We start from the raw sequence: 56,443 nt of genomic DNA on the forward strand, positions 1-56,443 counted from the left end.
TCAGACAGTATCTGGAACAGGAGTAATGACGATGCGATGGCGGCAATGAAAAACACTGAACTGGAGCTTGAGCAAATTCAACAGGATCCTCAGCAATAGATCGTTGCCGCAGCTGCGTCGCATGCAATGAAAGAATAACAATAGGAATGGAGTTGATAGCTCCGGCAATCACTAAAAATTGCATTGCCGGAGCAAACAGGAAAAACAATGTGTACATTTTTGTGTATTAAAATCAGTGAATTCACGAAATGAAATTTTCTAATCTACTGATTTTTATGATTTTATTTGTATTGTTTATAAGTGCTATCGTAGGGCATACCATTCCTTATGTTTCAGAGGGTTAGCCATAGCACCCAAAATATCAGAGATGACGTTAACGATAATAACCAGCGAGCCAATCACCATCACCCCCGCTGAAATCGCGGCGTAGTCTTGCTGGCGAATAGCGTTAATCAACCAACGCCCCAGTCCAGGCCAGCTAAAGACCATCTCGGTGATCATCGCCAGCGTCAGCATGGTGGAAAACTGTAATCCCAGACGAGGAATGACCGGCGGAAGGGCGTTGTGCAATACGTGGCGACGCAGAATGGTGAAGCGTGACAAACCGCGCGTGGCTGCCGCTTTGACATAGTTCTGATCGAAAACCTCAATGGTACTGATCCTCATCAGGCGAATGACCTCCGTCGTGGGCGCGACGGAAAGCGTCAATACCGGAAGCACCATATGACGGATTGCGCTGACCACCATTTCGTCGCGCCAGGGGGAGTCAGAGATCCACGCATCAATAATGGCGAAACCGGTCACCGGTTTTACTTCGTAAAGCAAATCGAAACGTCCCGAAACGGGTAACCAGCCGAGAGTCAGTGAGAAGAGGAGTGTCAGCAGCAGCGCCAGCCAAAAAACAGGAATGGAAAACCCCATCAGCGCCAATGCGCTGATGCAGCGATCCTGCCATTTATTGCGCGTGATGCCGGCCAGCATGCCGATGGGGATCCCGACCATCAGCGCAAACCCAAAGGCAAGAATACACAGCTCCATCGTGGCGGGGAAAACCTCTTTCAGCTGTTCTGAGATTAACTGACCGTTAATACTGGAAACGCCAAAATCCCAGTGAATCAGACCGTTGAACCAGAATATCCAGGCGTTCCACAGCGATGCGCCTTGTAATGGCGCATGGGGGGTGAAGTAGCTCAGGCTGAATCCAATGAATGTCAGGAAGAACAGGGTGACCAGCAGTAATAAGAAGCGACGCAGGGTGAAGATAATCATGGTTTTTTCACCTCATCAGTCTTTTCCCTGGAAACTCCGGCAAAGGAGGCATTCCCGAACGGACTTAGCACCAGACCTTTGATGTCATAGCGGTAAGCCTGTAGACGCAATGATGAGGCCAACGGCAGGATCGGCAACTCTTGCGCCAGGATATTTTGTGCTTCGTCATAGGCGTCAATACGTGAGGAGAGCTGCTGCGAGGACAATGCTTTGCGCAGTATGTTGTCGAACTGCGGATTACACCAGTGCGCGAAGTTGGTCTGTGAGTTGATGGCGGCACAACTGAGCAGCGGTCGGAAAAAGCTGTCAGGATCGTTACTGTCCGTCGCCCAACCGGACAACGTCAGATCATGGTTCATATCCATTAATCGCGCCTCCTGAAAACGACCTTCAACCGGGATGATCTTCACTTTCACACCCACCTGCGCCATATCTGCCTGGATCAGTTCCGCTGTTTTCAGCGGACTCGGGTTCCAGGCCTGAGAGCTGGTCGGGACCCACAATTGCAACGTCAGGTTCTCCAGTCCCAGTGCTTTTAACTGTTCACGGGATTTAGCTGGGTTGTATTCAGTAATCTTAGCTTCGTTGTCATAAGCCCACGAGGCGCGGGGTAAAATAGATGCTGCAGTTTCTGCCGTACCGTAGTAGATAGACTGCATCAGACGCTGGTTGTTAATGGCCAGTGCCAGCGCATGCCGCACTGCGGGGTTATCCAGCGGCGGTTTATTGGTGTTGAATGCCAGATAGGCAATGTTCATTCCAGGACGCAGTGTCAGGCGCAGACGTGGGTCATCACGTAATATGGTGAGCTGACTGGCCGCAGGCCAGGCCAGAACGTCGCACTCCCCGGTCAGGAGCTTTGATAACCGTCCGGTTCCGCCTGAACCGAGATCCACAACGACCTGTGGCATCAGGGGCGTGCCGCGCCAGAATTTTTCGTGACGTTGTAGACGAATATATTGTCCCGCGCGGTTTTCTGAAAGCAGGAACGGTCCTGTGCCGACGGGCTGTCTGTCGAGTAATTCCTGGCGATCTTGTTTGGCCAGTTGTGTGGCATATTCAGCTGACATTACAGAGGCATAATGTGTCGCCAGGTGCCACAGGAAGGAGGCATCTGGCTGAGTCAGACGAAATTCGACCGTGTTGTTATCCAGCTTGCGCACGCTTTGCACGTTGTCAGCGAATTGCAGACTATCGAAGTAGGGAAAATTGCTGCCATTGACGTTGTGCCACGGATGGTGGCGGTCAAATATGCGCTCGAAGGTAAACACCACATCATCTGCATTTAGCTTACGGGTAGGCGTAAACCAGGCTGTCTTTTGAAACGAGACGTCGCGGCGCAAGTGGAAACGGTAGGTTGCACCGTTGTCCAGCACTTCCCAGCTCTCAGCCAGTTCTGGCACCAGTCGATAGGTGTACGGGTCCACATCAAGCAGCCGGTCATAGAGTTGGGCAGCCAGGGTGTCGACAATCAGGCCGCTGCTCGCTTTCTGTGGGTTGAATGTATTGACTTGCCCGCTGACGCAATAGACAAAGCCGCTGTCACGAATATCAGCGTGCGTGGTCTGCTCAGGCGTGGCAACAGCCTGACCACTCAGAAGTCCAGCCATCACGATCAGAGTTGATAAAACCAGGCGCATAATTTTAAGGGGCTATGAATAAAGAAGCTATCTTACTAATATTTAATGACATTCGCCATTACCGTTTGAGTTTGGGCGCAACCATACAGTTCGTTGCAAATTCAACGTTGCGGCCTGGTCAATATTCATACCAGCGATCCACTTTGAATATAACTCATAAACTATCTTAGCATTTTCATGCCCCATCTGACCCGTAATAAACGAAGCGCGAGCCTCGTGAGGGTATAGCTAAGCCAAATTTATGCGCTGTAGTGCCGCAAGTGCCGAAACTTAAGGAAGAGATAGCGTTAAAGGGAATCTGGAAGAGGTACAGAAATCATATGAATGCTGAACTATAATCATTCAGGTAGTGGTTGATGTTAAATACAGAGCAAGAAAGAAAAAATATCTAATTATTTCATCGTATTACTAACCCACCTTTTTTCTGGCGTCTTTATTTTCTACACCCGGCGTAGGTTAATGGTTTCTATTGGTCATTACAGGTGAGTTGACTATCCGGTTATCAATGACCTTCTCGCGGCCATCTAACCATTAATGGAATGATTACTATGAAGAAATTATTTGGTTTTGCTGTTTCACTGATCCTTTTATCGGGTCCCGTTTTTGCGACTCCGGCGCCAGAATGTGTGAAGGTGAACAATGCGCAAATCGAAGCGCTATTCGACAAGTGGAATGAATCACTGAAAACGGGTAATGCGAAGACGGTATCCGAAAATTATCTTAGTGATGCAGTATTACTACCCACAGTATCGAATAAAGCCCGTTTAACAGATGCTGAACGTGAGGATTATTTTGAGCATTTCCTGGCGAAAAAACCTACCGGGAAAATTGACAGTCGAACCATTCGCCTTGGCTGTAATAAGGCGATTGATGCTGGTACTTATACCTTCACCTTCGCAGATAAATCGACTGTCTCGGCCCGTTATACGTTTACTTACGCATGGGATGGGAAGGCGTGGAAAATTTCCACCCACCACTCTTCAGCAATGCCTGAGGGGTAACAGAACAGATACGCAGGGGCGGGGATCCTCCGCCTCTTGCGTACTTATTGTACGCTCGATTGGCCAGGGCTAACCGATAATGGCAATCCCAAGCCGTTCCAGGATCAAAGAGGCCTGGTAGCTGTCCAGCTTAACGCCTTGTAAATCGACACCCCGAACATCTAAATCACCCAGTTCAGAATTGGTCAGATCGCAATGCGTGAAGTTCGCGGCTCGCCAGTCGAACGATGTAAACTCACCACCAGAGAGATCGGAGCCGCTAAATGTTGCACCGAGGATCTGCGTGCCAATCCAGCGGTTTTCCCACAGCTCACACTTTTCTAACACGACTTTTGAAAAATTGGCGTAGCTCAGGTTGGTGTTGGTGATATATGCGCTGCAGAACCAGGTACGTGTGGTTATCATATTCATAAAACTTGCGCCGCGAAAATCCGCACCCTGAGCGCGGCATCCGCGGATTTCAACACCCAGTGCGCTGATATTTCTGAAGTCTGCCATTGATAAATCACAGTTTTTAAAGATGGCATCCTTCAGGATAGCCCGGCTGAAATGACACCCTTTTTGGCCCTCACGGTCGTAAAACTGACAACCGACAAATTCAGTGCCACTAAGATCGGTGCCAGAAAAGTCGCAGTTAAAAAACGTGCTGTTTTCAATTTTCGCCCCGGTAAAGCGGTTCCTGTCGATTTTTTCACCCACTAACGCTAGAGTCATAATGCTAATCCTGTTTTTTTATACAGTATTCGCAGCATGGTAAACTGATTCCAGCCCTCGCGTCAAACGACCAACTTATTCGCCGATAGCGTTAGCCTGACGGGCGTACAGGTAGGCGGTTGCTCTGGACACCCCCAGATGCTGCGCCACCGTATCCATGGATTTTCGTACGTTCAGTAAACCTTCCTTACGCAATTGTTGAATCAGTACCTTTCTGTCTTCTGTTTTCAGCGCCCGCGCCGTTGTTGCGCGTTTAGCCGCAAAGTCATCAATACGCTGGCGAATCACTTCATTACTGCCAGGATCGAGGTGCTCGCTGACCGGTGAGCACTCGGTTTCAGTAAACCGTGCAAGCGCACTCTGCATCCCGCGAAATAGCGTCATATCAACATTCAGGCAGAGCGCCGCGACGTATATGCCTTGCTCGTCCTTGATGCCAATAGAGGTACTTTTTACCGGACGACCATCAGCAAACTGATTGCTGTAGTTGGCAACGATGTTGGGAAAATCAGGTGATGCGATCCGCGCCAGTCCAAGCTCCGTTGCGGGCTGACCAGCTTTGCGACCGGACAGATTATTGTGTATGGATAAGATCGCATGCTCAGGGTTCTTGAGGTCATGAACCACAACCTCGCAAAACGGAGAGAATGTGTCGCTCAGTCCTTTGGCGATGGTATCGATTTGATTGAGTAGCGAGTTATCGTTGGTTTTTGGCATGCCAGTCTCCTGCAGTGATGCCTGTTGCCATTTTGGCGGCCAGTTTACAGCGTCCCGGGACCTCTTTTCCAGACTGGAACAGGCGCATAGGGATAAGGCATCCGCACCGCAGATACCTTAATGAGATTACCCGGCAAGGAATTCACTGTAGCGGCTGATATCAACATTACCACCACTGATGATAATGCCAACTTTCTTTCCTCGAAGGTCCGCTTTTCGCGCTCTTGCGGCGGCAAAACCAAGACAGCCCGTCGGCTCCACGACCATTTTCATTCGTTCCGCGATAAATTTCATCGCGGCAATTAATTCATCATCTGAAACCGTCAGAATAGCGTTAACATGTTTCTGGATCAGTGGAAAGGTATGCTGTCCAAGATGTTGGGTCTGCGCGCCATCTGCAATGGTTTTCGGCGTATCGATGTGCACAATTTTGCCACTGCGAAACGACTGTTGACCGTCGTTGCCTGCCTCAGGCTCTACACCATAGATAAGACAATCAGGGGACAAGTGTCGCGCGGCCAGTGCGGAACCAGACAGAAGACCGCCACCACCCAGACAAACAAAAAGGGCATCCAGAGCACCAACTTCTTCAATCAGTTCTTTCGTGGCGGTACCCTGGCCTGCAATAACGTGAGGGTGATCGTAAGGCGGGATCAGCGTCAGTCCCTGTTTTTCTGCCAGATCCCGGCCAATTTTTTCACGATCTTCAGTGTAACGGTCGTACATCACAACATGTCCGCCATACCCTTTTGTGGCCGCAACTTTAGCGGCTGGCGCGTCGTGAGGCATGATAATCGTCGCTGGAATGCCCAGCAATTTTGCGGACAGAGCGATTGCCTGAGCATGATTTCCGGATGAAAATGCCACGACGCCGGCCGCGCTCTGTTCTGGCGTAAACTGACGCAGGGCATTCATCGCGCCACGGAACTTAAATGCCCCCATCCGCTGGAAGTTTTCGCATTTAAAGAAAACCTCAGCGCCAAACTCCTCATTCACCGTTCGTGATGTCATAACCGGTGTCTTGTTCGCATAACCTGCGATGCGCTCAGCGGCTGCGGCAACATCGTGGTAATCAGGTAGTGTCATTTCAGTCATTGTTGTTCACCTGTAGCAGTTAAAAGTCACACTTGTTGTGCTAACGCAATGGCTTCGATTTCTACAGCAAAGCCGTAATGAAGCTCGGAAACACCAGCAACAGCACGGGCTGGACGGGAATCACCGATCCATTCGCCGTAGAGCCGGTTAAATGTCGGCCACTGGTTAATGTCCGTGACATAAACGCGTACCGATACCAGTTGCTGGCGAGAAACGCCGGCCCCCGCCAGACAAGCATCAACATTCTGTAGAGCCAGTCTGGTCTGTTCTTCAAAAGAAGCATCCGCTTTTCTTTCACCATTAGTCGTGACAGGTAACTGTCCGGAAATGAAAACGAATCCTCCGGCAGTCACACTGTGTGAGTAATGGCCCGCTGGTGGGAAGCTATCCGTCGTTGTGTTCAGGGTAATATTTGTGGGCATGGTTCAATCTCCAGCTTAAATAATGATGATTCATTTGGTATAAAATAATACTATTTGTATTATCTTATACACCTTCGTCATCCATGCATCCAGTCTCTTTTTGCAGCGACTGCTGCCCCTGTGAGCGGCGTAAAGCGCTCGGCATATCAGCTGAGATATTTGTATAACATCAGGGTGTATGGCTGTAAGGCCGGATAGAAATGATGAGATCGCAGAAATGATTTTTTGTTTTTTCTCGTGGTTGGGATCTCAGGTGCAATCCACCATTAATTGTACAAATTGATACGTTGTGTATTGATCGTGTTGATGTCCGCAATACCCACTTCTGGCGCGAAGTGGGTAGGGGACAGATCAGAAAACAGGCGAGAAACGAATTTTATTTGAGCAGTTTTGACATTAAATCAGGGAACACAGGCACATCTGTGGCTAATGAGAACGCAGGGTTAATAGCCTTACGGGCAATCAGTCCGTCAATAAATGCAAACAGAATGATGGTTATCGCTTCCGGGTTAATATCCCGACGAAACTCTCCTGCGGCGATACCTTGCGCAATTATTCCCGCAATGCTTTGTCGCATTATGTTATCGCTGGCGATAAACGCTTCCCTGAGCGCCGGGTTGCGTGCCGATTCGGCCATGATTTCTATCCAAAGGTGGTGCGTGACAGGGTAACCGACATCGCTTATACAAGAAACGACCTGCCTGCAAAGACGATCAAAAAACGATCCGCTACAGGGCTCATTATGGGCAGCCAGGGCAGTGTTTTGCTCTTCCAGAACGATTGCCCGTATAAGCTCATCCTTACTTTTGAAGTAAGTGTACATAGCTCCCTGGCTGATACCTGCACGCGTGGAAATTTCGCGCACGCTGGTAGCATTGAATCCTTTCTCAGCAAAACAGGCTGCAGCCGCGGTAATAAGCTTATGGTAGGTTTCAGTATTCTTTAGCATATCGACCTTTATCTTTGAATCTATGGCGAAACTTTACCGCGCTTTAAGGCCTGGAACCAGCGATGAGATGGATAGATATCTTGCGTTACTTCATGAGAGGTAATGCACTGAGCATATTCTTGAGATTTACCATATCCCATGGCAGATGTTCAGCAATGGTCAGCCCGACGGCCTCTGCGTTTGCGGTGGCAAGATTAACCAGCTTAAGCACCTCTTCAATAGTCAGTTTACCCTCAGCCACATCGCCAAAATCATGTTCCCCTCTGCCTGGTTGGGCGAACAAAACAGAACGGAAAAGTGACGGGTCCAGAACATCCAGATCAATATGAATCGCCAGATATTCAATGTGCTCACGGACAATCCACGCCATAACCTCGTTTGCACCGTTTTTAACATCATCAGGGCCAGTCGTCGCAATACTGTGATGGGTCAGATAGTCGCTTTCGTATATCAATGGATTGTGAATGCCGGCAATCATAATTTTTGACGGAGAAATCTTGTGTGTGACGTGGGCTACTAAATCTTTATCGCCCGTGCCGATCAGCGCGCCAAGTACATGGGCATGCGCATTTGGATACTGTTCAGCCGTCTGCACGTCGGGGTGAGAGTCGATCCAAAGCACCCCCAGCGTATCACCGTACTTATGCAGCAGATGCGCGAAGGGCACCAAAGAAACCAGGCAGTCACCACCTAATACGACAATTGCGTCGGGATCGTGTTTTTCAATAAGCGTCGCTGCATCGTTTAACTGTTTAAGAATCTGTGGTTTACCAGTAATGCCATCGATTACAGCCAGCGGCTCACTTTCTGGCAAAGCAACGGGAACATCCTCGACGGGGCCATTCGCTTCAGGCGAGAGAAAAGACAACAGAAGTGATCCGAGATGATAGGGGGGATTGTTGCCTCCCTGCCATTGGGGGAAGGAAAGTCGAAGCGTTTTTTTGGCCATAATTTACCTGCTGTCAGTTTCTAAGGAGGATCGTCAAGGTGTATCCGTTTTGGTCGCCTTGTGATGACCAAATGAATGAACATTCATTCATTATGGGGTCGATACGAAACTTATGCAAGAATGCGGCGCAATATTCTCTATCCCTGCCTGATTTTGACGTCTGTCAAATTTACCACCAGACATTTGTTACCGTAGAATAGGATTTTGTATAACCATGAATCGCTAAATCTGGTGTTTTTTAAGCAACGCGCGGAGCTGATGGTACGTCAGCCCAAGCAGTTCGGCGGCCTTTTTCTGGTTGAATTTTGCCTGCTGTAAGCTGGTTTGCAGAAACGTCTTTTCTTGCTGTTGCTGGAATGCGCGGAGATCCAGCGGTAATGTTGCCATTGTAGAGTGGGTTTCCTGCTGCTGAACGTCTGTGGTGTGGCGCTTAAACGGATCTATCACTACCTCGTCCAGTGGATATTCGCTGGTACCATGTCGGTATACCGAGCGTTCAACAACGTTTTTCAATTCACGGATATTGCCCGGCCAACGATAGTGGAGAAGTGTTTCTCTGGCTTGTGCGCTAAAACCGGGAAACAGCGGCAATCCAATCTCGCGGCACATTTGAATCGCAAAATGTTCGGCCATCAACATGATGTCGCTTTTACGTTCCCGTAAAGGTGGAAGTTGCACGACATCAAAGGCCAGTCTATCCAACAGGTCCGCGCGGAAAGTACCTTCACTGACCATTCCCGGTAAGTCGGCATTGGTGGCACAGACCAGTCGCACGTTAACCTGCAGCGGCTGGCTACCGCCTACGCGCTCGAGTTCTCCATACTCAATAACGCGCAGTAATTTCTCTTGTACCAGCATCGGTGCGGTTGCCAGTTCATCAAGAAAAAGCGTCCCGCCGTCGGCGCGTTCGAAGCGACCAGGATGGCGTTTTTGCGCCCCGGTAAAAGCGCCAGCTTCGTGGCCGAAGAGTTCGGAATCGAGTAAATTTTCGTTGAGCGCCGCACAATTAAGAGAAATAAACGGTCCTTGCCAACGTGTGGAAAGGTAGTGCAGACGGTTGGCGATTAACTCTTTTCCTGTGCCACGCTCACCGATAACCAGCACAGGTTTTTCCAGGGGGGCCAGATGGGAGACTTGTTCCAGCACTTCAATGAAGCTGTTTGCTTCGCCCAGAAGATTATCTTTGTATCCTGCCATGATGAAATTCACCATTTGTTAGTGTTATTCACCAATCTACCCTAATTATCTCGTCAGGTAAAATTAGATATTATCATTAAAATCAATAAGATAAAAAATTGGCACGACAAGTGCATTATGGAAGCAGCAGGGCATTGCCCGATATCAGAACAGTAAGTGAGGATTACATTATGGGTATTTTTTCTCGTTTTGCCGACATCGTGAACGCCAATATTAATGCGTTGCTGGAAAAGGCCGAAGATCCGCAGAAACTGGTGCGGTTGATGATTCAGGAAATGGAAGACACGCTGGTTGAGGTTCGATCTAACTCAGCGCGTGCACTGGCAGAAAAGAAACAGCTGTCCCGCCGGATTGAACAGGCCAGTGCGCAGCAGGCTGAGTGGCAGGAAAAAGCGGAGCTGGCGCTGCGTAAAGAGAAAGAAGATCTGGCGCGTTCTGCATTAATTGAAAAGCAGAAACTGACAGATTTAATTGTTTCTCTGGAGCATGAAGTGACGCTGGTTGACGATACGCTGGCGCGTATGAAAAAAGAGATTGGTGAGCTGGAAAACAAACTCAGCGAAACCCGAGCTCGTCAGCAGGCATTGATGTTGCGTCATCAGGCGGCGAGTTCTTCCCGCGATGTCCGTCGTCAGTTGGATAGCGGCAAACTGGATGAAGCAATGGCCCGCTTTGAATCTTTTGAGCGCCGTATTGATCAGATGGAAGCGGAAGCCGAAAGCCATAACTTTGGTAAGCAAAAATCTCTGGATCAGCAATTTGCTGACCTGAAAGCAGATGATGAAATCAGCGAGCAGCTGGCGCAGCTTAAAGCCAAAATGCAGCAAGACAAGCAATAATAACAACTGGCGGCGCCCGAACGCGCCGCCGCTCATCACCTGTAAGGAGTACTCATGAGCGCGTTATTTCTGGCCATTCCGTTAACTATCTTTGTGCTGTTTGTTTTGCCGATCTGGCTGTGGCTGCATTACAGCAACCGTTCCAGCCGGGGTGAGCTGTCGCAAAGCGATCAGCAACGTCTGGTGGAACTCAACAATGATGCACAGCGCATGCGTGAACGTATTCAGGCGCTGGAAGATATCCTTGATGCCGAACATCCAAACTGGAGGGACCGCTAATGGGGGGCGTTAACCTGAACAAAAAACTGTGGCGTATCCCACAGCAGGGCATGGTAAAAGGGGTCTGTGCCGGTATTGCGCACTATCTCGATGTCCCCGTGAAGCTGGTAAGGATCCTGGTGGTACTGTCAGTCTTTTTTGGTCTGGCCTTTTTCACTGTAGTTGCCTACATCGTGTTGACGTTTGTGCTGGATCCAATGCCGGACAACGTCGCATCCGGCGAGCAACAGCCATCGAGCGGAGAACTGTTAGATTCCGTCGATCGTGAACTGGCTGCGAGCGAAAAGCGTTTGCGTGAAATGGAACGTTATGTGACATCGGATACCTTCACATTACGCAGTCGTTTCCGTCAATTGTGAGGATTGAAATGAATAATCGCTGGCAACGTGCCGGGCAAAGGGTTAAGCCGGGCTTTAAAATAGCAGGCAAGCTGGTGCTTCTGACTGCGCTTCGCTACGGCCCCGCGGGCGTTGCGGGGTGGGCGGTGAAATCCGTAGCTCGCCGTCCGTTAAAAATGTTGCTGGTGTTGGTACTGGAGCCATTATTAAACAAAGTAGCCAGGAAAATTTCCCAACGCTATGGCCAGTGATAGCATGCTCGCAATATTTCCTTAAGATCAAGTATATAGTGTTAGGTGACTTTCCATCATTTAACGGAACGAAAATATGTTGAAAAAAGGAGTATTAGCGCTGGCGCTGGTCATCGGCATGCCGGTATTTGCGGCCGAGCACTGGATTGATGTTCGTGTTCCTGAGCAATATCAGCAGGAACATGTTCAGGGGGCTATCAACATCCCTTTAAAGGATTTGCAGGCACGAATAGCAGCAGAAGTCCCTGATAAGACCGACACTGTGAAGTTGTATTGCAACTCAGGTCGTCAATCCGGGATGGCAAAAGATATGCTGAGCAGGATGGGCTATACACAGGTAACCAACGAAGGCGGTATCAGCGGGATTAATCTTCCTAAAGTAGAGAATAAATAATCTGCATGCTTTCTTTTGGCTAAAGGCGACATGAACGATGTCGCCTGATTTCTTTCAGGGAGTTGATAACCCAGTATTAAACCTTATCTTTACTTCCTGTTTGTTATAATTTCTTCGGTTCCTTCAGCATAACGGGATGGCGATGAAGCGACTTAAAAATGAACTCAATTCGCTGGTTAATCGCGGCGTAGATCGGCATCTGCGCCTGGCTGTCACCGGACTTAGCCGCAGCGGTAAAACAGCGTTTATTACCGCAATGGTAAACCAGTTACTCAATATTCATGCCGGTGCTCGTCTGCCGTTGCTCAGTTGTGTGCGTGAAGAGCGCCTGCTTGGCGTAAAGCGGGTTCCTCAGCGCGATTTTGGTATTCCGCGCTTTACCTATGACGAGGGGCTGGCCCAGCTTTATGGCTCTCCACCAACCTGGCCGACGCCGACGCGCGGCGTCAGTGAAATTCGCCTGGCGTTGCGCTACAAATCCAACGATTCTTTGCTGCGTCATTTTAAAGATACGTCCACGTTGTACCTGGAAATCGTCGATTATCCGGGGGAATGGCTGCTTGATTTACCGATGCTGGCCCAGGATTACCTTGGCTGGTCACGGCAAATGACCGGGTTATTGCAGGGGCAGCGGGCAGAATGGTCGGCAACATGGCGGCAGTTAAGTCAGGGATTAGATCCGTTAGCGCCTGCCGATGAGAATCGTCTGGCGGAGATTGCTGCTGCGTGGACGGACTATCTGCATCAGTGCAAACAACAGGGATTGCATTTTATTCAGCCCGGGCGCTTTGTGCTGCCGGGGGACATGGCTGGCGCACCTGCGCTGCAGTTTTTCCCGTGGCCGGATGTTGATGCTTTTGGTGAGTCAAAACTGGCACAGGCGGATAAACACACCAACGCAGGTATGTTGCGCGACAGGTTTAATTACTACTGCGAAAAGGTCGTGAAAGGGTTCTACAAGAATCACTTTCTGCGCTTTGATCGCCAAATTGTGTTGGTTGATTGCCTGCAACCGCTTAACAGCGGACCACAGGCGTTTAACGATATGCGTCTGGCACTGACACAACTGATGCAAAGCTTTCATTATGGTCAGCGCACGTTGTTCCGGCGGTTGTTCTCGCCGGTAATCGATAAGTTGCTGTTCGCTGCCACTAAGGCCGACCACGTCACGGTCGATCAGCATGCCAATATGGTGTCGTTGTTGCAGCAATTGATTCAGGACGCCTGGCAAAATGCCGCGTTTGAAGGCATCAGTATGGACTGTCTGGGACTGGCATCGGTGCAGGCAACCACCAGCGGGCTGATTGATGTGAAGGGCGAGAAGATCCCCGCGCTGCGCGGCAATCGTCTGAGCGACGGCGAGCCGTTGACCGTCTATCCGGGAGAAGTCCCTGCGCGTTTACCGGGCCAGGCTTTTTGGGATCGCCAGGGTTTTCAGTTTGAAGCCTTTCGCCCGCAGGTCATGGATGTGGATAAACCCTTACCGCATATTCGCCTGGATGCCGCGTTGGAGTTTTTAATAGGAGATAAATTGCGATGAGCGAGCCGTTAAAACCGCGTATCGATTTCTCAGGTCCTCTGGAAGTGGAACAAAACACGGCATTTAAAGCACAGCAAACGTTCAACGATACGGAAGCGCAGACTTTCTCTCCGGCGACAGTGGATGAACAGCTGGAAGACGAAGGTCAGGCTGAAGCCGTGATTGATGCCGCATTACGTCCTAAGCGCAGCCTGTGGCGCAAAATGGTGATGGGTGGGCTGGCACTGTTTGGCATCAGTGTGGTTGCTCAGGGCGTGCAGTGGACGATGAACGCCTGGCAGACTCAGGACTGGGTTGCGCTGGGGGGCTGTGCTGCGGGCGCGCTGATTATTGGCGCAGGCGTGGGGTCGGTGGCAACCGAGTGGCGTCGGCTGTGGCGTTTACGTCAACGCGCCCACGAACGTGATGAAGCGCGTGAACTGTTGCACAGTCACGGAACCGGAAAAGGTCGCGCATTTTGTGAAAAGTTGGCGCAACAGGCGGGTATCGATCAGTCTCATCCTGCGCTACAGCGCTGGTATGCCTCTATCCATGAAACGCAAAATGATCGGGAAGTTCTGAGCCTGTATGCCCATCTGGTGCAGCCGGTGCTGGATGCGCAAGCACGACGTGAGATCAGTCGTTCTGCGGCGGAATCCACGCTGATGATTGCCGTCAGCCCGTTAGCGTTGGTGGATATGGCGTTTATTGCCTGGCGAAATCTGCGTTTGATTAACCGCATTGCAACGCTGTATGGCATCGAACTCGGCTATTACAGCCGTTTGCGTCTGTTCCGTCTGGTGCTGTTGAATATCGCCTTTGCCGGGGCCAGCGAGCTGGTGCGGGAAGTAGGTATGGACTGGATGTCGCAGGATTTAGCGGCCCGGTTATCCACGCGTGCCGCGCAGGGTATTGGCGCGGGCTTGTTAACAGCGCGTCTGGGGATTAAAGCGATGGAGCTGTGCCGTCCATTACCGTGGATTGATGATGATAAACCGCGACTGGGTGATTTCCGCCGTCAGTTGATTGGTCAGGTGAAAGAGACCTTACAAAAGAACAAATCCCCGCGTGAAAGTTGAGTAAAAACGGGCGCCGATCGTATAACTTTACGCCCCGGCGTCCAATTTTCCAGCGTGCTGTCAATATTTGTTGACAGAGTCCTTCCTGCTAACCCAATACTGGCTTATCATCTAACACATAATCCCTTGTTCAGGTGAAGGTTCCTATGCGTTTGGAAGTCTTTTGTGAAGACCGTCTTGGTCTGACCCGCGAATTGCTCGATTTACTGGTGCTGAGAAGCATTGATTTACGCGGTATCGAGATTGACCCCATCGGGCGAATTTACCTTAATTTTGCGGAACTGGAGTTCACTAACTTTAGCAGCCTGATGGCTGAAATCCGCCGTATCGCAGGGGTAACGGACGTCCGTACCGTGCCCTGGATGCCTTCCGAACGCGAACATCTGGCGCTTAGCGCATTGCTTGAAGCATTGCCTGAACCCGTTCTTTCTCTGGATATGAAAAGCAAAGTGGAGATGGCAAACCCGGCAAGTTGCCAGCTTTTTGCCCACCCCCAGGAGCGGATGCGCAACCACACGGCTGCACAGCTCATCAATGGGTTTAACTTCCAACGCTGGCTGGAAAGTAATCCGCAGGATTCCCATAGTGAACATGTTGTGATTAACGGGCAAAACTTCCTGATGGAGATTACGCCAGTCCATTTGCAGGGTGAAAACCAGGAGCAGATGCTAACCGGTGCCGTGGTGATGTTACGTTCTACCCTCCGCATGGGCCGTCAATTGCAAAACATGACCACCCAGGATCTGAGCGCATTCAGCCAGATTATTGCCGTCAGCGCCAAAATGAAACACGTTGTTGAACAGGCGCGCAAGCTGGCGACGCTGAGTGCGCCGCTGCTGATCACCGGGAATACCGGTACGGGCAAAGATCTCTTTGCGCATGCCTGCCATCTGGCGAGCCCACGTGCGTCAAAACCCTATCTGGCGCTGAACTGCGCGTCTATTCCTGAAGATGCGGTAGAAAGCGAACTGTTTGGTCACGCACCGGAAGGTAAAAAAGGGTTTTTTGAGCAGGCGAATGGCGGTTCCGTGCTGTTGGATGAGATTGGCGAAATGTCGCCGCGCATGCAGACGAAATTGCTGCGCTTCCTCAATGACGGGACGTTCCGTCGTGTGGGGGAAGATCATGAAGTTCATGTTGATGTTCGCGTAATCTGCGCGACGCAAAAGAACCTGGTGGAACTGGTGCAGAAAGGTCTTTTCCGCGAGGACCTCTATTATCGTCTGAATGTCCTGACGCTTAATCTGCCGCCGCTACGCGATTGCCCACAAGATATTATGCCGCTCACCGAGTTGTTTGTGGCGCGTTTTGCCGACGAGCAGGGTGTACCTCGTCCGAAATTGTCTGCCGATCTCAGCACGGTGCTAACCCGCTACGGCTGGCCGGGTAATGTGCGTCAGCTTAAAAATGCTATCTATCGGGCGTTAACTCAGCTTGAAGGCTATGAACTGCGTCCGCAGGATATTTTATTGCCGGATTATGATGCAGCGACGGTTGCCGTCGGAGAAGAGGTGATGGAAGGGTCACTGGATGAAATTACCAGCCGCTTTGAACGTTCCGTGTTGACGCAGCTTTATATGAATTATCCCAGCACGCGTAAATTGGCCAAACGCCTGGGGGTTTCACATACCGCGATTGCCAATAAGTTACGCGAGTATGGTCTGAGTCAGCAGAAAAAAAGCGAAGAGTAATGATGCAAATAAAAATGCCTCCAACTGGCTGGAGGCATTTTTGTATTCAGGGCAACTTAGGCTTTCAGCACGGCCAACGCTGCATCATAGTCAGGCTCGTTGGTAATCTCATTTACCAGTTGGCTGAACACGATGTTGTCATTTTCGTCGATAACGACAACGGCACGAGCAGCCAGACCTTTCAGCGGACCTTCGGCAATTTCAACGCCGTAGTTTTTCAGGAATTCTGCGTTACGCAGGGTGGACAGCGTGATAACGTTGCTCAGACCTTCCGCGCCGCAAAAACGAGAGTGGGCGAATGGCAGGTCGGCTGAAATGCACAGTACAACGGTGTTGTCGATTTCTGTCGCCAGTTGGTTAAACTTACGTACCGATGCCGCGCACACGCCGGTATCAATGCTTGGGAAAATATTCAGCACTTTGCGCTTGCCTGCGAACTGGCCCAGCGTAACGTCAGACAGGTCTTTAGCCACAAGGGTAAAAGCCTGAGCTTTGCTTCCCGCCTGAGGAATGGAGCCGGCGACTGCGACCGGGTTGCCCTGGAAATGAACGGTTTGTGACATGGTTATCTTCCTGTTTACATATAGTTAACGTCAAGGCTAGTTTATGCCATCAGCAGTTAACACGGCAAACGCTATTTGCGGATATCCGCTTCAGGGACTGCATTAAGGAAAACAAATGAGATCAGTTAAGGTGTATGAGGAAGCCTGGCCGCTACACACTCCCTTTGTGATTGCCCGTGGGAGCCGGACCGAAGCGCATGTGGTGGTGGTTGAACTGGAAGAGAATGGTGTAAAAGGTACTGGAGAATGTACGCCTTATCCTCGCTATGGCGAAAGCGATGCGTCGGTACTGGCTCAAATTATGAGTGTTGTGCCACAACTGGAACACGGTTTGACGCGTGAAGCGCTGCAGGCATTGCTGCCCGCGGGGGCGGCGCGTAATGCCGTTGACTGTGCGCTTTGGGATCTCAATGCACGTCAGCAACAACAGTCTCTGGCCGACTACGTTGGTACTGAACTGGATGCAACAGTAACGACCGCGCAAACCGTCGTGATAGGCACGCCGGAGCAGATGGCAGCGAGTGCGACTGCGCTCTGGGATAACGGTGCCCGATTGCTGAAAGTCAAACTGGATGCACACTTAATCAGTGAAAGGATGGTTGCGATCCGGGAGGCTGTGCCTGAGGCGACAATTATTGTCGATGCTAATGAGTCCTGGCGTGCTGAAGGGCTGGCCGCACGCTGTCAGTTAATGGCGGATTTAGGCGTTGCGATGCTGGAGCAGCCTCTGCCGGCTCATGATGATGCCGCGCTGGAGAATTTCGTGCATCCGCTGCCTATCTGTGCAGATGAAAGCTGCCATACCCGAAGTAGTCTGAAAGCGCTGCATGGCCGCTATGAAATGGTGAATATTAAACTTGATAAGACAGGCGGACTGACGGAGGCGCTGGCGCTGGCGGCCGAAGCCCGCGAGCAGGGATTTGCGTTGATGCTCGGATGTATGTTGTGTACATCCAGGGCGATCGGCGCTGCATTGCCGCTTACGCCACAGGTCAGCTTTGCCGATCTGGATGGCCCAACCTGGCTGGCCCGAGATGCAGAACCTGCGTTGCATTTTACAACCGGGCAGCTTCATCTCAAGGATGCCAGCGCAAAAGGTTAGACATTGCCAGCAGATATTTTTCGCTCGCTTCATCCGATGAAATGGGCGGAAATTCTGCCGTAATGCAATGCAGATTTAGATCGGCGCACCAGCTACCAAAAGAACCTGGCGTTTCATAACCGACGCTGGTTACCAGCGGCAATTCGAACGACTGCGCCAGCCACGCGCCTAATTCGCTGTGTCTGGGATCTTCAATACAGGCCAGCGGATCGTGAAAAGAAACTACCCATGCAGGGTGAATGTGGTGAATAAGTTGGCATAGTGCCTGGGTCTCGGGCTCTGATCCCGGATGATCGCCGGTCAATAACACCACATCACGCTCTTCTGCGCTGCTGTTCCAACGATATACCGTTTCACCGGATTTCCAGTTTGCAGCCGGAAAGTTACGGTTAAGATCAACGCCGTTTGCATTTGCACGCAGACCCAACTGGCAACCGTCAGGGTTAACGGCCAGCACTACATGATGCCGACGCAGGGAAGGGTTCAGCGTACGTAAGGCACAGGACAGGGTGACGACTGATGAGTTTTCATCACCGTGAGTACCCGCCAGTATCAAACCGCTTTCACGATCGGCTGCCAGCGCCGGGAACCAGATTAGCGGGGCGCCCAATAGTGAACGTCCGTAATGTTCAGTTCCTGGCGGAAATGCGCCACGCTCGGCACGGGGACGGGTAACGGTCATAATCATCTCTGAATGCATGAATTGTTACTCGCAGTGTTGTGCAAAATGTATGGATAATCAAATCGTTTTCACACACTTATCTTTTCAGGTGTAATATCACTTTCCTGTTGGAAGTTAATTGCATTTCCTGCTGACGATACAAATAATGACTCATTCACTTAGTGGCCAGAATTGAGGGTATTTTATGAGGCATTCTGTTTCAGTAACCTGTTGTGCGCTGTTGGTTAGCAGCATTTCTTTATCTTATGCTGCGGATGTTCCCAGCGGGACGGTACTGGCAGAAAAGCAAGAACTGGTGCGTCATATAAAAGATGAGCCAGCGTCACTCGATCCGGCAAAAGCCGTGGGGCTTCCAGAAATTCAGGTTATTCGCGATTTATTCGAAGGGCTGGTCAATCAGAATGACAAGGGTGAGATTATTCCCGGTGTTGCCACACAGTGGAAGAGTAATGATAACCGCATCTGGACGTTTACGCTGCGCGATAATGCTCAATGGGCCGATGGTACGCCGGTAACAGCACAGGATTTTGTCTACAGTTGGCAGCGTCTGGTGGACCCGAAAACACTATCGCCTTTTGCCTGGTTTGCCGCGCTTGCGGGGATCAACAATGCCCAGGCGATCATCGATGGCAAAGCCGCGCCCGATAAGTTGGGTGTCAGCGCGGTGGATGCGCATACCTTCAAAGTACAGTTGGACAAACCGCTACCCTGGTTTGCCAACCTGACAGCGAGCTTTGCGTTTTATCCCGTTCAAAAAGCCAATGTCGAAAGCGGTAAAGAGTGGACGAAGCCAGGCAACCTTATCGGTAACGGTGCCTATGTGCTGAAAGACCGTGTGGTTAATGAGAAACTGGAAGTTGTGCCGAACACACATTATTGGGACAACGGCAAAACAGTGCTGCAAAAAGTGACTTTCCTGCCGATTAACCAGGAATCTGCCGCGACCAAACGCTATCTTGCTGGCGATATTGATATTACTGAGTCCTTCCCGAAAAATATGTATCAGAAGCTATTGAAGGATATTCCTGGCCAGGTTTATACGCCGCCGCAGCTTGGTACCTATTACTATGCGTTTAACACGCAAAAAGGGCCGACTGCCGATTCACGCGTGCGTCTGGCGCTCAGTATGACTATCGATCGCCGTCTGATGGCGGAGAAAGTATTGGGGACTGGAGAAAAACCCGCATGGCATTTTACGCCTGATGTGACGGCTGGATTTATCCCGGAACCTTCTCCGTTTGAACAAATGAGTCAGGAAGAGCTTAACGCTCAGGCGAAAACGCTGCTGCGTGCGGCCGGTTATGGTCCTCAGAAACCACTGAAATTGACGTTGTTGTATAACACGTCTGAAAATCATCAGAAGATTGCTATTGCTGTGGCTTCCATGTGGAAGAAAAATCTTGGTGTGGATGTGAAATTACAGAACCAGGAATGGAAAACGTACATTGATAGCCGTAATACCGGTAATTTTGATGTGATCCGCGCATCCTGGGTAGGAGATTACAACGAGCCATCCACATTCCTGTCGTTATTAACTTCGACCCATACGGGAAATATTTCCCGCTTTAACAATCCGGCATACGATAAAGTGTTGACTCAGGCGACGCTGGAAAATACAGAGAAAGCACGGAACGCTGATTATAACGCAGCAGAAAAGATCCTGATGGAACAGGCGCCTATTGCGCCGATTTATCAGTACACCAACGGGCGTTTAATTAAACCGTGGCTGAAGGGGTATCCGATTACCAATCCGGAAGATGTGGCATACAGTCGCACTATGTATATTGTGAAACACTAGTTGCGTACCTTCTCCTGTTAACCTTCGTTAACCACTTCAAAAACCAGGACTGGCGCTGACTTCAGCGCCAGCATCTCCGGATATCCAGTATTAACCTCATTAGCAGCAACATGTCATATTTGAAGGGAAAAGAGATCGTGCCGCCCAGTCCATAGCATTTAAGATACGTCAACTGATGAACAAAGTACTCGAAAATGTCATGGTTCGTAGTCCTGAAATTAATGATGATTGTCATCATTGCAATAAATCAACGCTTGTTAATATTATGTCATGTGTTTATGTCTGTGGTTAGACTTCAGTCTAATTAAGTCACTATTGGTATCTGGTCGGGTTATCAGATTGTGATTGCGGTTATTTGCAGGTGTGAAAAATAATATGGATTGCATGTGGGTTAGAATTAATTTTGTTGGCACTTTGCAAGAGATTTCTACTATCTACAGTGGTGCCATTGTCTGTTGAATAAACGGGTTTCTCTCCGGGGAAACCTTATGTAATCGGCATTGTAGCTTAACCGGACCCCAGCTATCGTAACGTTAGTATCTGTGCCAGACATATACTTTAACCTGTCTCTTCTCTGGGGGGAGGGTATTTCCTGGTGTTTCAGGGGCCTGCATTATATTGCTAAACAGCAGGGAAAAGCTGTATATTTCGCATGGTTGACATGCTCTGACTTGTAAGTGCAGTTACTCGCTTATAAACAAAGGATTATGGATGTTTTTGATTACTATCTGTTACGCGCTTTTCGTTTTGTGTCTTTTTGCAACATTGTATGTCCTGATGACATATGAACAACCGGGAAAATTGCATAACTGGGAAATTATAGTATTAATATTTATTTCTACATTCTGGCTTCCTGAACTGATTATTCTGGTTGTCTCTTTTGCGCTTCTGGGACCAATGCTTTTGGGGATCAGGCATCTGCGCCGGCAGAGTGTTTCCGCCTGAATCATAGGTACCTTAACCTTACCTTGTACAAACGATGCCCGGCATCTAAACGATAAATTAGGGTCGTGCAGGAGATCCATTTTAATTGTCCGGGTGTCGTTTCCTGGCGCACGACGGAGAGAATGCAGGTAACGATTATAGTCGTGAATTAGTATGAAATATATCCATAGAGACTTTTCCTTGCCGTGTTTCATCTGGTTATCTGACGCAATTTAGTTTGGTTCTCTGATTTTTATATTCTTGCCTGTATGTGTTACGACCTGTCATATCAATTTTGCTGCTGGCACGAAACCATCGTCTGCAATCTCCTCGGCTTCTTTCCCTCCAACATCCAGCTTCATCCATTCGCGCGCGGCCTCTGGCGGCAGCCCCATAGGTCACGGTAAATGACGCTCAGTTGAATACCTTCCTCTGTTTACCTTCGTTAACAACATCAAAAAATAAAGCTCCTCCAACAGTATCTCCAGACGTTCAATCTGCTGCTCATCCCACTGTTACTTTGCTTCAGTGCGTCACAACAAACGTTGTTTATTGGGTGAATTTGCAATCTGTTTAACAACTATTGAAATAGATAGATACACAATATTTTTTGGCTGAGGCAACTCTTCGTTGAGGCAACTCCATTTCACGTAGGGTAAAAATAAAAAAACATTATGAAGCAAGTACTTATATTGAAAGATGAAGACTTACTGGCACGAGGTAACGATCGCTACGTCTTCCAGCATCCACAGGATTGTAAACTGCTGGTTAAAATCGTGATTCCAGGCATCGCGAAGTATAAAAGCAAGCTACGTGAGGTCTACCGGGACATCAAAGAATGTAAGTTGAGTCACCAAACCGACGCATTTTATATGCAAAAAATTGAAGGACTGGTTGAAACAAATAAGGGCATAGGACAACTCACTGTGAAGGAGTGTGATGAGCATGGCCACATTGCTCAAACTCTTTATCAACTTGCTCTGAACAAAGAACTTGATGCCAGCAAATTGCAGAAGTTGAATGTTTTTTTAGCGTGGTTTGTCAGTACCGGTGTCATTATTAACTCCCTACATTGTAAAAACATCGTCTACGCCTGGGATGCCGCGCGCCAGGAATATTGCTTTAAAGTCATTGATGGTTTTGGTGACAAAACATTTTTTCAGCTCAGTAAGTTTTCAGCGGCAATACGCGATAAGAATAAAATCAAATGCCTCAAGCGGATGCTAAGGGATCTGAACCACCTGCAACATACGTAATCCGCAGAAATGTTGACGATATGGCGTAGGAACTCGGTTACCATGATGTCGACGCGTCAAATGCCTGGCGCGAGTGGTTATCCTGGAAAGCGGCAACCCGACCACATTGAAGACACTCATCAGAGAAGATTATACGTCCGGGGGCTGATGCTCCCGACAAATTAACGTCGAGTCATCCTCGCTCAGCGGTTCTTTCGTTAAATCACAAAAACCTCGACCATTTACTTTTTGGTGGAACCGGCAGCTCTGGCAAAGACCAAATCCCGGCACATTACTGGTGCGCTGAATGTCTCGCAGCAGTTCGAAAAGTAGCTCCTTGAGTAAACCCGCGCGTTCACCCATCGCAGATTCTCCCGCCACCAAAAATGAGGGGGGAAGTAGGGCATCCAGCAGATTTTTGGCCGACTCGGTGAGCTGCAGATGAACGCTACGCTTATCCCTGTCATCCTGCGTTCGTACCACCAGTCCTTTTGATTCCAACAACTTTAGCGATTGTGACACCGTTCCTTTGGTGAGGCCGAGGTAGTCCGTCACGGCGAGAGGCGTATTGGAGTAGCGATTACAGCGTGCGAGATACATCAACGCACTGAGCTGTACTGGCTGAAGATCCGCCAGTAAAGGATGCTGGCGAAACCACATCCGCGTCAGACCAGACAGCCGGTCCAGTACGTCAAAAAGTGACATGTCATGCATAACAAAATCCTCCTCGACATATAGTATCGACTAAAAACTATATTGACAAAGCATAAAACTGGCGTAGCATAAATTATAGTATCGAATCGATACTATAATTTAAAGGAGATATATCATGACCAAAGCCCGTTTTTATCATGCTGGTTGCCCGGTTTGCGTTTCCGCAGAAGAAACACTGCTGCAGTATCTGTCCCGCGATGTGGAAATCGACGTTATTCATTTGGGAGAACAACCTGATCGTGTTGCAGAGGCGGAGCGAATCGGAGTGAAGTCTGTTCCTGCACTGGTGATCGACGGCAATGTGTTGCATATCAACTTTGGCGCACCTATTGAAGCGCTGAAATAGCGGCGCATGTTCGGGAAGTCGCGTGAGCTATTTCCCGAACCGGCGTGGACATTGGAAAGGGGGCATTTATGTGTGCTGCAGAAAAGTACCATCCCGTAGATTGCGATCTGCATGACTATCTGGAGATTGCCTGTCTTTATCACTATTTGCTGCGCATTGAACTGACCACCGGGGAACACTTTGATGCCAGGGCTGTGACGACATGTACCACAGCAGACAAAGAGGAATTCTTGCTTGTGGAGTGCCATGAACACCATCACAGAATTCGCCTGGACTATCTGTCAGCCATTACCCCATTGACGGCTGGTGCCACTTTTAGCACCGTGATATTCCGTTGAATCTGTACGTAAAAGGACTGCGCCACCGTTATACGGTGTAAATGCGGATGTCATGCGCCTGAAAAGCGGTGCCATACTGTTTGCTGATGTTTTCCTCCACGACAATGACATCAATATTACTGCTGGCGGTGACAACATAACGTGCGACGGCAGGGATCTTATCCGCAGTCAGTGCGACGATAGTTTCGTTACACTGCTTAATTACTGCTTTTTTAAACTCACAATCGGCGTAATCAAACCCGGTTAGTCCGGACTCCGGTGCCATTGCACAACCACCAATAAAACCTTGATCAAATAAAATATCCTGTACCTGGGCAATGGCAGTCGGACCTACGCACCCACCGGACGATCGCTGCACTGGCCCACCTAACATGATGACCTCGAATAGCGGTTTTTTCAGCAGTACGGCGGCAATATCAGGTGAATTTGTCACGGCGGTTAATGCCAGCTCAGCGGGAAGGGCTTCAGCCATTGCCAGGTTGGTTGTTCCTGTGTCGATAAAAATACAGCTACCGGATTTCACTAGCCGGGCGCATCTTTGCGCGATGCTGCTCTTTTTCGCTGTATTAATATTCTTGCGTACTGCGATGTCAGCTGACTCTGGTAGTGAAATTACAGCTCCGCCATAGACTTTCTTGCATACACCTTCTTTACACAACTCATGTAAATCACGGCGGATTGTATGTTCTGACACCCCCAAACGGGCGGCCAGTTCAGTACAGATCACTCTGCCGTTTTCCTGCAGGATCTGATAGATAAGCGCCTGGCGTTGATCCGGGAATGCAGCGTAATCGAGCATGATAACTCCATAAAAATAAACATCGAGCAATAACGTGCATAATCGTGCATTATAATGCAGGATGTCAATATCCCTTAGCGGGGGCGTACTGTTCAGAATAAAACGATTAGAGGATTGCGATGAAAATTGCACACATGGCGTTATGGACCCGGGATCTTGAGCGACAAGCCCGGTTCTGGGTGTCGTTTTTTGATGGTGTGATAAACGAAAAATACTGCAGCAAAACCAATCCCGGGTTTGAATCTTATTTCGTCAACATTGGTGAGGACATTGCGATTGAGTTAATGACCAAACCGGGGCTGACCCACCCTGTACCTGACAATAACACTTCAGGGTGGGTGCATCTTGCTATCTCTGTCGGTGGTACGGGGCATGTTGATGCTCTGGCGATACGCGCAAAAGAGCAGGGCATTCTGGTCTCCGGACCACGAACCACCGGTGACGGGTATTACGAGGCCGTAATTCAGGACCCCGACGGTAATTTAATCGAGATTGTAGCGTAATACGTAGATTAGGCCGGATGACAAAACTGCCCGCGCAGGATCTGTGTTAGAAGTTCAAATACCAGCCTTACTCTGGCCGGTAGCAGCGGGAGATGTGGCCGAAAAATATAGAGTTGCCAGGGCTGATAGTTAAGTTCTGGCAGCAGGTTAACCAGTTCACCATTTTGCAAATAAGGCCGGGCAGAGATATCTGCCAACTGCCCAACCGTTCTTCCCGCCAGGGTGGCGGCCAGTTCGCTCTCAATATCGGAAGCGATAAACACCGGGTTTGCCGGAAAGAAACTGTTGCCATCGGCAAACTGCCATGGCCAGACGCGCCCTGAATTACTGTTGGTCAGGGCACTGAGCGGGTAGTTATGTTGCAAATCCTGGCGGTTCTTTGGCTTGCCCATTTTTTCAACTAAGTGGGGCGATGCAACGATATTGACACCTACCGGGCAGATTGTTTTAACGATATAACGGTTATCCGGGACGGTGCCAATACGAATACCCATGTCGATCTGCTCGTCAATAATATTCAGATGTCTGCCGGTATTGTGCCACTCGATGCTGATTTCCGGATAACCGGCGAGGCCGTGCAGCAACTGGCGAATAATCTCACCGTTTTCGAATAGCGGGGGGAGGGTAATACGTACTTTGCCCGCTATCTCCTGCGGGTTGTGACGTTTACCTTCTGAGAATAGCGCTTCGCTTTCTGCCAGCAGACGCTCTGCTTTTGGCCAGAACTGCTGACCAAAAGGCGTCAACTTCATCTGCCGTGTATTGCGCAGAAACAACATTTCTCCAAGACTTTGTTCCAGCTCAGCAATACCTCGAGTGATTTGTTGGGGGGCCAGGCCGAGAGTTGCGGCAGCCTCTCTGAACTTCAGCGTTTCGGCTGCCGTACAAAATATCTTTAATGTGTCGAGTTTATCCAGCATACCGGGGGCACTTTTACGGGAAGATTATTTCGTCATTATATCAATATCTGGAATTCTGAAAGCATAAATGGTTCATATACGAGTGATAATTATGGCGTAATAATTATCTTCATTGAGATTCAGGGGGGCGTAATACCCCGGATGCATAACACTAAACACAATGAACAGGAGAGGATATGGTGCAACGTACATGGCTAATCACCGGCGTCAGCAGTGGGTTTGGTCGCGAGATGGCGCAGCAACTTCTTGAACGTGGTGAACGCGTGGTGGGAACCGTACGCGATCGCGCTAAAGTTAGCGATCTCCTGAGTCGCTGGCCCGTGACATTTGATGCACCGCAAGTGGATGTGACGGATAGTACTGCACTGCGCCACACAGTGGATAGTGCCTGGCAGCGCTATGGACGAGTTGATGCGGTCATCAGTAATGCGGGATACGGCTTGTTTGGTGCTGCGGAGGAATTGAGTGACGATCAGGTCCGCCAGATGCTTGAGACAAATCTGTTGGGATCAATTCAGTTAATCCGCTGTGCGTTGCCACATATGCGAAAACAAGGCGGTGGACGTATCATCCAGATCTCCTCTTATGGCGGACAGGTCGCATTTGCCGGAAACTCCCTGTATCACGCGACTAAATGGGGTATTGAAGGATTTGTCGAGTCGGTTGCCCAGGAAGTTGCTGCGTTTGATATCGGAATGACGATTGTTGAACCCGGCGGCGCACGGACTGAATTCCGTTATGGTAGTGCCCAGATTGCCACACTGATGCCGGAATATGACGCGACACCTGCGCACAGTTTTCTGAAAATGCTTGATCCTGTGAATGGGCTTGCGCCTGGCGATCCGGCGCGTATGGCAGCGCAAATCATTGCCAGCGCCGACCTTATTCCTGCGCCATTGCGTATGGTTCTGGGTTCGCAGGCGCTGCTAAGTACGCTCTCGGTGCTGCGTCAACGCGTCGCTGACTTTGAGACCCAGCATGCGCTTGCGGCATCAACGGATTTCCCCGTTGGTGAGTAGCACTTGCCGCAGCGCTATTCATGACTTGTCCTCATAAGTTTGTCCTTATTTAACCCTCTAATCGTCGATACGCTGAGCCTCTATAATTTTGTCGTTTTCAGCATCTGGCGGCAGAGACAGTCGCCTGTCCGGAGAATCGAACATGTCAAATCATTTGAATGCCAGACAGCTGGCAGTCGTCCCCATTGCAGCTTTCACCGCCACAGGACAGATAGATAAGCTGGAGGCCGCGCTTAATGCAAGGTTAGATGCAGGGCTAACCCTGAATGAAGTGAAAGAGATTTTACAGCAGCTTTACGCTTACTGTGGTTTTCCCCGTAGTCTGAATGGCCTGTCGTGCTTGATGTCGGTAGTGAATGGCCGTAAACAAAAAGGGATTGTGGATCCAGAAGGGGACTCCGCTACGCCGCAACCCGCTGACTGGAACAGCCTGCTGGCGGGAAGCCAAACGCAAACCCAACTGGTTGGACAGCCGGTTAGCGGACCGTTATTTGATTTTGCCCCTGCCATTGATACCTGGCTTAAAGCGCATCTGTTTGGCGATATTTTTCAGCGTGATGTGCTGGACTGGCCGACCCGTGAACTGGCAACCGTCTCTGCGTTAGCCGTACTGAGCGGCGTGAACAGCCAACTGAAAAGTCACTTTGCGATCAGCCTGAATGTTGGGTTCCGCCCTGAGCAACTTGTCGAGTTTATTACGCTACTTGAGCAGCACTGTGGTGCTGAGATTGCGGAAAATGCCCGTACAGTTCTTGATGAATGTGTTTCAGGAATACAGTCAGTTAATACCCCTGCAGGCGTCACGATGAACAAACAATTTGATGGCAACAGCGTCTTTCCCCGGGGAGAGAAAAATGAAGCCTACGCAAAGTATTTCACCGGGACCAGTTATCTGACCATGCTTTCAATGGAAGGCGTGGTGATTGGTAACGTGGCATTTGAACCTGGCTGCCGTAATTTTTGGCATATTCATCATCAGGGCGGTCAAATCCTGCTGGTGACTGGCGGCAGAGGCTGGTATCAGGCGTGGAATCAACCCGCGCGAGAACTGAAAACGGGGGATGTGGTTCATATTCCGGCGGGAGTGAAACACTGGCACGGTGCTGCTCGTGATAGTTGGTTTGCCCATATTGCGGTAGAAATCCCGGCAGCAGGCGCATCGAATGAATGGCTGGAGCCGGTCGCTGACGCCGAGTACAACCTGTTGCCCTGAGCTATGCTGGTTGAGGTGCACTTTATCCCTGAGGAGATCTGAATGGTCATGAATGTGAAGGGTTATGCCGCGCTGGCGGTGAAAGAAGATCTGGTCCCGCACAATTTTGTTCGCCGGGATCCGCGTGAAGATGATGTCGTCATTGATATTTTATTCAGTGGGGTGTGTCACTCCGACATCCACAGTGCCTACAATGACTGGGGTGGCGCTACATATCCGATGGTCCCCGGCCACGAAATAATTGGCCGTGTAGTGCATGTTGGGAAATTGGTAACAAAATTCGCGGTCGGCGATCTTGCCGGCGTGGGGTGTATGGTTGATTCATGTCAGCACTGTAGCGCCTGCGAGCAGGGTCTAGAGCAATATTGCGAAGAGGGGAACACCCTTACGTATAACGATACGGACCGTCATGACGGCCTGCCAACTTTCGGTGGCTATTCTGACAAGATTGTCGTGACCGAGAAATTCGTTGTGAGGGTGCCGGAAGGCATCGACTTACGTGGTGCGGCCCCGTTGTTGTGCGCCGGTATCACCACATGGTCGCCGTTACGTCACTGGCAGGTTGGGCCGGGGAGTAAAGTCGCTGTTGTTGGATTGGGTGGGCTGGGACACATGGCGATCAAGCTTGCTAAAGCATTGGGGGCTGAAGTTACGTTGTTCACGCGGTCGCCAGGCAAAGAAGCTGATGCCAGACGCCTGGGAGCCACTCATGTTGTGCTTTCAACAGACAGCGAGCAGATGAAAACTGCAGCGAATCAGTTTGACCTGATTATTGATACTGTTCCATACGTACATGATCTGAACCCGTATATTCCAACGCTGGCGCTTAGCGGAACGTTGGTGCTGGTTGGGTATCTGGGGCCGTTGGATCCGTTCCTGAATACGGTTCCGTTGATCCTCGGTAGAAGATCCGTTGCGGGTTCGGTCATTGGGGGGATTGCGGAAACTCAGGAGATGATGGATTTCTGCGGTCAGCATGGCATTACTGCCGATGTTGAGGTTATCAATATTCAGGATATTAATACCGCGTGGCAACGGATGTTGAAAAGCGATGTGAAATACCGCTTTGTCATTGATATCGCGTCACTCAAATAAATGCAAAAAGACGCGGATATCCGCGTCTTGGTTTTGGTTAGTGGGCAGAAGGTTGTGCCTCGGCGTTATCCATATACAACGTCTGACTGGGGAACGCAAAGTCAGCACCGTTTTCCTGAACTATTGTAATAATTTTCAGGTACACATCTTGTTGTACAGCAAGCCACTCCTGCCATACGGTGGTTTTCGTGAAGCAATACACCATGATATTCAGCGATGAATCGGCAAACTCATTAAAATAGACCAGCAGGGTTTGCTTTTGATCTATTCCGGGATGATTTTGCAGCATTTTTCTGACCGACTCGACAACTGCGCCAATTTTATCAGCATCTTCATAACGTAACCCGATCACCGTTTTTATTCGTCGATTACTCATCCGCCCCGGGTTTTCTACACTTATGGAAGAGAAAATTGAGTTCGGCACATATAACGGACGGTGGTCGAAGGTATTTATTTTGGTCATTCTCCAGCCAATTTCAGTCACCGTACCTTCGATATTTCGGTCCGGAGAGCGGATCCAGTCACCGATGCTAAACGGTCTGTCGAAGTAGAGCATAATGCCAGAGAAAAAATTGCTCAGGATATCTTTACCTGCCATACCGACAGCGATACCGCCGATGCCGCCGAACGTTAACAGCCCTGACAAGCTCATGCCGAAATGCTCGCCGTACAGCAAGATGATGGCGACGACGATCGTAATCTTAATGATGCGCGACATGATCCTCGCACTGGTGATATCTCTGCCCTTGTTAATCTGCGTTTTTTCAAACTGGTTGATGACCAGAAAGAGTTTTATCGTCAGGATCAACGCAATCAGCGAGGTACAGATAAAGTCGACCACGCTTGGGGAGATAAATTTCAGCTTATAACTATCGATGACGTTATTCGCAATAGTGCCAAACGTACCAATGATAATGGCATAAACAAAAAACTGTGCTGCATGGAATATGAATCCTTTGCAGTGTTTTTCACTACGATGAAACCAGACGCTCATCAGGACTAACGCTGCGCAGCTGCTGAGAATTACCGTTAAATTAAACGCATTATTTATAAAAAGTTCAGCGATCATGATTCTCCCTGGTAACTCCGTGTTAGCTAAATATCATCTGACATCCTTCATTAGCGGATATTTTACCCAGTTCAGGCTGTCAGATCATTAATCAAAAGGAGAGAGAAATAATACAATCAGCGTTATTTTCAGGCGAAGAGTGCGCATGTCAAGTCTGAACGTGGTGTATGTAGCAGACAGTGAGTTGATGTCATGGTATTGTTACTGCAAAGTAACACGGTTTTCATCTGCAAAAGGACGGTACTATGATCATGGCTAAGCTGAAGACAGCGAAGGGACGGAAGTTTCTGTTATGTCTGCTTGGGGTATTTATCATTGCGGCATCGGTTGTGACGCGCGCGACGATTGGTGGTGTCATTGAACAATATGACATTCCGCTTTCCGACTGGACAGCCTCGATGTATGCCATTCAATCCGCAATGATTTGCGTTTACAGTATGGTTTTTACTATTTTGCTGGCTATTCCGCTCGGTATCTATTTCCTCGGAGGCGAGGAGAAGCACTAAGTACATGTCATGCCGGATGACATCGCCATCCGGCATTTTGCTACAGGATTAATCGTCTTCTTCGTCGTCCAGCTCAATCGGGGTCTGGTACTGATCCGGTTTGATAACCAGCAGGTCGCAACGCAGATGGTCGATAACCTGTTCTGCGGTATTCCCCAGAAACGCAGCTGATATACCGGTGCGCCCAACGGTGCCGAGTACCACGATACCCGCCTGTAAATGCTCAGCTAAATCCGGGATGACCTCTTCAGGCAATCCTTTTTCAACGTGTGTAACTTTTTCATCAATACTGAATTTTTGGCGTAATGCCTTCATGGCCAGCAGATGTTGTCCACGGATGGCGTCGTTGTACACGCTGGGATCAAATTCAGGTAGCTCAATCGCAATGTTGATAGGCGTTACAGGATAGGCACCCACCAGGTGTACTTCGGTATGGTTAACCTGTTCTGCGAGCTGCAACGTTTCCTTGACCAGTTTTTCGTTGAGTGCATTGTGATATGCCTCTTCACTGGCGAGGTTTACCGCCACCAGTGCTTTACCACCTTCCGGCCACGGCTGATCTTTGACCATCCACACCGGGCTTGGACATTTACGCAATAAATGCCAGTCGGTTGGTGTGAAAATCACGGCTTCAAGGCGGTCGTGTTGGTGTGCCATTTTGAGCACCAGGTCATGCTTAGCACTGATAACTTCCTGGATGATGGCTTCGAAGGGACGGTTGTGCCAGACCACTTTAATATCAAGCGGGATCCCTGCTTCGATATAGTATTTCGCTTGTTCACGTATCCATGCCGTTCGCTGGCTGATGACCCCCTGACGCATTGCCGTACGCTCGTCCGGCGACAGCAGGGTGGTCATCTCGTAGGAAAAGTCATAGATCGGCAAAAAGGCTTTAATTTTGCCACCAATCCGTTGATGCAAATAAACAGCTCGCCGTAATGCTGGTTGATCGTCCTGGTTTGGATCGATGACTACCAGCATGTTTTGATACATAGCCATACAGGGTCTCCTTACAACTGTCACCGCAGTTTGTATTTAAAAGAGTAACCCAATAATGTCGATTGAAACAGGGGAGAACCTCTTGCCAGATCAATAAACTGGGGAAATCTCCAGCTTTTCCCCACATCCCGCTCAATTTAAACCATTTTCCGTTGTTTCTATTGTGCTTGCGCGCTGCACGGAAAAAGGTTGGGTGTGTGGACGTTTCAACTGCCCGGATAACGGGTTGACCTCTGTTGATGCGGGTGAGGAAGCCTGGGATACCCGGCGCGATAAAGATGCTCACCCAAATACGTTTTCCTGTGCCTGTCACCGTTGCTATTGATGTGCTGACTTCTGCTATCCTGCGCCATTATCCCGGCGGACAATATTGGATAATTTATAGAAGTAAACGCCTGACCATGGAATTGTCTGGTTATTTAATTGAATCACCTCAGAGGTTTTTTATGCTACCAGGCCGGAAAGCGTGTTTAACCGTAGTTATTGTGACAGCATTAATGATGGGGTATTTATATTGAGTACACTTAGAATATTTTATCTTTTAATTATGATCAGAGCAGAAGTGCCTTCTGCCAAACCATTAAATTGGGGTAATTTAGCAATTTGACAGAAGGTTAACTGAGAAGGTTACGCAACGTTACGCGTGTGTCCAGCAAGGACGGCCAGCGCGTCGCTATTCTCAATAGTGATATATTTACCTTTCACCGCCAGCATACCGCTTTTCTGGAAGCGACCGAGCAGGCGGCTGATGGTTTCAACCGTCAGACCGAGGTAATTACCGATATCACCACGGGTCATTGTCAGACGGAATTCGCGCGGAGAGAAGCCTCGCTGAGCAAAACGGCGGGACAGATTGTAGATAAAGGCCGCCAGGCGCTCTTCAGCATTTTTCTTCGACAACAGCAGGATCATGTCCTGGTCGCCTTTGATTTCGCCACTCATCAGGCGCATCATCTGTTGACGCAGGTTCGGCATTTTACCGGACAGGTCATCCAGGGTTTCGAAAGGAATTTCGCATACCATTGATGTTTCCAGCGCCTGGGCAAAGCTTGGGTGATGACCGCTGCCAATCGCGTCAAAACCAACCAGGTCGCCCGCCAAGTGGAAACCGGTGATTTGCTCATCGCCTTGTTCGGTAATGGTATAGCTTTTAATCGTTCCGGAACGGATAGCATAGAGTGACTTAAGTTCGTCACCTGCTTTAAAGAGCGTCTGCCCCTTTTGGATAGGCTTTTTGCGCTCGATGATGTTATCGAGCTGGTCAAGCTCATGCTCGTTAAGTGTGAACGGGATGCAAAGCTGGCTGATGCTGCAATCCTGGCAATGGATAGCACAACCGCCAGACTGAATGCGCCGTATAATTCGCTTTTCCGGGATCATAGGTCTGCTCAAGCCGTAATTGATATTTGTCAATTTTAACATCTTTTTGGGGAGCACGTAAGCCTGAGCTACTCCCAATAGAGAATAATTCAGGCATAAGCGAGTTGAATGTTTGTATCTATATGATTAACCGCACTTTATTTGTGGGCGTATTGTGTAGAAGTGTGATGAATAAGGCATTAATTGCCTGGATTCTAGAGTAGCAGATAGCCTTCATGGCGCAATAACCACTCTTTTCGCTGCACGCCACCCGCATATCCCGTCATTGTGCCATTCCGTCCAATCACGCGGTGGCACGGGACGACGATGCTGACAGGATTGGAACCATTAGCCGCGCCAACGGCTCTGGCGGCACCGGGGCGCCCCAGCTGTTCAGCCAGTTGTCCATAATGCATGACCTGCCCGCAGGGTATAGTACGCAACGCTTTCCAGACCTCGCGCTGGAAAGGGGTTCCCGCTGTTGCGGTTTCAAGCGTGTCTATAATGCTGAGATTTCCCGCAAAATACTCTGCCAGCTTATCGCTTAGCCCTCCGGGGTTTTTGGCAGCAATACGCTGATAACCCTCAGAACGATAATGAATATCCAGCAATTGCTCCATACGATCGCGATGTTGATCCCATTCAACCGCACGCAGGCGAAATTGCTCATCACAAATTACCCACAACGGGCCAAGGGGCGTTGCAATGATGTCTTCAAGTAAGTTCAGCATCCGTTTCTCTCATTACAGGCGGGGTTACACATTATCATGTCAGTGATAGTCGCATCTATACCCCCAAAAACGGATCTTAACTTGTGGGGGTAACGGAATGTCGAACGGTGCGTTATTGGAAATAACCGTAAACCGTTGTCGGTATAATAGTGCGCGGTTATGATAATGACCGTCGCAAGTAATCGCTGGAGGATGAAACATGAACCTTGATGACGCATCGCTGTTTCTTGACGCCATGGGGGATGTTCAACCACTGAAAGGATGCGCCGATGTTCACTGGCAGCCAACGCGTAATCTTCGTGCTCCGGCACGTATTGATACGCTGCAGCTGGATAACTTTCTCTCGACAGGTTTTCTGGATATCGTCCCGCTGAGCGTCCCGCTGGCGTTTCGTCGCGAAGGGGTACAGCATGGCGTGACTGACAAGCTGCGAACCGGGAAATATCCGCAACAAGCAAGCCTTAATCTTGTGCGACAGCCTGTTGAAATCTGCCGCCAGATGCTATTTAGCTTTATTTTACAGGCGCAGCAGGATGGGTTGCGCAACGTCCTGGTGATTCACGGTAAGGGGCGTGATGATAACTCTCATGCCAACATCGTTCGTAGCTACGTCGCGCGTTGGTTAACGGAGTTTGATGATGTGCAGGCCTTCTGCACCGCACTGCCGCACCATGGCGGCAGCGGGGCATGTTATGTGGCGCTACGTAAAACGGTACAGGCGAAACGGGATAACTGGGAGCGCCACGCTAAACGTAGTCGCTAGACAGGGCAGTCATCAGGCAGCCAACACTCTGTTTCTGCCTTCATTTTTGGCTTTGTACAATGCGTCGTCCACGCGCTTAAATAACTCATCAATACTTTCATTGGCTTCGTGTCGCGCCACACCAATACTGACGGTAAAGCGGGGAAGGCCAGGGAGGCTCACCTTGGCTACCGTCGCGCGTATGACTTCAGCGAGATTAAGGGCTGCATCTAAAGACGTTCGTGGCAAAAGCAGTACAAACTCTTCTCCCCCCCAACGAAAAACCAGATCGTCTTTTCTTGCACAAGATTCCAGGGTGCGTGACAGCGCGCAAAGTACATCATCCCCTTTTAAATGCCCGAAAAGATCGTTAATGCTTTTAAACCGATCGGTGTCGATTAGCAGCAAACTGTAATCCTGCGTTAACGATGTTGTGTGTGTCTGTTCTGGCTCAGTTATCTGATAAAAATGCCGCCGGTTGAGTAACCCGGTTAAAGCGTCATGCAAGGCGGCACGTTCCAGTTCCAGTTCCAGACGTTTTTGCTCGGTAATATCGTGAATAATGCACAGCATCAGCTTATTGCCGTAGATTTCGATAGGACCGGCATAGGTTTGTACGTGACGGGTGCTTCCATCAGCAAGTCTGTGGACAAAATGTAAAGGCTTATGGCCACCAGGTAGATGCGCAATTTTATGCATTACCGGCAATATGTGGCGCCCCAGCATATTGATTTCCCAGGTATGTTTCTGACACATCATGTCATGATCATAGCCATAGAAATTCAGGGCACTGAGGTTTGCATCCACAATCAATCCGTCGCGTGATGGATCGATAAGCAACATGGGGGCTGAGTTAGTCTGGAAAAAACGGGCATAGAATCCCTGTTTTTTCCGCTGATAGGTGGCTGAGCGACTGGCTTTCAGTCCTTGCGCTGTCGGTGTTTCAATGCCTTCATAGAGGATAACATCACCTATATCCTGAAGCGTTCTGATGGACAAACGACAGGCCAGCGCGATTTCCTCGCTTTCGCGGTAAACCGTGAGGATCTCCACTATGTCATGATGATTGCGCAAATCGCTGAGATACATAGGTAAATCATTTTGTGCGTGCGTGGAAAATGTGCCTTTTCTGAGAGGAGGGAAACACGGGGCCTGCATCAGTTCCCGAGCAACGGTATTGGCGAACACCAGTTCTTCGGTATGTGGCGAAACGATCCAGACCGGAATGGTTAATAAATCCAGTGAATGCAGCTCGTTTATGCTCATCGATAATCCCGTTATCTTCATATGCTGTGTTGCCGGTTTATTGGCGAATTTTTTTAATTATGCAATCTCACAATGTTATTGATTGTCGGTGAGACAATGGTTGTACCGTTGGTTTTACTTTTGTGGTGTTTTCAGTTTGTATCAATTCATAGATTTTATGTGCTGGCAGCGGTTTCGCATACAGGAAACCTTGCAGCACACCGCAGCCCATTTGGGTTAACAGCGTTTCCTGCTCCTGGGTCTCGATACCCTCCGCCACAACGCACATATTCATAGAGTGCGCTATGTCAATAATAGTAGACACGATTTTTGTATTTTTGCTGTTCTCACTAATATCTTTGACAAATATTCTGTCTATTTTTAATTCTCGCGCCGGAAGTGATTTCAGCATCAATATATTTGAATAACCGGTGCCAAAATCATCAATAGAAACGGTGATCCCCAAATCGGCAAACGCGTTCAGGACCTCCACGCTGCGTTTTAAGTTTTTAAGTGCCGTACTTTCAGTCAGTTCCAGCGTGAGATGTGCTGGTGAAAACTGATATTGCGCCAGGGTGTTGCAAACTATATCGACAATATCAGGTTGTTCAAACTGGGCCGGTGACAGATTAACGGCAAGAGTCCACTCTGTGTGGCCTTGTGACTTCCATTGATATAACTGACGGCATGACTGCTGGAGAACCCAGGTACCGACAGGAATAATCAGACCCGTTTCTTCAAGTGCGGGCAGGAATTCAGCCGGTAGCAAAATGCCGCGTTCAGGATGATGCCAGCGTAACAACGCTTCAAAACCCGTCAGAGAGTGATCCCCGGCGGTGTATTTAGGTTGATACCATAATTCGAATTGATTCCGCTCAAGCGCTTGTGACAGTTCCTGCAAGAACGTTGGTGGCGTATCAGCGATAGCCTCCATCTCTGGGGTATATATCGCCCAGCCGTTTCTGCCAGCCTGTTTGACATGATACATCGCAGTATCGGCTTTTACTTTTAGCTCATGTAACGTTGAGCCGTGTTCGGGATAAAGACTGCTTCCCGCGCTTAGCGAAACACGGATGGTATGTCCAAACAGTGTAAAAGGTTCTTTGACGGCGCTGGCAATGCCGCTCATCAGCACCGAAATTGCTTCCCGGTTGCTGTTTGGCACCAGCAGAATAAATTCATCACCGCCCAGCCGCGCCAGCGTCATTGTGTCATCAAGGCAGCTGTATATGCGTTGCGTGCTGGCGATAAGCAACTGATCGCCAATGTGATGGCCCCAGGTGTCGTTTACGATTTTGAATCGGTCAAGGTCGATAAAGACCAGGGCGAAGTGTTGTTGATGCAGTTTGGAATGACGCAGGCAGGTCTGTAAGCAGGCGTCTATTTGCGTTCGATTGGCAAGGCCGGTCAGCGCATCGAAGTGGACCTGGTGCTCAAGCTGGCAGTTCAGTTGATGCAGATTATCGGCCAGTCTTGAGGTGCGTAGCTGAGAATCTACCATCGAAATGACCAGCATAATACCCAGAATCACCAGCGTGACGGCGCAGACCCAGATAGAGAGTTCCAGTGTGCTCAGTCCATCGTGCGTAGTGTGTCCGAAATGAGTGAAGGTGGCCGCCCCCATCCCGGTGTAATGCATTGAGGCAATCGCCAGTGCCATTACCAGAGCGGCAATAAGTCGGTTTATTAATGCGCGTCGGGTATTTTGACGCAAATGAAAAGCTAACCACAGACCGATCCCTGACGCGATAATGGCAATGACCACGGAAAGCAAAATGAGTGAGAACTGCCAGTGGATAGCAACATGTTCAACGATTGCGACCATACCAACGTAGTGCATGGTTACAACACCGGTGCTTAATAGGCTTGTTGCAACAATAAGCCGCCTGGTCGAAAGCGTTTGACCTGATATTGCAATATTGATGGCAAGCGTCGCGGAAATGAGTGCGATCAAAAATGAAAATGCCGTGAGTGAAAAGTGATAATTAATCGGCATACTCATTTTCATGGCCAGCATGCCAATAAAATGCATCGACCAGATCCCCATCCCCAGCGTTGCCCCGCCAGATAAACGCCAGAAAGTCGATTCCCGACGACTGGAGATCGCCACTTTCCCTGCGCTATCGAGGGCAATAAACGAAGCAATGAATGCGACAACAAAGGAAATCCCAATCAGTACAGGGTCCCACGACACGTGCAACATCTTACTACCCATCGATAAAAAACCGTGATGATAAATCTAGCAGATTCTGTCCAGTTAACCTGGTAAAACCAGACGCGTTGTTATTTTCCTGTCAACAGTATTAGTCTGAGTCGCTATAACAGTGGAATATGTGATGCTCGCTTATGAAAACATTCACCATATTTATGATTTGGCGTATTTTTGTTCACGTTGGGCACTGAGTGACAATAGTCTGGCAACTGGCGTGAACGCCAGGTTATGCAGGATAAACAACCAGACTAATGTAAACTGGTGGTGTGATAGAGTGCCTTAAGTGAAAAGGCGACATGCTCTCATTAAAAGTGGAACTTTCGGTATCGCGGAATGGCAATCTGCATTGCAGGTGCTATAAAAAATAATACTCCGCGTTATTCTTTGGCAGGCAGGATTAAAATGTTAAATAATATAAGCGTCAGGACGTTTATTATTTTATTTCTGGTATGTACCATAGTTGCCCTCAATATCGTTGAGGTAATATTATCTGCAGGTTTTGATGTCATTATTGGCACCGATGTGGTTTGTACTATTTCACTATTATATTTATGGTGGTATATGACAAAATATCTCGTCGTGCCGATTAATACGGTAAAAGAAAGCATTGAAGAGGTGACCGCAGGGAATCTGGCGATGAGTATTCCTGAGTTCGGAAATAACTGTGCTGGCAGACTTATTCCGGGAATTAACAGTCTGGCAAGTAACATTTCCACCTTAGTCAGTGAGATCAGAACCTCTTCGCGTACCGTGATGACGCTTTCTGAACAGCTCGCAGAGCGTAGTGCCGAATTGTCAGTAAAAACGGAACAGCAGTCTGGCGCGTTAATGCAAACAGCTGCGAATATGGATGAGATAGCGGTTAGTACACGCAACAATGCAGAGAATACGCAAATGGCGAGCGCCCAGGCAAATATTGCGACACAATCTGCTCGTCAGGGAGGCGATTTAATGGTGCAGGTCGCTACCAATATGCGCTCGATCACCGACTGCGCCCAGCAGATGACTGAAATTATCGCATTAATCGATGGTATTGCATTCCAGACGAATATTCTGGCATTGAATGCGGCGGTTGAGGCGGCGAGAGCCGGCGAACATGGTAAAGGTTTTTCTGTCGTTGCAGGTGAAGTGAGAATATTGGCACATCGTAGCGCAGAAGCGGCAAAAAGTATTAAACGGCTTATCGATGAAACGCATCACAATGTCCAGCAGGGTGCGGCGGTTGTACGTGAAGCCGAAAAGAACATGCAGGATATTGTGGGTGGCGCAGGGCAATTAAATCAGCTGATGGCGGAGATATTAACAACCACACGGGAACAGGAAAATGGGATCATCAGAATTACCCAGGCTCTGACCGAACTGGAAAACGTGACGCAAAGTAATGTCAGTATGGTCGATGAGTTATCTGATTCGTCCGGTATCCTGAAAAGCCAGGTGAATGATCTTCTGTCACGCACACATAAATTTCGCTTAAGTAATAACATATCTGTCGAAACAACCACGCTTTTGCATCGAGATTCCTCCGTCTCCGGACTACGCCAACGGGTTAAATACGGTTCTTCATTTTAAGATTCAACATCTGCTGGCAACAGCGCCGAACCCGTCGGCGCTTTTCATTTTCTTGAACACTTTTATGAATCATTTCAGCATAATGGGACAATACGATATTGCTTAACATATACTGAAGACTAGACTAACGAAAAGTTTGAATGTTTATGGAGGCGCTGTGGAAGCCATTAAGGGAACTGAAGTTAATGTGCCGGATGCCGTGTTTGCCTGGCTGCTGGATGGTCGCGGTGGCGTAAAACCGCTGGAAGACAACGATGTTATTGACAGCACGCATCCGTGCTGGCTGCATCTTAATTACACCCATTCTGATAGCGCGCAATGGCTGGCGACAACGCCTCTGCTTCCTAATAATGTGCGTGATGCGCTGGCGGGAGAAAGTACTCGCCCACGCGTAAGCCGGGTCGGGGAAGGGACGCTGATTACGTTACGCTGTATTAATGGCAGCACCGACGAACGCCCTGATCAGCTTGTCGCCATGCGCTTATATATGGACGAACGCCTGATTGTCTCAACGCGCCAGCGTAAAGTGCTGGCACTGGATGATGTGGTGGGTGACTTGCAGGAGGGGACAGGACCGTCTGATTGTGGTAGCTGGCTTGTGGATGTTTGTGATGCCTTAACCGATCATGCCAGTGAGTTTATCGAACAATTGCATGACAAAATTATCGATCTGGAAGACAACCTGTTGGACCAGCAGATCCCGCCTCGTGGTTTTCTGGCATTGCTGCGCAAACAACTTATTGTTATGCGACGCTATATGGCTCCTCAACGCGACGTTTATGCGCGTCTGGCGAGTGAACGCTTACCGTGGATGACTGACGATCACCGACGTCGGATGCAGGATATCGCCGACAGGTTGGGAAGAGGGCTGGATGAGATCGACGCGTGTATCGCCCGGACGGGCATTATGGCGGATGAAATTGCTCAGGTTATGCAGGAGTCTCTGGCGCGAAGAACTTATACTATGTCGTTGATGGCAATGGTTTTTCTTCCCAGCACATTTTTAACCGGACTGTTTGGCGTCAATCTTGGGGGGATTCCCGGTGGCGGCTGGCAGTTTGGCTTTTCACTATTCTGTATTCTGTTAGTTGTCCTGATTGGTGGTGTTACTTTATGGTTGCATCGTAGTAAATGGTTGTAACAACTACGTTTTTTAGCGACTTTCGTGAGTGAAAACGGCGAAGTTTTTGAGCGAGGTCAATAAACCATCTACCTATTCGGGGCAATATCTCTCTCGCAGGTGAATGCAACGTCAAGCGATGGGCGTTGCGCTCCATATTGTCTTACTTCCTTTTTTGAATTACTGCATAGCACAATTGATTCGTACGACGCCGACTTAGATTAGTCGGCTTTTTTTTGCCTGCAGGAAACCAGCGTCTACCCTAAAAGGGTCAGTCTGAATCACTGGAGGGTAATATGACCTGCTTATTCGCCCCGTTGCCGTTGCAACGCCCCCATTCCGATACTGTCCCCACCGATCCGGTTCCGATTCCCGATTCCATACCTCGTCCGCAACCTATGCCAGACCCGTCACCGGATGAAGAACCGATTAAATTGTCGCATCACGGGCGCAGATCTGCGAGGATACGCGCCTGCTGAATGTGAGTTTTTACCGCGAGATTAAATTGTGACCGCTTTTTCAACCCTGAATGTTTTGCCTGCCGCCCAACTCGAGAATCTTAATGAGCTGGGTTATCTTGAAATGACGCCTGTTCAGGCTGCCGCGTTGCCGGCAATCCTGGCAGGAAAAGATGTTCGCGTGCAGGCAAAAACCGGCAGTGGCAAAACGGCCGCGTTTGGTCTTGGCCTGTTACAGCATATTGATGCTGCGCTTTTTCAGACTCAGTCGCTGGTATTGTGCCCGACACGCGAACTGGCTGACCAGGTCGCCGGTGAATTGCGTCGATTGGCGCGTTTTCTGCCAAATACCAAAATTTTAACGCTGTGCGGTGGTCAGCCCTTTGGCGCGCAGCGTGATTCTCTGCAACATGCCCCACATATTATTGTTGCCACGCCGGGGCGTTTACTCGATCACCTGCAAAAAGGTACTGTCTCCCTTGAGGCGTTGAATACACTGGTGATGGATGAAGCCGACCGGATGCTGGATATGGGATTTAGTGATGCAATTGATGACGTGATCCGTTTTGCGCCAGCGTCACGTCAGACATTGCTGTTTTCCGCAACCTGGCCGGAAGCGATTGCCGCGATCAGTGGTCGCGTGCAGAACAATCCGTTAACGATTGAGATTGATACAGTCGATGCGTTGCCAGCGATTGAACAACAATTCTTTGAAATCTCCTCACACGGCAAAATTCCGCTGTTGCAAAAATTGCTTAGCCAGCATCAGCCGGCATCATGTGTGGTTTTCTGTAACACCAAAAAAGACTGCCAGGCTGTTTGTGATGCACTGAACGCAGCAGGGCAAAGCGCCTTATCGCTTCATGGCGATCTTGAGCAACGAGATCGGGACCAGACGCTGGTACGTTTTGCCAACGGCAGCGCTCGTGTTCTGGTTGCCACCGATGTGGCGGCGCGTGGCCTGGATATTAAATCGCTCGAGCTGGTGGTTAACTTTGAACTGGCATGGGATCCGGAAGTTCATGTACACCGTATTGGACGTACTGCCCGTGCGGGTAACAGTGGCCTGGCGATTAGCTTCTGTGCGCCGGAAGAAGCGCAACGTGCCAATATTCTGTCCGAGATGCTGCAACTGAAGCTGAACTGGCTACCTGCACCAGGTAATGGCTCAATTCTGCCGCTGGAAGCTGAGATGGTGACGCTGTGCATCGATGGCGGTAAAAAAGCTAAAATGCGGCCTGGTGATGTATTAGGGGCGTTGACCGGAGATATTGGTCTGGACGGGGCAGATATCGGCAAGATTGCCGTTCATCCGGCGCATGTCTACGTGGCCGTTCGCCAGTCTGTGGCACATAAAGCGTGGAAGCAACTGCAGAACGGTAAGATCAAAGGCAAGAATTGCCGGGTTCGTCTATTAAAATAAATGTCCGCAGGAGTGCCTGATGGTGCTCTGCAGTAGGCCGGATACGGCATTTACGTCGTATCCGGCATTCTCTACATTACTTCACTTCCACCACGTTCAGACGCAATTCATCTAACTGGTTTTCATCTTCTTCCGGCTGCCATCCTGCAGGTTGCAGTGGGATCTCTTCACGATCGAATGCCAGATCACCGCCATCTACCACTTCTGAGCCGTGTTTGATGCCTTTAAAATCGAACAGATTGATATCGCTCAGGTGAGAAGGCACCACATTCTGCATCGCACTGAACATCGTTTCAATACGACCTGGATAGCGCTTGTCCCAGTCACGCAGCATATCAGCGATCACCTGACGTTGCAGGTTAGGCTGTGAACCACACAGGTTGCACGGAATAATCGGGAATCCTTTCGCTTCAGAGAAACGCTCAATATCTTTTTCGCGGCAATAGGCCAGCGGACGGATCACAATATGCTTACCATCATCGCTCATCAGCTTAGGCGGCATACCTTTCATTTTTCCGCCGTAGAACATGTTTAAAAACAGTGTTTGCAGGATGTCGTCGCGATGGTGTCCCAGCGCAATTTTGGTCGCACCTAATTCGGTTGCCGTGCGGTACAAAATGCCGCGGCGCAGTCGGGAACAGAGTGAGCAGGTCGTTTTGCCTTCAGGGATTTTATCTTTGACGATCCCGTAGGTATTTTCTTCGACAATTTTATACTCAACACCCAGTTGTTCCAGATACTCCGGCAGGATGTGCTCCGGGAAGCCCGGTTGTTTTTGATCCAAATTTACGGCGACCAACGAGAAACTGATCGGGGCGCTTTGCTGCAAATTCCGCAGGATTTCCAGCATGGTGTAGCTATCTTTCCCACCGGAAAGACACACCATAATGCGATCGCCGTCTTCTATCATATTGAAATCGGCAATAGCTTCACCCACATTACGGCGCAGGCGTTTCTGTAATTTGTTCAGGTTGTATTGTTCTTTCTTTGTAACTTGTTGATTATCTTGCATTATTACCGTTCTCAAAAACCAAAAGGAGCATATAAGGGGCAAACTTCCATCACAGGGCGAGTTTGTTATTCAACATTGCAACCCGATCGCCATTCATTTTTTCAATCCATGTACTGTAGGCGTCGTACACCATTTGCGCGTTTTCATGCCCCATCTGATTAGCTATAAATGATGGGTTTGCTCCAGCCGATAACAGCCAGCAGGCAAAAGTATGCCGCGTATGGTACGGATTACGGCGACGAATACCAGCACGTTTTACAGCGGCGTTCCATCTCGCACCGATGCTACTCATAGAGTAGTAAGGTTTTTGCTCTCCTTTTCGCATCCGGGGCATAAAAACAAAGTGTACGCGTTGGTTTTCGGTCTTACCGTACTCTCTATGGTGGAACACTGGCTGTAGGGCAATCACTTCACGCTGAGCGTTGAGTGCATCCAGTGCAGCTGTAAATAGACCCGTTTTAGTTCCAGGCATTTTTTGAGAACCCGGCCAAATTATCAGCAGGGTATTGCAGAAGTGAACTAATTAGCAGGTATTTCGTGTAAATCTGATATTGTGCCATTGTTGTATGCACTGGCAGTAAATGAGTTTTTGAGCCCGAGGTTAACGTCTTGGGTTTTTGCTTAAATTACCTTAGTTTTAGACTTAGACAGCAGAATTCTTATCAACTCAGTAAAGGGGACTGGCTTAAAAAAATAGTATCCCTGTAAAAAGGTGATGTTGTTCCGGTTGAGGTAGTTAAGTTGCTCCTGCGTTTCTACACCTTCGGCAACAATACTGATGTTGAGTTTACGCGCCAGATCTAATACTGAATCCAGTATTCTGGTCGAATCTTCATGCTCAGTGACCCGGCTGACAAAGCTCTGGTCGATTTTGATGTAATCGATATGCAGGTCATGCAAATAAGAAAGTCCTGAGTACCCTGTCCCGAAATCATCCAGAGCAATGGCAAAGCCATTTTCATGCAGCACATTTAAGGTCTGAACAATGCTTTCATTAACATCCAGATGCTCTCGTTCTGTGACTTCAATGACCAGGTTCAAATCTTGCCTGCAGAAACTGCCTTTATAGTTAATGCATTCTTCCACGAATGTGGGAGTAGCAATGTGCGAAGCGCTGTAGTTTATCCCAACGTGAAAGCCCTCAGGCAATTTGCTGGCAATGGCGTTCATATCGTTCGCAACCTGGGTCATCAGGCTTTGTGTCAGCGGAACAATTAACCCTGACTTTTCAGCTATCGGTATAAATGATGCGGGTGAAATATATCCGGCTTGCGGATGTTTCCACCGGGCCAGTACTTCAACGCCGCGTAGAGTCCCTTCCTTACCATTTACGATGGGCTGATAGAAGGGGATTACCTCACCTTTCGAAATCGCCCAACGTAGCGCTTCTTCAGGCAACGTATTTTTATTGAGATACTTAGCCAGTAAGTAACCGGCAAGACAGGAGATCAGCAATAAAAAGAGCAGGATCCCTCCAGCGCGGTAGATGAGTTTTGGTAGGCTAAAAACAGGAGGAGCGGTGTATTGAATACTATAAGGGTAGTTTTGAGCGTCAACTAAACGAAAGTGACTCAGGGTTTCATTTTCTGTCGTGACGTCACCGGATCTTCCAAGAGCGCTATTTCCTACTTTTAGTGAATACGAAATACCTTCCAGCGGAATATCCAAAGCATCACGTATATGTCGATCGCTCATGGTTACTACAATACGATTGTCGGCAACGTTCGTCTGGTACAACAGGACAGGGAGATTGTTTACTGTGCCCCTGGCCGGTACGAGAAGCAACTGCGAATCGGGTAATGAGTCAACGTTTACTAACAGGACACGATTCCCAGGTAGTGATGAACACCAGACCTTGCCATGTCTGAGGATAACGATAGTCCGGAGATGCGGAAGTAGGGCCGCTTCAGTGCCGAGTTGATATTGCTCTTCCAGACTACATCTGTTCTTAGCGATGTTTATTGCTGTCCGGGTGGCGAGGTGAGCTTCATCCAGGATGATATTCATATTTTTTATAGCATACTTAGCTCCCGCAAGACTGTCCGTCTGCGCGGAATACCATAGTTGTGTATTCAGAATAAAAACCCCTAACACAAACATTGATATGGCAACGGCGATTGGAATGAGAAAATTGCGCATTTGCATACCCGGGCATGAGTGAGTCCCCCGACGCGGCTGGTGTCAGAAGAGCCCTATCTGGATTTATAAAGAGCATGGTCGACAAAATTCAAAATAACCATACGAAGACAAAAATTCCGCATTGAAAGTTTTCGAAAAAAACGCCACCAAACGGCTATATACACAAAGATTGATTAAATGACCGGCCCGCTTCATGGGGGGCAGTCCATAAGTGGGCTTCTTATTCCTCCTTTTACACTTGCAGTTGAGCGAGGCGAGAGCATGAATCGTACGGGATGGAGATGATGCACTCTCAATAATGCTTGATCGCTTTCTCCTCACTTTGCGCAGTGATACTATCCAAATACCTTCCTTCTATAAGGACTATAGGATGAGTATCATTTATGTTGTTGTTTTAACTTATGTAAAACCGCTAGAAGAAGTTGACTCTCAAATTCCAGCGCATGTTGAGTGGCTTAAAAAAGGTTACGAAGACGGCGTGTTTTTGGCATCAGGAAGAAGAATTCCTCGTAATGGTGGGGTCATACTTGCGAAATGCGACAGTATTGAAGCATTAGAAGAACGTCTTCACCAGGACCCATTCCAGAAGTTAAATATTGCTAAAGTCGACATAATTCCCTTCGAAGCGAGTATGCGAGCTCAGTTCATGGAAAATATGCTCTGACCATGTATCGACTCATTTGCTCATATTGAGTTGAACATCGCTGATATGGGCAAATGACGATGAATTGATCTGCCGAAGCCACTAAAAAGTCTGCTATAAAAACTGTGGCGTGTATGGTACGGATAGTCGGGAAAAATGTCAGCACTGTTAAGTCAGGAATCGCGGGGTAAAAGAGGGATAAACAAAAAGCCCGCAACGGTGTGCGGGCCAGACAGCTTAGCGAACCACCAGAACTGAACACTCCGCGTGACGCACCACGGCTGCGGCGTTAGAGCCCAGCAGATAAGTGGTGATGTCCGGTCGGTGTGACGCAATAATGACCATATCTGCAGGTAATTTCCTGGCGATCTCCAGGATTTTATCTTTTGGTGCACCTTCAGCAACGTGAACATGCACTCTGTCCATTGGGATATTGAACTTCTTGATAATCTCTTCCAGTTGAGATTTCGCTTCGGCTTTCAGATCGTCCATGGCCGGTAACTCTGCCGAGTAGGCCAGTCCCAAAGAAGCGTAATAGGGCAGTGACGGAATAACGGTCAAAAAATGGACCTGGGCATCGTCAATTTTTGCCTCTGCTTCAACATGGGCAATAACACGTTGAGTTAATTCTGAGTCTGAAATATCGATGGGTACAAGAATCGTTCTGTTCATAAAACCTCCTGTTTAAGTATCCACCTAAAGCTTACCGCGTAATGGCACTTTATGTACAATGACAAAGATCACATTTTGGCATCACTTTATTTTGATTTCAGGAAATTTCCCTTTTATAACCCCATCATAAAATCGGCCTTTCGATACCACAGTCAGGAAATCACGAAAAATACGCGCAGGGACATGTTGATACTGCAATGTAGTCAGTTGATGAAAGCGAATTTCAAGTGTGCGAGAGGATTCGTCATAGCCGACGGATGCAATACGGGATGATTTAACAGGGTGATGATTCATTGCAGATATCCTCTACTACAGGTATTAATGCAAGATATCATCTATCAAAGGTGTGTTTTAACGCAATAGATATAATGTTTTGATCTACATAAAACGGAATTGTGATGCGGGGAAACAAGAGTAGCCCGCTGTTTCCAGCGGGCTGACAGATTAGAACTGGTAAACCATACCCAGTGCTACAACGTCATCGGTAGAGATATCGTTTTGGGTGTAGAAGTCTTTGTCTTCATCCAACAGGTTGATTTTGTAATCAACGTAGGTGGAGAAGTTTTTGTTGAAGTAGTAAGTCGCACCTACAGAGGCATATTTAACCAGATCCTGGTCGCCATCAGATCCGTTTACACCCAGATCCTGACCTTTAGACATCAGGAAAGAAACTTCCGGACGCAGGCCAAAATCGAACTGGTATTGCGCAGTCACTTCAAAGTTCTGAGTTTTGTTGGCAATAGTATTATTACTACCGTCTGAGCCGCCGTAAGGGGTCATATTCCGGGTTTCGGAGTACATGGTTGCCAGATAGATGTTGTTCGCATCATATTTCAGACCAACTGTCCATGCGTCAGCTTTATCACCACCCGCAGTAGAATCGTTAACCTGCTCGTTCGTACGGTCAGAAGAAGTATATGCCGCACCGAAGCTTACGCCCATACCCAAGTCATAGGTAGAGGAAATACCGAAGCCGTCACCGTTGGAATTCTTCATGTTACGATCGGCGCCACCGTTATTGGTGCCTTCCTGCTCTGGCGACTGATTTTCGTTCGCGCCCTGGTATTGCAGCGCCACGTTCAAACCGTTAACCAGACCGAAGAAATCGGTATTACGGTAGGTTGCTACGCCGTTTGCACGGCCGGTCATGAAGTTGTCGGCTTTGGTGTAGGAGTCACCGCCGAATTCCGGCAGCATATCGGTCCAGCCCTCCACATCATACATAACGCCGTAGTTACGACCGTAGTCGAATGAACCGTAATCACCCACTTTAATACCAGCGAAGGCCAGACGAGTCCAGGAATCGCCTTTATCACCTTCGGTGCCGTTAGCCTGAATCTGATATTCCCACTGGCCATAGCCGGTGATCATATCGTTAACCTGAGTTTCGCCTTTGAAACCCATACGCATATAAGTTTGATCGCCATCACTGTTAGCGTCATCAGAAAAATAACGCAAGCCATCAACTTTTCCGTAGAGATCTAATTTGTTGCCGTCTTTATTATAAACTTCAGCAGCGTGAGCTGCGCCAGCAGCTAACAATGCAGGAATGACAAGTGCCAATACTTTTCTGTTCATTGAAATAATCCTTTAGTTTTTTTATTAACCTGTGACTACCCGTGTAGGGAGTAAAAACATGCTAAAGGAGAAGTTCCGTAAAGAGATAAATATGAATTGTTACGCCTTAAGTAAAACCTTAAATAAATAATTCTGCTGAAATGATGATAATTATCATGAATGTTTTATTGTGGAAGTATATAAATTAAAAATTATACAAGAGAATCTTATTGCGCTATTCTGCGCAGGTTATATGCCTTTATTGTCACGATTTAATTTATTTTCGTTGGTCTGTTGGCAGGAATGCTCACTACCCAGCGAATAAATTGACAAGCCCGAACAAGTGTTCGGGCTTTTTTTTTGACTCCAGATTAATACCTCACTGAGCGTATTAATCTGTGCTGCTCTTTTCTGCTTTTCCTGCCAATTGCGCCAGGAAATCGTAGCGTTTTTGCAAGTCAGCCGTTGCGTCTTTCCACAATTGCTCCGCAACGTCGGGTTGTTGAGCATTCAGACGACGGAATCGCTGCTCATTAAGCAATGTTTCAGCCAGCGCATCTGATGGTGGACGAGAATCCAATGCCAGCGGCAATTTGCCTTCATCTGCACGACGCGGGTCAAAGCGATACAATGGCCAGAACCCGGTTGCGGTGAGCTGACGCATCTGATCGTGGCTCAGCGCGAGATCGTAGCCATGTTCTTCACAAGGGCTGTACGCAATAATCAACGATGGGCCCGGATAAGACTCCGCTTCCTGAATTGCTTTCACCGTCTGGTTTAGCTGTGCGCCCAACGAGATCTGTGCAACGTATACATGGCCGTACATCATCATACTGACACCAAGATCTTTGCGGGCCTTGCGTTTACCATGCTCGCCGAATTTAGTCACGGCACCGAGCGGTGTGGCTTTTGACGCTTGTCCGCCAGTGTTGGAGTAACACTGGGTATCCAGTACCAGAATGTTAACGTTCTCGGTCAGGCTTAAAACATGATCCAGACCACCAAAGCCTATGTCATAGGCCCAGCCATCACCACCAATCAGCCAGATGGATTTCTCCACCAGCGCATCGGCGTCGGTCAGTAACTGCTGTGCGCCTTCGACACCCTGCAGATGCTGGCGCAACGCGGCAACTTGCTCACGACGGACTTCTGGTGTTGCTTCCGTGTGCAGAGCGTCATTCAGCTCAGCCGGGATTTTGTCGGCAAACTGTTCCAGTAAACGCATGACGCGCACACGATGCTGATCTACCGTCAGACGGAAGCCCAAACCAAACTCGGCGTTATCTTCAAACAGTGAGTTCGCCCACGCCGGTCCACGGCCATTGGCATCGGTGGTATACGGCGTTGATGGCAGGTTACCGCCATAAATTGATGAACAGCCAGTGGCGTTGGCGATCAGCATACGATCGCCGTACAGCTGCGTAAGGAGTTTGATATACGGCGTTTCACCGCAACCAGAACAGGCTCCGGAATATTCAAACAGTGGGGTAATCAACTGAGATGTTCGGATATCAATGCGCTCCAGCTTGCTGCGATCGATCTCCGGCAGATTGAGGAAGAAGTCATAATTCACTTTTTCTTCTTCAACATGTTCAAGGCGAGACATCATATTGATGGCCTTGATCTCAGGATTCTGCCTGTCTTTCGCCGGGCACACTTCGACGCACAGATTACAGCCGGTGCAATCTTCAGGTGCAACCTGCAGTACGTACTTCTGACCGCGCATATCGCGTGATTTCACATCCAACGAATGCAGGCTGGCAGGGGCGTTTTCCATCGCTTCTGGTGATACCACTTTGGCACGAATGGCCGAGTGCGGACAGGCGGCAACGCAATGGTTACACTGTGTACACAGATCTTCTTTCCAGATAGGAATTTCTTCGGCGATATTGCGTTTTTCCCAGCGCGTGGTGCCCATCGGCCAGGTACCGTCCGGCGGTAACGCTGAAACGGGCAGGGCATCGCCGAGACCTGCGAGCATCGCTGCTGTCACTGTTTTTACAAAATCGGGCGCGGCATCAGAAACCACTGGCGGGCGGTTGGCGCTGTGCGGATCAACCGGTTGCAGTGCCACTTCGGCGACGGATTCACGTGCCAGCGCCAGCGCCTGCCAGTTACGTTCAACGAGATCCTGCCCTTTGCTGCTGTAGCTTTTGGCAATTGCACCTTGCAGTTCAGCCAGGGCGCTGTCACCTGGTAAGATTTGCGTCAGATGGAAAAACGCCATCTGCATGACGGTGTTAATACGTGCAGCCAGACCGCACTCACGCGCGATTTTGGCCGCATTAATCACATAGAAACGGGCTTTCTTCTGATTCAGTATCGCCTGAACTTCCTGTGGCAGGCGAGTCCAGACTTCATCCACGCTGTACGGCGTATTGAGCAGGAAAATACCGCCAGGCTTCAGACGCTCGGCCATTTGATATTTATCGATAAACTGCAACTGATGGCAGCCGACAAAATCAGCTTGTGATACCAGATACGCCGAACGGATAGGTTGCTCACTGACGCGCAGGTGAGAAACGGTCAGGCCACCTGCTTTTTTCGAATCATAGACGAAATAGCCCTGCGCGTACCACGGCGTGGAGTTACCGATAATCTTGATATTGTTTTTGGTGGCCGACACGCTACCGTCACTACCCAGCCCGTAAAACAGGGCTTCGAGTTTTGCGGTGCCGGGCAGGGTGTTTTCCGGCAGTGGCAGTGACAAATTGGTGACGTCGTCATAAATACCGACCGTAAAACGCGATTTGGGCCTGGCGCTGCTCAGTTCATTAAATACTGCCATCACACAGTCCGGGCCGAACTCTTTCGAGGAAAGGCCATAGCGCCCGCCAATGACGCGCGGTAACGTTTCACGCTCACCGCAGTTAAAGGCTTCGGCCAGCGCGGTCATCACATCCAGATACAACGGTTCTGCCTGGGCGCCAGGCTCTTTGGTGCGATCCAGAACGGCAACGCTACGCGCAGTTTCTGGTAATGCCTGTAGTAAATGTCTGGCGGAGAAGGGGCGGAACAGTCGAACTTTCAGGACGCCAACTTTCTCTCCACGAGCAAGTAACTCTTCGACGACTTCTTCGCAGGTACCAATCGCGGAACCCATCAGGATAATGACACGCTCCGCCTGTGGATGACCGTAATACTCAAATGGCTGGTACTGACGGCCTGTCGCCGTGGCGAAATCGTTCATCGCCTGTTCTACGTGATCGTAAACCGCGTTGTACCATGGGTTCGTCGCTTCGCGTGACTGGAAGTAAGTGTCCGGGTTGGCAGATGTCCCGCGAATAACGGGATGTTCTGGGTTCAGCGCGCGGGCACGATGCGCATCAATTTCAGCTTGCGGCATCAGGCTGAGGATCGTGTCATCTGCCAGGGGCACAATTTTATTGATTTCATGCGATGTGCGGAAACCATCAAAGAAATGAATAAAAGGGACACGGCTTTTCAGCGTGGCGATGTGTGAAATCAGCGCGAAATCCTGTGCTTCCTGGACGCTGCTGGCACAGAGCATAGCGCAGCCTGTCTGACGCACTGCCATTACGTCGGAATGGTCACCGAAGATAGACAGCGCATGAGTAGCAATGGTACGCGCGGCGACGTGCAGCACAAATGGCGTCAACTGACCGGCCAGTTTGTACAGCGTTGGGATCATCAACAGTAGGCCCTGCGATGAGGTAAACGACGTTGAGAGTGCACCGGTCTGCAATGCGCCGTGAACGGTCGCGATTGCGCCGCCTTCTGACTGCATTTCTACGACGCGAGGTGTATCTCCCCAGACGTTTTTAAGCCCGTTCCCGGCCCAGGCGTCTGCCTGTTCAGCCATCGTCGAACTCGGTGTAATCGGGTAGATGGCGATAACCTCGCTGGTACGAAAGGCGACCGAAGCAACCGCACCATTACCGTCAATTGTTTGCATACTGACACCCTTACATTGCGCAAAAAGAGGGACTCGCAAAACAGTAGCGAGTCCTGTAATTATTCTTTTATTTTAGCAAAAGGCTTTCAGGCACATTTTCGCTTTTGTGTCCCTGGAATAAACAGAATGAATGGTTTGATCAAAGGAGTAGCCAAAAAATTGCCAGAAAATGTAAACAGCACGCATAAATGCGCATTTTGCCTCTCGACGGCAGTGTTTCCGCTGCCTATTATTTATGGCTGTGTCGTTTGGTTAATATTCAGAGGGGAGTAAGATGCGCGCAGCGTTTTGGGTAGGATGTGCCGCGTTATTATTATCGGCTTGCAGCAGTGAACCTGTTCAGCAGGCAACGGCCGCACACGTTGCACCGGGTATGAAGGCAGCAATGTCCAGTTCCGGAGAAGCCAATTGTGCCATGATTGGCGGTTCGCTATCCGTTGCTCGTCAACTGGATGGTTCTGCTATCGGGATGTGTGCATTACCCAACGGCAAACGCTGTAGTGAGCAGTCGCTTGCCGCCGGAAGCTGTGGGAATTATTGAGTCACTGCTTTTACTACATTAAATCCGCCAGTTTAAACATCAACGTTTGTTCTGCCGTAGCCAGTGTTAACTGGTCAGCAGTCAGATCGACCTGTGCGCCTTGCTTAAACATCTCGCTGACGATGCCGTCGAGCGCGTTAAGCTGTGGATCGGCGCACATCATGCGTGTCATTGCCATGTCTTTCACTTTCAATTCTCCGTCGGACAGCTTGCCCTGACCGTGGAACTGATTACACATTTTTCCCGATACCGTCATATTTTCACCGAAACTTAATTCGGGTAGGGTATTGGCGACGGTTACCGGCTTGCCATTGACGCTCTGTAAAACAAAACGGTGGTGCTGTAACTGTTCGCGATTGACGGAAATTTTTCCATTGCTCACACAGCCAGCCATAAGCATGCTGAGCGCAATCAGCGTGACAATTTTCTTCATTAACTTTCTCTACGTTCGTGACGGGATTGCATTCATGATGATAATGATATCGCCAGATTTATCATTGAGGGTTATCTGAAAATGCTCCCCTGGGGGACAGGGGAGCGGAATGATTAGAAAAGGGCGTTCGGGCAGGTTTCGCCTTTGGCGATTTGTGCCAGATTCTGCAAGGTTGTTTCAGAAATGCTGGTCAACGCTTCGGCAGTCAGGAATGCCTGATGCCCGGTGAACAGGACGTTATGGCAGGCTGACAAACGACGGAACACATCATCCTGAATCACGTCATTGGACTTATCTTCAAAGAACAGGTCGCGTTCATTTTCATACACGTCCATACCCAGGGAACCGATCTTCTGGTTTTTCAGCGCATCGATTGCTGCCTGAGAATCAATCAGCGCACCACGGCTGGTGTTGATGACCATCACGCCATTTTTCATTTGCTCAAAGGCTTCGTGATTGAGCAGATGATAATTTTCCGGTGTTAACGGGCAGTGCAGGGAAATAACATCAGACTCCGCAAACAGTGTTTTAAGATCGACATATTCCACCCCTAACTCAAGGGCGGCGGCGCTGGGATACGGATCAAACGCCAGCAGGCGCATACCAAACCCTTTCAGGATCCGCAGTGCGGCAATACCGATTTTACCGGTACCAATCACCCCGGCGGTTTTGCCGTACATGGTAAAACCGGTCAGGCCTTCCAGAGAAAAGTTGGCGTCACGGGTGCGTTGATACGCGCGGTGAATACGGCGGTTCAGCGTCATCATCATACCGATTGCATGTTCGGCGACGGCTTCAGGTGAATAGGCAGGAACACGTACAACCTGCAAGCCCAACTCTTTCGCGGCGTCCAGATCGACGTTATTGAACCCGGCGCAGCGCAGCGCGATGTATTTCACACCGTGCTTTTTCAGCTCTTCCAGAACAGGGCGGCTGCCATCGTCGTTGACGAAAATACACACGGCTTCGCAGCCGTGGGCTGTTTTGGCCGTCTTTTCCGTCAACAGAAAGTCAAAAAATTCAAGTTCAAAACCAAAAGCCTCGTTAACCTGCTGCAGATACTTCTTGTCGTACTGTTTTGTACTATAGATGGCGAGTTTCATAAGACTTTCTCCAGTGATTTTGACGTCACATTAATTCAACTAAAATTATTTTACAAAATCTAAAAAATTATTGATAGTCATAGACGTAATGAATGATTTCGACGCATCTGTTGTTAGTGTGGGCAGGTTACTCGTTTTCAACAACTGGATAATTTTCATCCAGCTCAACGTCCGGTAAACATAACGTGGTTAAAAAGCCAGCTAAACCACATCCAGACAGCTACGCTTATACAGGTATCAGATATCGGGAGGGGTTATGCTAACCATAGTGATGGACAGCTGAGGCATCATTGAGCCTACATTTTCCGCTTCTGTGTTGAAATCATCCCTGACGGCACGCGTCACAGCGGGCATATCAAATCACCACCTATCTCATTGAATTAAATATTATTTTATGAGTAGCTCACTATTTATAGATAATCTGTATGTTTTGGTGGCACCGATTCTTAATGTGGGCATGCTTAGCTAAACATGCCACAATACAAGCCGAAACCGGCTTAAATTTTTGCTAAATCAGGATATTAACTACCCATGAAGGGTAAATATAAAGCCGTATTGGCGCTACTATTATTGTTGACCCTTGTGCCACTGACGTTGTTGATGACGCTGGGCCTGTGGGTTCCGACGCTGGCGGGCATCTGGTTGCCGGTCGGTACGCGCATTGCGATGGATGAGAGTCCGCGGCTTACCCGGCACGGACTGCATATTCCCGAACTCCGCTACCTGGTCGATGATTGCCCGCTCGCACGTATCACCCAGGCAGATTTGTCGCATCCCAGCCGTTGGCTGCTGAACGTCGGTAGTCTTGAACTGGATTCCGCCTGTCTGGCCAAACTTCCGCAGACGGAGCCATCGCCCGTCGCGCCTAAAACGCTGGCGGAATGGCAATCCATGCTGCCCAACACCTGGATTAACATCGATAAACTCATTCTCTCTCCGTGGCAGGAGTGGCAGGGCAAGCTGTCGCTCTCGCTGACGTCTGCCATTCAGCAGGTGAGTTATCAGGGTGAAAAGGTCAAATTCCAGGGCCGTCTGCATGGGCAAAATCTGACGGTAAATGAACTGGACGTCGCGGCATTTGAAGGGCAACCGCCGGTAAAACTGGTTGGGGAATTTACGATGCCGCTGGTTCCTGACGGGCTGCCAGTGAGCGGGCATGCGGTCGCAACGCTCAGTTTACCGCAGGAACCAACGCTTGTGGATGCGGAACTGGAATGGCAAGAAAATAGCGGACAACTGATCGTGATGGCACGGGATGCGGCCGATCCGCTTCTTGATCTGCCATGGGAAATAACGCGTCAGCAATTGACTATCAGTGACGGTCGCTGGAGCTGGCCGTATCAGGGGTTCCCGTTAAGTGGGCGTCTGGGGGTGAAAGTCGAAAACTGGCAGGCCGGTGT

Annotated in this window: 56 protein-coding genes and 3 pseudogenes (1 of these 59 cut by a window edge); 29 read left to right on the plus strand and 30 right to left on the minus strand. The window is 49.2% G+C overall.

The features are described 5' to 3' along the window. Positions 1-303: 303 nt before the first annotated feature. Together sapB and sapA are read right to left on the minus strand one after the other, a co-directional pair. Positions 304-1,269 (minus strand): peptide ABC transporter permease SapB, encoded by a 966-nt coding sequence (sapB, locus tag OGX95_RS06070; RefSeq protein ID WP_286628743.1) that lies wholly within the window; start codon positions 1,267-1,269, stop codon positions 304-306. After that, positions 1,266-2,909, minus strand: a complete 1,644-nt coding sequence (sapA, locus tag OGX95_RS06075; RefSeq protein ID WP_286628744.1) for an ABC transporter substrate-binding protein SapA — start codon at positions 2,907-2,909, stop codon at positions 1,266-1,268. Before sapA ends, sapB begins: the two co-directional genes overlap by 4 nt. Positions 2,910-3,457: 548 nt before the next feature. On the opposite strand from sapA, the gene OGX95_RS06085 reads away from it, so the two are divergent. Then, the gene (locus OGX95_RS06085) at positions 3,458-3,910 is read left to right on the plus strand and encodes an SgcJ/EcaC family oxidoreductase (protein WP_286628745.1); all 453 of its coding nucleotides are present in this window, start codon (positions 3,458-3,460) and stop codon (positions 3,908-3,910) included. A 69-nt stretch (positions 3,911-3,979) separates the two neighbouring features. Here the strand turns inward: OGX95_RS06085 and OGX95_RS06090 are convergent, their stop codons facing one another. The 7 genes from OGX95_RS06090 to pspF form a co-directional block, all read right to left on the minus strand. Further along, a complete protein-coding gene (locus OGX95_RS06090) occupies positions 3,980-4,624 on the minus strand; it encodes a QnrB family quinolone resistance pentapeptide repeat protein (protein ID WP_286628746.1) in 645 nt (214 codons plus the stop codon). 75 nt (positions 4,625-4,699) lie between these two features. Next, positions 4,700-5,341: a helix-turn-helix transcriptional regulator gene (locus tag OGX95_RS06095; RefSeq protein ID WP_286628747.1), complete on the minus strand. Its 642-nt coding sequence runs from the start codon at positions 5,339-5,341 to the stop codon at positions 4,700-4,702. 126 nt (positions 5,342-5,467) lie between these two features. Continuing rightward, positions 5,468-6,436 carry a threo-3-hydroxy-L-aspartate ammonia-lyase gene (locus OGX95_RS06100; protein ID WP_286628749.1) on the minus strand — a complete coding sequence of 323 codons (969 nt, stop codon included), beginning with the start codon at positions 6,434-6,436 and terminating at the stop codon, positions 5,468-5,470. Between the two features lie 26 nt (positions 6,437-6,462). Next, entirely contained in the window at positions 6,463-6,858 is a 396-nt protein-coding gene (locus OGX95_RS06105) for a RidA family protein (protein WP_286628751.1), read from the minus strand. Between the two features lie 376 nt (positions 6,859-7,234). Further along, entirely contained in the window at positions 7,235-7,807 is a 573-nt protein-coding gene (locus OGX95_RS06110; protein ID WP_286628752.1) for a TetR/AcrR family transcriptional regulator, read from the minus strand. Between the two features lie 85 nt (positions 7,808-7,892). Then, positions 7,893-8,756, minus strand: coding sequence for an arginase family protein (locus tag OGX95_RS06115; RefSeq protein WP_286628754.1), 864 nt, complete (start codon positions 8,754-8,756; stop codon positions 7,893-7,895). A gap of 222 nt (positions 8,757-8,978) precedes the next feature. After that, the gene (gene pspF, locus OGX95_RS06120; RefSeq protein WP_286628755.1) at positions 8,979-9,968 is read right to left on the minus strand and encodes a phage shock protein operon transcriptional activator; all 990 of its coding nucleotides are present in this window, start codon (positions 9,966-9,968) and stop codon (positions 8,979-8,981) included. Between the two features lie 155 nt (positions 9,969-10,123). Between pspF and pspA the strand changes: the two genes are divergently transcribed. The 8 genes from pspA (at position 10,124) to tyrR (ending at position 16,343) form a co-directional block, all read left to right on the plus strand. Continuing rightward, complete coding sequence (gene pspA, locus OGX95_RS06125) at positions 10,124-10,792, plus strand: phage shock protein PspA (RefSeq protein WP_006684341.1); 669 nt, start codon at positions 10,124-10,126, stop codon at positions 10,790-10,792. A 54-nt stretch (positions 10,793-10,846) separates the two neighbouring features. Continuing rightward, positions 10,847-11,071 (plus strand): envelope stress response membrane protein PspB, encoded by a 225-nt coding sequence (gene pspB / locus OGX95_RS06130; protein WP_048211519.1) that lies wholly within the window; start codon positions 10,847-10,849, stop codon positions 11,069-11,071. Next, positions 11,071-11,430, plus strand: a complete 360-nt coding sequence (gene pspC, locus OGX95_RS06135) for an envelope stress response membrane protein PspC (RefSeq protein ID WP_137381742.1) — start codon at positions 11,071-11,073, stop codon at positions 11,428-11,430. The genes pspB and pspC overlap by 1 nt, the downstream gene beginning before the upstream one ends. A gap of 8 nt (positions 11,431-11,438) precedes the next feature. Next, positions 11,439-11,660, plus strand: a complete 222-nt coding sequence (gene pspD, locus OGX95_RS06140) for a phage shock protein PspD (RefSeq protein WP_286628756.1) — start codon at positions 11,439-11,441, stop codon at positions 11,658-11,660. A 76-nt stretch (positions 11,661-11,736) separates the two neighbouring features. Then, positions 11,737-12,054, plus strand: a complete 318-nt coding sequence (gene pspE / locus OGX95_RS06145; RefSeq protein ID WP_286628757.1) for a thiosulfate sulfurtransferase PspE — start codon at positions 11,737-11,739, stop codon at positions 12,052-12,054. Between the two features lie 142 nt (positions 12,055-12,196). Beyond that, a complete protein-coding gene (locus tag OGX95_RS06150) occupies positions 12,197-13,594 on the plus strand; it encodes a YcjX family GTP-binding protein (protein WP_286628758.1) in 1,398 nt (465 codons plus the stop codon). Next, entirely contained in the window at positions 13,591-14,652 is a 1,062-nt protein-coding gene (locus OGX95_RS06155; protein WP_286628759.1) for a YcjF family protein, read from the plus strand. Before OGX95_RS06150 ends, OGX95_RS06155 begins: the two co-directional genes overlap by 4 nt. 146 nt (positions 14,653-14,798) lie before the next feature. Then, on the plus strand, positions 14,799-16,343 hold the full coding sequence (gene tyrR, locus OGX95_RS06160) for a transcriptional regulator TyrR (RefSeq protein ID WP_199973940.1): 1,545 nt from the start codon (positions 14,799-14,801) through the stop codon (positions 16,341-16,343). 56 nt (positions 16,344-16,399) lie between these two features. Here tyrR and tpx read toward each other — a convergent pair whose 3' ends face one another. After that, positions 16,400-16,906, minus strand: coding sequence for a thiol peroxidase (gene tpx / locus OGX95_RS06165; protein ID WP_040230898.1), 507 nt, complete (start codon positions 16,904-16,906; stop codon positions 16,400-16,402). 115 nt (positions 16,907-17,021) lie between these two features. On the opposite strand from tpx, the gene ycjG reads away from it, so the two are divergent. Continuing rightward, positions 17,022-18,008 carry an L-Ala-D/L-Glu epimerase gene (gene ycjG / locus OGX95_RS06170; protein ID WP_286628761.1) on the plus strand — a complete coding sequence of 329 codons (987 nt, stop codon included), beginning with the start codon at positions 17,022-17,024 and terminating at the stop codon, positions 18,006-18,008. On the opposite strand, the gene mpaA is transcribed toward ycjG, so the two are convergent. Beyond that, positions 17,983-18,690 carry a murein tripeptide amidase MpaA gene (mpaA, locus tag OGX95_RS06175; RefSeq protein WP_005126515.1) on the minus strand — a complete coding sequence of 236 codons (708 nt, stop codon included), beginning with the start codon at positions 18,688-18,690 and terminating at the stop codon, positions 17,983-17,985. The two genes, ycjG and mpaA, sit on opposite strands and share 26 nt — an antisense overlap. Before the next feature lie 184 nt (positions 18,691-18,874). On the opposite strand from mpaA, the gene mppA reads away from it, so the two are divergent. Beyond that, on the plus strand, positions 18,875-20,488 hold the full coding sequence (gene mppA, locus OGX95_RS06180; RefSeq protein ID WP_286628763.1) for a murein tripeptide ABC transporter substrate-binding protein MppA: 1,614 nt from the start codon (positions 18,875-18,877) through the stop codon (positions 20,486-20,488). A 1,211-nt stretch (positions 20,489-21,699) separates the two neighbouring features. Here mppA and OGX95_RS06185 read toward each other — a convergent pair. Continuing rightward, positions 21,700-21,810: pseudogene (locus OGX95_RS06185) on the minus strand (SOS response-associated peptidase); the annotation flags it as partial. Positions 21,811-22,086: 276 nt separating this feature from the next. Between OGX95_RS06185 and OGX95_RS06190 the strand changes: the two are divergent. Beyond that, the gene (locus OGX95_RS06190; protein ID WP_286628765.1) at positions 22,087-22,668 is read left to right on the plus strand and encodes a YrbL family protein; all 582 of its coding nucleotides are present in this window, start codon (positions 22,087-22,089) and stop codon (positions 22,666-22,668) included. Positions 22,669-22,797: 129 nt separating this feature from the next. Here OGX95_RS06190 and OGX95_RS06195 read toward each other — a convergent pair whose 3' ends face one another. Continuing rightward, on the minus strand, positions 22,798-23,361 hold the full coding sequence (locus OGX95_RS06195) for a MarR family winged helix-turn-helix transcriptional regulator (protein WP_286628767.1): 564 nt from the start codon (positions 23,359-23,361) through the stop codon (positions 22,798-22,800). Between the two features lie 115 nt (positions 23,362-23,476). Here OGX95_RS06195 and OGX95_RS06200 point away from each other — a divergent pair, with 115 nt between their 5' ends. Then, complete coding sequence (locus OGX95_RS06200) at positions 23,477-23,707, plus strand: glutaredoxin family protein (RefSeq protein WP_286628769.1); 231 nt, start codon at positions 23,477-23,479, stop codon at positions 23,705-23,707. Between the two features lie 68 nt (positions 23,708-23,775). Then, positions 23,776-24,045 (plus strand): Rho-binding antiterminator, encoded by a 270-nt coding sequence (locus tag OGX95_RS06205; protein WP_040231149.1) that lies wholly within the window; start codon positions 23,776-23,778, stop codon positions 24,043-24,045. A 28-nt stretch (positions 24,046-24,073) separates the two neighbouring features. Here the strand turns inward: OGX95_RS06205 and OGX95_RS06210 are convergent, their stop codons facing one another. Further along, the gene (locus OGX95_RS06210) at positions 24,074-24,844 is read right to left on the minus strand and encodes a DeoR/GlpR family DNA-binding transcription regulator (RefSeq protein ID WP_286628771.1); all 771 of its coding nucleotides are present in this window, start codon (positions 24,842-24,844) and stop codon (positions 24,074-24,076) included. Between the two features lie 119 nt (positions 24,845-24,963). Between OGX95_RS06210 and OGX95_RS06215 the strand changes: the two genes are divergently transcribed. After that, a complete protein-coding gene (locus OGX95_RS06215) occupies positions 24,964-25,347 on the plus strand; it encodes a VOC family protein (RefSeq protein WP_286628772.1) in 384 nt (127 codons plus the stop codon). Positions 25,348-25,355: 8 nt separating this feature from the next. Here the strand turns inward: OGX95_RS06215 and OGX95_RS06220 are convergent, their stop codons facing one another. After that, positions 25,356-26,267, minus strand: coding sequence for a LysR family transcriptional regulator (locus OGX95_RS06220; protein ID WP_286628774.1), 912 nt, complete (start codon positions 26,265-26,267; stop codon positions 25,356-25,358). Between the two features lie 176 nt (positions 26,268-26,443). On the opposite strand from OGX95_RS06220, the gene OGX95_RS06225 reads away from it, so the two are divergent. The 4 genes and pseudogenes from OGX95_RS06225 to OGX95_RS06240 all read left to right on the plus strand — a co-directional run bounded on the left by OGX95_RS06225 (position 26,444) and on the right by OGX95_RS06240 (position 29,594). After that, entirely contained in the window at positions 26,444-27,286 is an 843-nt protein-coding gene (locus OGX95_RS06225) for an SDR family oxidoreductase (RefSeq protein WP_286628775.1), read from the plus strand. Positions 27,287-27,629: 343 nt separating this feature from the next. Continuing rightward, a pseudogene (locus OGX95_RS22985) lies at positions 27,630-27,986 on the plus strand (carboxymuconolactone decarboxylase family protein); the annotation flags it as partial. 105 nt (positions 27,987-28,091) lie between these two features. Beyond that, positions 28,092-28,499: a cupin domain-containing protein gene (locus tag OGX95_RS06235; RefSeq protein WP_286628819.1), complete on the plus strand. Its 408-nt coding sequence runs from the start codon at positions 28,092-28,094 to the stop codon at positions 28,497-28,499. A gap of 42 nt (positions 28,500-28,541) precedes the next feature. Next, on the plus strand, positions 28,542-29,594 hold the full coding sequence (locus OGX95_RS06240; protein WP_286628776.1) for an NAD(P)-dependent alcohol dehydrogenase: 1,053 nt from the start codon (positions 28,542-28,544) through the stop codon (positions 29,592-29,594). A gap of 37 nt (positions 29,595-29,631) precedes the next feature. On the opposite strand, the gene OGX95_RS06245 is transcribed toward OGX95_RS06240, so the two are convergent. Next, a complete protein-coding gene (locus OGX95_RS06245) occupies positions 29,632-30,663 on the minus strand; it encodes a mechanosensitive ion channel family protein (RefSeq protein WP_286628777.1) in 1,032 nt (343 codons plus the stop codon). A 245-nt stretch (positions 30,664-30,908) separates the two neighbouring features. On the opposite strand from OGX95_RS06245, the gene OGX95_RS06250 reads away from it, so the two are divergent. Next, positions 30,909-31,169, plus strand: coding sequence for a DUF2534 family protein (locus OGX95_RS06250; RefSeq protein WP_048211538.1), 261 nt, complete (start codon positions 30,909-30,911; stop codon positions 31,167-31,169). 48 nt (positions 31,170-31,217) lie between these two features. Here OGX95_RS06250 and uspE read toward each other — a convergent pair whose 3' ends face one another. Continuing rightward, positions 31,218-32,168 (minus strand): universal stress protein UspE, encoded by a 951-nt coding sequence (gene uspE / locus OGX95_RS06255; RefSeq protein WP_286628778.1) that lies wholly within the window; start codon positions 32,166-32,168, stop codon positions 31,218-31,220. A 278-nt stretch (positions 32,169-32,446) separates the two neighbouring features. On the opposite strand from uspE, the gene OGX95_RS06260 reads away from it, so the two are divergent. After that, complete coding sequence (locus OGX95_RS06260; protein WP_286628779.1) at positions 32,447-32,686, plus strand: hypothetical protein; 240 nt, start codon at positions 32,447-32,449, stop codon at positions 32,684-32,686. 109 nt (positions 32,687-32,795) lie between these two features. On the opposite strand, the gene fnr is transcribed toward OGX95_RS06260, so the two are convergent. Continuing rightward, positions 32,796-33,548: a fumarate/nitrate reduction transcriptional regulator Fnr gene (fnr, locus tag OGX95_RS06265; protein WP_003020397.1), complete on the minus strand. Its 753-nt coding sequence runs from the start codon at positions 33,546-33,548 to the stop codon at positions 32,796-32,798. A 194-nt stretch (positions 33,549-33,742) separates the two neighbouring features. Then, on the minus strand, positions 33,743-34,258 hold the full coding sequence (ogt, locus tag OGX95_RS06270; protein WP_271441976.1) for a methylated-DNA--[protein]-cysteine S-methyltransferase: 516 nt from the start codon (positions 34,256-34,258) through the stop codon (positions 33,743-33,745). A gap of 199 nt (positions 34,259-34,457) precedes the next feature. Here ogt and smrA point away from each other — a divergent pair, with 199 nt between their 5' ends. Beyond that, complete coding sequence (gene smrA / locus OGX95_RS06275; protein WP_286628781.1) at positions 34,458-35,021, plus strand: DNA endonuclease SmrA; 564 nt, start codon at positions 34,458-34,460, stop codon at positions 35,019-35,021. Between the two features lie 12 nt (positions 35,022-35,033). On the opposite strand, the gene OGX95_RS06280 is transcribed toward smrA, so the two are convergent. Together OGX95_RS06280 and OGX95_RS06285 are read right to left on the minus strand one after the other, a co-directional pair. Next, entirely contained in the window at positions 35,034-36,266 is a 1,233-nt protein-coding gene (locus tag OGX95_RS06280; RefSeq protein WP_286628782.1) for a GGDEF domain-containing protein, read from the minus strand. Between the two features lie 67 nt (positions 36,267-36,333). Beyond that, on the minus strand, positions 36,334-38,448 hold the full coding sequence (locus tag OGX95_RS06285) for a putative bifunctional diguanylate cyclase/phosphodiesterase (protein WP_286628783.1): 2,115 nt from the start codon (positions 38,446-38,448) through the stop codon (positions 36,334-36,336). Between the two features lie 411 nt (positions 38,449-38,859). Between OGX95_RS06285 and OGX95_RS06290 the strand changes: the two genes are divergently transcribed. The 4 genes from OGX95_RS06290 (at position 38,860) to dbpA (ending at position 43,027) form a co-directional block, all read left to right on the plus strand. Beyond that, entirely contained in the window at positions 38,860-40,026 is a 1,167-nt protein-coding gene (locus OGX95_RS06290) for a methyl-accepting chemotaxis protein (RefSeq protein ID WP_286628820.1), read from the plus strand. 157 nt (positions 40,027-40,183) lie between these two features. Then, positions 40,184-41,167 carry a zinc transporter ZntB gene (zntB, locus tag OGX95_RS06295; RefSeq protein WP_286628784.1) on the plus strand — a complete coding sequence of 328 codons (984 nt, stop codon included), beginning with the start codon at positions 40,184-40,186 and terminating at the stop codon, positions 41,165-41,167. Between the two features lie 275 nt (positions 41,168-41,442). Continuing rightward, positions 41,443-41,625, plus strand: coding sequence for a proline-rich small protein YnaL (gene ynaL, locus OGX95_RS22990; RefSeq protein WP_502872762.1), 183 nt, complete (start codon positions 41,443-41,445; stop codon positions 41,623-41,625). Positions 41,626-41,653: 28 nt separating this feature from the next. Further along, complete coding sequence (gene dbpA, locus OGX95_RS06300; protein ID WP_286628786.1) at positions 41,654-43,027, plus strand: ATP-dependent RNA helicase DbpA; 1,374 nt, start codon at positions 41,654-41,656, stop codon at positions 43,025-43,027. 76 nt (positions 43,028-43,103) lie between these two features. On the opposite strand, the gene ttcA is transcribed toward dbpA, so the two are convergent. The 3 genes and pseudogenes from ttcA to pdeG all read right to left on the minus strand — a co-directional run bounded on the left by ttcA (position 43,104) and on the right by pdeG (position 46,178). Continuing rightward, complete coding sequence (ttcA, locus tag OGX95_RS06305; protein WP_061067980.1) at positions 43,104-44,039, minus strand: tRNA 2-thiocytidine(32) synthetase TtcA; 936 nt, start codon at positions 44,037-44,039, stop codon at positions 43,104-43,106. 49 nt (positions 44,040-44,088) lie between these two features. Further along, positions 44,089-44,508: pseudogene (locus tag OGX95_RS06310) on the minus strand (tyrosine-type recombinase/integrase); the annotation flags it as partial. A 152-nt stretch (positions 44,509-44,660) separates the two neighbouring features. Next, the gene (pdeG, locus tag OGX95_RS06315) at positions 44,661-46,178 is read right to left on the minus strand and encodes a cyclic di-3',5'-guanosine monophosphate phosphodiesterase PdeG (RefSeq protein WP_286628787.1); all 1,518 of its coding nucleotides are present in this window, start codon (positions 46,176-46,178) and stop codon (positions 44,661-44,663) included. Positions 46,179-46,548: 370 nt separating this feature from the next. Here pdeG and OGX95_RS06320 point away from each other — a divergent pair, with 370 nt between their 5' ends. Next, entirely contained in the window at positions 46,549-46,842 is a 294-nt protein-coding gene (locus OGX95_RS06320) for a YciI family protein (protein WP_286628788.1), read from the plus strand. A 216-nt stretch (positions 46,843-47,058) separates the two neighbouring features. Here the strand turns inward: OGX95_RS06320 and uspF are convergent, their stop codons facing one another. The 4 genes from uspF to nifJ form a co-directional block, all read right to left on the minus strand. After that, a complete protein-coding gene (uspF, locus tag OGX95_RS06325; RefSeq protein ID WP_286628789.1) occupies positions 47,059-47,493 on the minus strand; it encodes a universal stress protein UspF in 435 nt (144 codons plus the stop codon). Positions 47,494-47,574: 81 nt separating this feature from the next. Further along, the gene (locus OGX95_RS06330) at positions 47,575-47,787 is read right to left on the minus strand and encodes a KTSC domain-containing protein (protein ID WP_286628790.1); all 213 of its coding nucleotides are present in this window, start codon (positions 47,785-47,787) and stop codon (positions 47,575-47,577) included. Positions 47,788-47,937: 150 nt separating this feature from the next. Beyond that, a complete protein-coding gene (gene ompC / locus OGX95_RS06335; protein ID WP_286628791.1) occupies positions 47,938-49,071 on the minus strand; it encodes a porin OmpC in 1,134 nt (377 codons plus the stop codon). A gap of 370 nt (positions 49,072-49,441) precedes the next feature. Then, positions 49,442-52,966 carry a pyruvate:ferredoxin (flavodoxin) oxidoreductase gene (nifJ, locus tag OGX95_RS06340; protein ID WP_286628792.1) on the minus strand — a complete coding sequence of 1,175 codons (3,525 nt, stop codon included), beginning with the start codon at positions 52,964-52,966 and terminating at the stop codon, positions 49,442-49,444. Between the two features lie 274 nt (positions 52,967-53,240). Here nifJ and OGX95_RS06345 point away from each other — a divergent pair, with 274 nt between their 5' ends. Further along, complete coding sequence (locus OGX95_RS06345) at positions 53,241-53,507, plus strand: putative hemolysin (RefSeq protein ID WP_003020360.1); 267 nt, start codon at positions 53,241-53,243, stop codon at positions 53,505-53,507. Between the two features lie 13 nt (positions 53,508-53,520). On the opposite strand, the gene hslJ is transcribed toward OGX95_RS06345, so the two are convergent. Both hslJ and OGX95_RS06355 read right to left on the minus strand, forming a co-directional pair. Further along, positions 53,521-53,940: a heat shock protein HslJ gene (gene hslJ / locus OGX95_RS06350; RefSeq protein ID WP_286628794.1), complete on the minus strand. Its 420-nt coding sequence runs from the start codon at positions 53,938-53,940 to the stop codon at positions 53,521-53,523. Between the two features lie 113 nt (positions 53,941-54,053). After that, entirely contained in the window at positions 54,054-55,043 is a 990-nt protein-coding gene (locus OGX95_RS06355) for a 2-hydroxyacid dehydrogenase (protein ID WP_137381769.1), read from the minus strand. 531 nt (positions 55,044-55,574) lie between these two features. Here OGX95_RS06355 and OGX95_RS06360 point away from each other — a divergent pair. Beyond that, positions 55,575-56,443 carry the start of a YdbH family protein gene (locus tag OGX95_RS06360; RefSeq protein WP_286628796.1) on the plus strand. It continues 1,771 nt past the right edge of the window, so 869 of the gene's 2,640 nt are visible here — the first part of the coding sequence; the start codon lies at positions 55,575-55,577; its stop codon lies off the right edge, out of view.

The organism is Citrobacter sp. Cu233, assembly GCF_030332225.1.
Classification (GTDB): Bacteria; Pseudomonadota; Gammaproteobacteria; order Enterobacterales; family Enterobacteriaceae; genus Citrobacter.

Bases quoted from the DNA above. Each gene is read 5' to 3' on its own strand.
- sapB (WP_286628743.1), bottom strand. From the start codon at position 1,269: ATGATTATCTTCACCCTGCGTCGCTTCTTATTACTGCTGGTCACCCTG.
- sapA (WP_286628744.1), bottom strand. From the start codon at position 2,909: ATGCGCCTGGTTTTATCAACTCTGATCGTGATGGCTGGACTTCTGAGT.
- OGX95_RS06085 (WP_286628745.1), top strand. From the start codon at position 3,458: ATGAAGAAATTATTTGGTTTTGCTGTTTCACTGATCCTTTTATCGGGT.
- OGX95_RS06090 (WP_286628746.1), bottom strand. From the start codon at position 4,624: ATGACTCTAGCGTTAGTGGGTGAAAAAATCGACAGGAACCGCTTTACC.
- OGX95_RS06095 (WP_286628747.1), bottom strand. From the start codon at position 5,341: ATGCCAAAAACCAACGATAACTCGCTACTCAATCAAATCGATACCATC.
- OGX95_RS06100 (WP_286628749.1), bottom strand. From the start codon at position 6,436: ATGACTGAAATGACACTACCTGATTACCACGATGTTGCCGCAGCCGCT.
- OGX95_RS06105 (WP_286628751.1), bottom strand. From the start codon at position 6,858: ATGCCCACAAATATTACCCTGAACACAACGACGGATAGCTTCCCACCA.
- OGX95_RS06110 (WP_286628752.1), bottom strand. From the start codon at position 7,807: ATGCTAAAGAATACTGAAACCTACCATAAGCTTATTACCGCGGCTGCA.
- OGX95_RS06115 (WP_286628754.1), bottom strand. From the start codon at position 8,756: ATGGCCAAAAAAACGCTTCGACTTTCCTTCCCCCAATGGCAGGGAGGC.
- pspF (WP_286628755.1), bottom strand. From the start codon at position 9,968: ATGGTGAATTTCATCATGGCAGGATACAAAGATAATCTTCTGGGCGAA.
- pspA (WP_006684341.1), top strand. From the start codon at position 10,124: ATGGGTATTTTTTCTCGTTTTGCCGACATCGTGAACGCCAATATTAAT.
- pspB (WP_048211519.1), top strand. From the start codon at position 10,847: ATGAGCGCGTTATTTCTGGCCATTCCGTTAACTATCTTTGTGCTGTTT.
- pspC (WP_137381742.1), top strand. From the start codon at position 11,071: ATGGGGGGCGTTAACCTGAACAAAAAACTGTGGCGTATCCCACAGCAG.
- pspD (WP_286628756.1), top strand. From the start codon at position 11,439: ATGAATAATCGCTGGCAACGTGCCGGGCAAAGGGTTAAGCCGGGCTTT.
- pspE (WP_286628757.1), top strand. From the start codon at position 11,737: ATGTTGAAAAAAGGAGTATTAGCGCTGGCGCTGGTCATCGGCATGCCG.
- OGX95_RS06150 (WP_286628758.1), top strand. From the start codon at position 12,197: ATGAAGCGACTTAAAAATGAACTCAATTCGCTGGTTAATCGCGGCGTA.
- OGX95_RS06155 (WP_286628759.1), top strand. From the start codon at position 13,591: ATGAGCGAGCCGTTAAAACCGCGTATCGATTTCTCAGGTCCTCTGGAA.
- tyrR (WP_199973940.1), top strand. From the start codon at position 14,799: ATGCGTTTGGAAGTCTTTTGTGAAGACCGTCTTGGTCTGACCCGCGAA.
- tpx (WP_040230898.1), bottom strand. From the start codon at position 16,906: ATGTCACAAACCGTTCATTTCCAGGGCAACCCGGTCGCAGTCGCCGGC.
- ycjG (WP_286628761.1), top strand. From the start codon at position 17,022: ATGAGATCAGTTAAGGTGTATGAGGAAGCCTGGCCGCTACACACTCCC.
- mpaA (WP_005126515.1), bottom strand. From the start codon at position 18,690: ATGACCGTTACCCGTCCCCGTGCCGAGCGTGGCGCATTTCCGCCAGGA.
- mppA (WP_286628763.1), top strand. From the start codon at position 18,875: ATGAGGCATTCTGTTTCAGTAACCTGTTGTGCGCTGTTGGTTAGCAGC.
- OGX95_RS06190 (WP_286628765.1), top strand. From the start codon at position 22,087: ATGAAGCAAGTACTTATATTGAAAGATGAAGACTTACTGGCACGAGGT.
- OGX95_RS06195 (WP_286628767.1), bottom strand. From the start codon at position 23,361: ATGCATGACATGTCACTTTTTGACGTACTGGACCGGCTGTCTGGTCTG.
- OGX95_RS06200 (WP_286628769.1), top strand. From the start codon at position 23,477: ATGACCAAAGCCCGTTTTTATCATGCTGGTTGCCCGGTTTGCGTTTCC.
- OGX95_RS06205 (WP_040231149.1), top strand. From the start codon at position 23,776: ATGTGTGCTGCAGAAAAGTACCATCCCGTAGATTGCGATCTGCATGAC.
- OGX95_RS06210 (WP_286628771.1), bottom strand. From the start codon at position 24,844: ATGCTCGATTACGCTGCATTCCCGGATCAACGCCAGGCGCTTATCTAT.
- OGX95_RS06215 (WP_286628772.1), top strand. From the start codon at position 24,964: ATGAAAATTGCACACATGGCGTTATGGACCCGGGATCTTGAGCGACAA.
- OGX95_RS06220 (WP_286628774.1), bottom strand. From the start codon at position 26,267: ATGCTGGATAAACTCGACACATTAAAGATATTTTGTACGGCAGCCGAA.
- OGX95_RS06225 (WP_286628775.1), top strand. From the start codon at position 26,444: ATGGTGCAACGTACATGGCTAATCACCGGCGTCAGCAGTGGGTTTGGT.
- OGX95_RS06235 (WP_286628819.1), top strand. From the start codon at position 28,092: ATGAACAAACAATTTGATGGCAACAGCGTCTTTCCCCGGGGAGAGAAA.
- OGX95_RS06240 (WP_286628776.1), top strand. From the start codon at position 28,542: ATGGTCATGAATGTGAAGGGTTATGCCGCGCTGGCGGTGAAAGAAGAT.
- OGX95_RS06245 (WP_286628777.1), bottom strand. From the start codon at position 30,663: ATGATCGCTGAACTTTTTATAAATAATGCGTTTAATTTAACGGTAATT.
- OGX95_RS06250 (WP_048211538.1), top strand. From the start codon at position 30,909: ATGATCATGGCTAAGCTGAAGACAGCGAAGGGACGGAAGTTTCTGTTA.
- uspE (WP_286628778.1), bottom strand. From the start codon at position 32,168: ATGGCTATGTATCAAAACATGCTGGTAGTCATCGATCCAAACCAGGAC.
- OGX95_RS06260 (WP_286628779.1), top strand. From the start codon at position 32,447: ATGCTCACCCAAATACGTTTTCCTGTGCCTGTCACCGTTGCTATTGAT.
- fnr (WP_003020397.1), bottom strand. From the start codon at position 33,548: ATGATCCCGGAAAAGCGAATTATACGGCGCATTCAGTCTGGCGGTTGT.
- ogt (WP_271441976.1), bottom strand. From the start codon at position 34,258: ATGCTGAACTTACTTGAAGACATCATTGCAACGCCCCTTGGCCCGTTG.
- smrA (WP_286628781.1), top strand. From the start codon at position 34,458: ATGAACCTTGATGACGCATCGCTGTTTCTTGACGCCATGGGGGATGTT.
- OGX95_RS06280 (WP_286628782.1), bottom strand. From the start codon at position 36,266: ATGAGCATAAACGAGCTGCATTCACTGGATTTATTAACCATTCCGGTC.
- OGX95_RS06285 (WP_286628783.1), bottom strand. From the start codon at position 38,448: ATGTTGCACGTGTCGTGGGACCCTGTACTGATTGGGATTTCCTTTGTT.
- OGX95_RS06290 (WP_286628820.1), top strand. From the start codon at position 38,860: ATGTTAAATAATATAAGCGTCAGGACGTTTATTATTTTATTTCTGGTA.
- ynaL (WP_502872762.1), top strand. From the start codon at position 41,443: ATGACCTGCTTATTCGCCCCGTTGCCGTTGCAACGCCCCCATTCCGAT.
- ttcA (WP_061067980.1), bottom strand. From the start codon at position 44,039: ATGCAAGATAATCAACAAGTTACAAAGAAAGAACAATACAACCTGAAC.
- pdeG (WP_286628787.1), bottom strand. From the start codon at position 46,178: ATGCGCAATTTTCTCATTCCAATCGCCGTTGCCATATCAATGTTTGTG.
- OGX95_RS06320 (WP_286628788.1), top strand. From the start codon at position 46,549: ATGAGTATCATTTATGTTGTTGTTTTAACTTATGTAAAACCGCTAGAA.
- uspF (WP_286628789.1), bottom strand. From the start codon at position 47,493: ATGAACAGAACGATTCTTGTACCCATCGATATTTCAGACTCAGAATTA.
- OGX95_RS06330 (WP_286628790.1), bottom strand. From the start codon at position 47,787: ATGAATCATCACCCTGTTAAATCATCCCGTATTGCATCCGTCGGCTAT.
- ompC (WP_286628791.1), bottom strand. From the start codon at position 49,071: ATGAACAGAAAAGTATTGGCACTTGTCATTCCTGCATTGTTAGCTGCT.
- nifJ (WP_286628792.1), bottom strand. From the start codon at position 52,966: ATGCAAACAATTGACGGTAATGGTGCGGTTGCTTCGGTCGCCTTTCGT.
- OGX95_RS06345 (WP_003020360.1), top strand. From the start codon at position 53,241: ATGCGCGCAGCGTTTTGGGTAGGATGTGCCGCGTTATTATTATCGGCT.
- hslJ (WP_286628794.1), bottom strand. From the start codon at position 53,940: ATGAAGAAAATTGTCACGCTGATTGCGCTCAGCATGCTTATGGCTGGC.
- OGX95_RS06355 (WP_137381769.1), bottom strand. From the start codon at position 55,043: ATGAAACTCGCCATCTATAGTACAAAACAGTACGACAAGAAGTATCTG.